The sequence below is a fragment of the Streptomyces sp. NBC_00659 genome (assembly GCF_036226925.1).
Classification (GTDB): Bacteria; Actinomycetota; Actinomycetes; order Streptomycetales; family Streptomycetaceae; genus Streptomyces.
The window spans coordinates 5969818-6026103 of record NZ_CP109031.1; the positions used below are offsets into that span (position 1 = coordinate 5969818).

General features: G+C 71.4%; 52 protein-coding genes and 1 pseudogene (2 of these 53 cut by a window edge). 29 read left to right on the plus strand and 24 right to left on the minus strand.

Features of this window, described 5'->3' with window-relative positions; genetic code table 11:
* Positions 1-120 carry the final stretch of a PH domain-containing protein gene (locus tag OG410_RS26145; protein ID WP_329301378.1) on the plus strand. It extends 558 nt beyond the left edge of the window, so only the last 120 of its 678 coding nucleotides appear in the window; the start codon falls outside the window, past its left edge; the stop codon is at positions 118-120.
* Between the two features lie 107 nt (positions 121-227).
* Here OG410_RS26145 and OG410_RS26150 read toward each other — a convergent pair whose 3' ends face one another.
* The 4 genes from OG410_RS26150 to OG410_RS26165 all read right to left on the minus strand — a co-directional run bounded on the left by OG410_RS26150 (position 228) and on the right by OG410_RS26165 (position 4960).
* Complete coding sequence (locus OG410_RS26150; RefSeq protein WP_329301379.1) at positions 228-1448, minus strand: hypothetical protein; 1221 nt, start codon at positions 1446-1448, stop codon at positions 228-230.
* Positions 1449-1684: 236 nt separating this feature from the next.
* Positions 1685-3316: a phospho-sugar mutase gene (locus OG410_RS26155; RefSeq protein WP_329301380.1), complete on the minus strand. Its 1632-nt coding sequence runs from the start codon at positions 3314-3316 to the stop codon at positions 1685-1687.
* Between the two features lie 83 nt (positions 3317-3399).
* Positions 3400-4224, minus strand: a complete 825-nt coding sequence (locus OG410_RS26160; RefSeq protein ID WP_326785863.1) for a purine-nucleoside phosphorylase — start codon at positions 4222-4224, stop codon at positions 3400-3402.
* A 298-nt stretch (positions 4225-4522) separates the two neighbouring features.
* Positions 4523-4960, minus strand: a complete 438-nt coding sequence (locus tag OG410_RS26165) for a gamma-glutamylcyclotransferase (protein ID WP_329301381.1) — start codon at positions 4958-4960, stop codon at positions 4523-4525.
* 107 nt (positions 4961-5067) lie between these two features.
* Here OG410_RS26165 and OG410_RS26170 point away from each other — a divergent pair, with 107 nt between their 5' ends.
* A complete protein-coding gene (locus OG410_RS26170; RefSeq protein ID WP_329301382.1) occupies positions 5068-6516 on the plus strand; it encodes an NAD(P)H-quinone dehydrogenase in 1449 nt (482 codons plus the stop codon).
* A gap of 167 nt (positions 6517-6683) precedes the next feature.
* The gene (locus OG410_RS26175; RefSeq protein ID WP_329301383.1) at positions 6684-7646 is read left to right on the plus strand and encodes a DeoR/GlpR family DNA-binding transcription regulator; all 963 of its coding nucleotides are present in this window, start codon (positions 6684-6686) and stop codon (positions 7644-7646) included.
* Positions 7647-7866: 220 nt separating this feature from the next.
* Here OG410_RS26175 and OG410_RS26180 read toward each other — a convergent pair whose 3' ends face one another.
* Together OG410_RS26180 and OG410_RS26185 are read right to left on the minus strand one after the other, a co-directional pair.
* Positions 7867-8412 (minus strand): TetR/AcrR family transcriptional regulator, encoded by a 546-nt coding sequence (locus OG410_RS26180; protein WP_329304253.1) that lies wholly within the window; start codon positions 8410-8412, stop codon positions 7867-7869.
* 321 nt (positions 8413-8733) lie between these two features.
* Positions 8734-10506 (minus strand): acetyl/propionyl/methylcrotonyl-CoA carboxylase subunit alpha, encoded by a 1773-nt coding sequence (locus OG410_RS26185; RefSeq protein ID WP_329301384.1) that lies wholly within the window; start codon positions 10504-10506, stop codon positions 8734-8736.
* A 355-nt stretch (positions 10507-10861) separates the two neighbouring features.
* Between OG410_RS26185 and OG410_RS26190 the strand changes: the two are divergent.
* A pseudogene (locus OG410_RS26190) lies at positions 10862-11302 on the plus strand (hypothetical protein); the annotation flags it as partial.
* A 452-nt stretch (positions 11303-11754) separates the two neighbouring features.
* Here OG410_RS26190 and OG410_RS26195 read toward each other — a convergent pair.
* The 4 genes from OG410_RS26195 to OG410_RS26210 all read right to left on the minus strand — a co-directional run bounded on the left by OG410_RS26195 (position 11755) and on the right by OG410_RS26210 (position 14584).
* A complete protein-coding gene (locus OG410_RS26195) occupies positions 11755-12375 on the minus strand; it encodes a Maf family protein (protein WP_329301385.1) in 621 nt (206 codons plus the stop codon).
* A 52-nt stretch (positions 12376-12427) separates the two neighbouring features.
* Positions 12428-12556 carry a morphogenic membrane protein MmpB gene (gene mmpB, locus OG410_RS26200; protein ID WP_328448878.1) on the minus strand — a complete coding sequence of 43 codons (129 nt, stop codon included), beginning with the start codon at positions 12554-12556 and terminating at the stop codon, positions 12428-12430.
* A 194-nt stretch (positions 12557-12750) separates the two neighbouring features.
* Positions 12751-12960, minus strand: a complete 210-nt coding sequence (locus OG410_RS26205; RefSeq protein ID WP_328448876.1) for an acyl-CoA carboxylase epsilon subunit — start codon at positions 12958-12960, stop codon at positions 12751-12753.
* Positions 12961-12991: 31 nt separating this feature from the next.
* Positions 12992-14584, minus strand: coding sequence for an acyl-CoA carboxylase subunit beta (locus OG410_RS26210; RefSeq protein WP_329301386.1), 1593 nt, complete (start codon positions 14582-14584; stop codon positions 12992-12994).
* A gap of 164 nt (positions 14585-14748) precedes the next feature.
* Here OG410_RS26210 and OG410_RS26215 point away from each other — a divergent pair, with 164 nt between their 5' ends.
* Complete coding sequence (locus tag OG410_RS26215) at positions 14749-15618, plus strand: biotin--[acetyl-CoA-carboxylase] ligase (protein WP_329301387.1); 870 nt, start codon at positions 14749-14751, stop codon at positions 15616-15618.
* A gap of 772 nt (positions 15619-16390) precedes the next feature.
* Positions 16391-17473 (plus strand): adenylate/guanylate cyclase domain-containing protein, encoded by a 1083-nt coding sequence (locus OG410_RS26225; protein ID WP_326790818.1) that lies wholly within the window; start codon positions 16391-16393, stop codon positions 17471-17473.
* Between the two features lie 10 nt (positions 17474-17483).
* Here the strand turns inward: OG410_RS26225 and OG410_RS26230 are convergent, their stop codons facing one another.
* Positions 17484-18146, minus strand: a complete 663-nt coding sequence (locus tag OG410_RS26230) for a hypothetical protein (RefSeq protein ID WP_329301388.1) — start codon at positions 18144-18146, stop codon at positions 17484-17486.
* A 565-nt stretch (positions 18147-18711) separates the two neighbouring features.
* Between OG410_RS26230 and OG410_RS26235 the strand changes: the two genes are divergently transcribed.
* The 6 genes from OG410_RS26235 to OG410_RS26260 all read left to right on the plus strand — a co-directional run bounded on the left by OG410_RS26235 (position 18712) and on the right by OG410_RS26260 (position 25631).
* Positions 18712-19281, plus strand: coding sequence for a hypothetical protein (locus OG410_RS26235; protein WP_329301389.1), 570 nt, complete (start codon positions 18712-18714; stop codon positions 19279-19281).
* Positions 19282-19465: 184 nt separating this feature from the next.
* The gene (locus tag OG410_RS26240; protein ID WP_443063799.1) at positions 19466-20293 is read left to right on the plus strand and encodes an enoyl-CoA hydratase/isomerase family protein; all 828 of its coding nucleotides are present in this window, start codon (positions 19466-19468) and stop codon (positions 20291-20293) included.
* Positions 20294-20376: 83 nt separating this feature from the next.
* Positions 20377-21531 (plus strand): GGDEF domain-containing protein, encoded by a 1155-nt coding sequence (locus OG410_RS26245; RefSeq protein ID WP_329301390.1) that lies wholly within the window; start codon positions 20377-20379, stop codon positions 21529-21531.
* 182 nt (positions 21532-21713) lie between these two features.
* On the plus strand, positions 21714-23252 hold the full coding sequence (hutH, locus tag OG410_RS26250) for a histidine ammonia-lyase (protein ID WP_329304255.1): 1539 nt from the start codon (positions 21714-21716) through the stop codon (positions 23250-23252).
* 224 nt (positions 23253-23476) lie between these two features.
* A complete protein-coding gene (locus OG410_RS26255; RefSeq protein WP_030362889.1) occupies positions 23477-23680 on the plus strand; it encodes a cold-shock protein in 204 nt (67 codons plus the stop codon).
* 133 nt (positions 23681-23813) lie between these two features.
* Entirely contained in the window at positions 23814-25631 is a 1818-nt protein-coding gene (locus tag OG410_RS26260) for a DEAD/DEAH box helicase (RefSeq protein WP_329301391.1), read from the plus strand.
* Between the two features lie 153 nt (positions 25632-25784).
* Here the strand turns inward: OG410_RS26260 and OG410_RS26265 are convergent, their stop codons facing one another.
* A complete protein-coding gene (locus tag OG410_RS26265; RefSeq protein ID WP_329301392.1) occupies positions 25785-26537 on the minus strand; it encodes a DUF2625 family protein in 753 nt (250 codons plus the stop codon).
* A gap of 37 nt (positions 26538-26574) precedes the next feature.
* Positions 26575-26940, minus strand: a complete 366-nt coding sequence (locus OG410_RS26270; RefSeq protein WP_329301393.1) for a hypothetical protein — start codon at positions 26938-26940, stop codon at positions 26575-26577.
* A gap of 110 nt (positions 26941-27050) precedes the next feature.
* On the opposite strand from OG410_RS26270, the gene OG410_RS26275 reads away from it, so the two are divergent.
* From OG410_RS26275 to OG410_RS26295, 5 genes are all read left to right on the plus strand, one after another.
* On the plus strand, positions 27051-27395 hold the full coding sequence (locus OG410_RS26275; RefSeq protein ID WP_329301394.1) for a hypothetical protein: 345 nt from the start codon (positions 27051-27053) through the stop codon (positions 27393-27395).
* Between the two features lie 251 nt (positions 27396-27646).
* Complete coding sequence (locus OG410_RS26280; RefSeq protein ID WP_329301395.1) at positions 27647-28915, plus strand: L,D-transpeptidase; 1269 nt, start codon at positions 27647-27649, stop codon at positions 28913-28915.
* A 214-nt stretch (positions 28916-29129) separates the two neighbouring features.
* Entirely contained in the window at positions 29130-30590 is a 1461-nt protein-coding gene (locus OG410_RS26285; RefSeq protein WP_329301396.1) for an ABC transporter permease, read from the plus strand.
* A 41-nt stretch (positions 30591-30631) separates the two neighbouring features.
* Positions 30632-31315: an ABC transporter ATP-binding protein gene (locus tag OG410_RS26290; RefSeq protein ID WP_329301397.1), complete on the plus strand. Its 684-nt coding sequence runs from the start codon at positions 30632-30634 to the stop codon at positions 31313-31315.
* Positions 31316-31695: 380 nt separating this feature from the next.
* Positions 31696-32466, plus strand: coding sequence for a group II truncated hemoglobin (locus tag OG410_RS26295; RefSeq protein ID WP_329301398.1), 771 nt, complete (start codon positions 31696-31698; stop codon positions 32464-32466).
* Positions 32467-32477: 11 nt separating this feature from the next.
* Here OG410_RS26295 and OG410_RS26300 read toward each other — a convergent pair whose 3' ends face one another.
* A complete protein-coding gene (locus OG410_RS26300; RefSeq protein ID WP_329301399.1) occupies positions 32478-33392 on the minus strand; it encodes a helix-turn-helix domain-containing protein in 915 nt (304 codons plus the stop codon).
* Positions 33393-33564: 172 nt separating this feature from the next.
* On the opposite strand from OG410_RS26300, the gene OG410_RS26305 reads away from it, so the two are divergent.
* A complete protein-coding gene (locus tag OG410_RS26305; protein ID WP_329301400.1) occupies positions 33565-34608 on the plus strand; it encodes an NAD(P)-dependent alcohol dehydrogenase in 1044 nt (347 codons plus the stop codon).
* A 346-nt stretch (positions 34609-34954) separates the two neighbouring features.
* Complete coding sequence (locus OG410_RS26310; protein WP_329301401.1) at positions 34955-37105, plus strand: restriction endonuclease; 2151 nt, start codon at positions 34955-34957, stop codon at positions 37103-37105.
* Positions 37106-37136: 31 nt separating this feature from the next.
* Here OG410_RS26310 and OG410_RS26315 read toward each other — a convergent pair whose 3' ends face one another.
* On the minus strand, positions 37137-38384 hold the full coding sequence (locus OG410_RS26315; RefSeq protein WP_329301402.1) for a serine hydrolase domain-containing protein: 1248 nt from the start codon (positions 38382-38384) through the stop codon (positions 37137-37139).
* 764 nt (positions 38385-39148) lie between these two features.
* Between OG410_RS26315 and OG410_RS26320 the strand changes: the two genes are divergently transcribed.
* Positions 39149-39442, plus strand: a complete 294-nt coding sequence (locus OG410_RS26320) for a hypothetical protein (RefSeq protein WP_329301403.1) — start codon at positions 39149-39151, stop codon at positions 39440-39442.
* A gap of 183 nt (positions 39443-39625) precedes the next feature.
* On the opposite strand, the gene OG410_RS26325 is transcribed toward OG410_RS26320, so the two are convergent.
* Complete coding sequence (locus tag OG410_RS26325) at positions 39626-40003, minus strand: winged helix-turn-helix transcriptional regulator (protein ID WP_329301404.1); 378 nt, start codon at positions 40001-40003, stop codon at positions 39626-39628.
* A gap of 99 nt (positions 40004-40102) precedes the next feature.
* Between OG410_RS26325 and OG410_RS26330 the strand changes: the two genes are divergently transcribed.
* Together OG410_RS26330 and OG410_RS26335 are read left to right on the plus strand one after the other, a co-directional pair.
* Positions 40103-40768: an NADPH-dependent F420 reductase gene (locus OG410_RS26330; RefSeq protein WP_329301405.1), complete on the plus strand. Its 666-nt coding sequence runs from the start codon at positions 40103-40105 to the stop codon at positions 40766-40768.
* A gap of 664 nt (positions 40769-41432) precedes the next feature.
* Positions 41433-42656, plus strand: coding sequence for a VanZ family protein (locus OG410_RS26335; protein ID WP_329301406.1), 1224 nt, complete (start codon positions 41433-41435; stop codon positions 42654-42656).
* 129 nt (positions 42657-42785) lie between these two features.
* On the opposite strand, the gene OG410_RS26340 is transcribed toward OG410_RS26335, so the two are convergent.
* Positions 42786-43481 carry a hypothetical protein gene (locus OG410_RS26340; protein ID WP_329301407.1) on the minus strand — a complete coding sequence of 232 codons (696 nt, stop codon included), beginning with the start codon at positions 43479-43481 and terminating at the stop codon, positions 42786-42788.
* A 424-nt stretch (positions 43482-43905) separates the two neighbouring features.
* Here OG410_RS26340 and OG410_RS26345 point away from each other — a divergent pair, with 424 nt between their 5' ends.
* The gene (locus tag OG410_RS26345) at positions 43906-45000 is read left to right on the plus strand and encodes a M48 family metallopeptidase (RefSeq protein WP_329301408.1); all 1095 of its coding nucleotides are present in this window, start codon (positions 43906-43908) and stop codon (positions 44998-45000) included.
* Between the two features lie 223 nt (positions 45001-45223).
* On the opposite strand, the gene OG410_RS26350 is transcribed toward OG410_RS26345, so the two are convergent.
* Positions 45224-46342: a hypothetical protein gene (locus OG410_RS26350; RefSeq protein ID WP_329301409.1), complete on the minus strand. Its 1119-nt coding sequence runs from the start codon at positions 46340-46342 to the stop codon at positions 45224-45226.
* A gap of 155 nt (positions 46343-46497) precedes the next feature.
* Between OG410_RS26350 and OG410_RS26355 the strand changes: the two genes are divergently transcribed.
* Positions 46498-47652, plus strand: a complete 1155-nt coding sequence (locus OG410_RS26355) for a cystathionine gamma-synthase (protein ID WP_329301410.1) — start codon at positions 46498-46500, stop codon at positions 47650-47652.
* Between the two features lie 152 nt (positions 47653-47804).
* Here the strand turns inward: OG410_RS26355 and OG410_RS26360 are convergent, their stop codons facing one another.
* The 3 genes from OG410_RS26360 to OG410_RS26370 form a co-directional block, all read right to left on the minus strand.
* Positions 47805-48056, minus strand: coding sequence for a hypothetical protein (locus OG410_RS26360; RefSeq protein ID WP_329301411.1), 252 nt, complete (start codon positions 48054-48056; stop codon positions 47805-47807).
* Positions 48053-48550, minus strand: coding sequence for a sigma factor-like helix-turn-helix DNA-binding protein (locus OG410_RS26365; protein ID WP_329301412.1), 498 nt, complete (start codon positions 48548-48550; stop codon positions 48053-48055). Before OG410_RS26365 ends, OG410_RS26360 begins: the two co-directional genes overlap by 4 nt.
* Before the next feature lie 221 nt (positions 48551-48771).
* The gene (locus OG410_RS26370) at positions 48772-49278 is read right to left on the minus strand and encodes a MarR family winged helix-turn-helix transcriptional regulator (protein WP_443048944.1); all 507 of its coding nucleotides are present in this window, start codon (positions 49276-49278) and stop codon (positions 48772-48774) included.
* A 165-nt stretch (positions 49279-49443) separates the two neighbouring features.
* Between OG410_RS26370 and ilvA the strand changes: the two genes are divergently transcribed.
* The 3 genes from ilvA to OG410_RS26385 all read left to right on the plus strand — a co-directional run bounded on the left by ilvA (position 49444) and on the right by OG410_RS26385 (position 52763).
* Positions 49444-50673, plus strand: a complete 1230-nt coding sequence (ilvA, locus tag OG410_RS26375) for a threonine ammonia-lyase (protein WP_329301413.1) — start codon at positions 49444-49446, stop codon at positions 50671-50673.
* A gap of 201 nt (positions 50674-50874) precedes the next feature.
* Positions 50875-51909, plus strand: coding sequence for an ATP-binding cassette domain-containing protein (locus OG410_RS26380; RefSeq protein ID WP_329301414.1), 1035 nt, complete (start codon positions 50875-50877; stop codon positions 51907-51909).
* Entirely contained in the window at positions 51906-52763 is an 858-nt protein-coding gene (locus tag OG410_RS26385) for an ABC transporter permease (protein WP_329301415.1), read from the plus strand. Before OG410_RS26380 ends, OG410_RS26385 begins: the two co-directional genes overlap by 4 nt.
* Before the next feature lie 147 nt (positions 52764-52910).
* Here the strand turns inward: OG410_RS26385 and greA are convergent, their stop codons facing one another.
* Together greA and OG410_RS26395 are read right to left on the minus strand one after the other, a co-directional pair.
* Entirely contained in the window at positions 52911-53408 is a 498-nt protein-coding gene (gene greA / locus OG410_RS26390) for a transcription elongation factor GreA (protein ID WP_326785819.1), read from the minus strand.
* A 234-nt stretch (positions 53409-53642) separates the two neighbouring features.
* The gene (locus OG410_RS26395; protein WP_326785818.1) at positions 53643-54041 is read right to left on the minus strand and encodes a DUF4307 domain-containing protein; all 399 of its coding nucleotides are present in this window, start codon (positions 54039-54041) and stop codon (positions 53643-53645) included.
* 171 nt (positions 54042-54212) lie between these two features.
* Here OG410_RS26395 and mca point away from each other — a divergent pair, with 171 nt between their 5' ends.
* The gene (gene mca / locus OG410_RS26400; protein WP_329304256.1) at positions 54213-55073 is read left to right on the plus strand and encodes a mycothiol conjugate amidase Mca; all 861 of its coding nucleotides are present in this window, start codon (positions 54213-54215) and stop codon (positions 55071-55073) included.
* Complete coding sequence (locus OG410_RS26405; protein WP_329301416.1) at positions 55066-55317, plus strand: hypothetical protein; 252 nt, start codon at positions 55066-55068, stop codon at positions 55315-55317. The genes mca and OG410_RS26405 overlap by 8 nt, the downstream gene beginning before the upstream one ends.
* 341 nt (positions 55318-55658) lie before the next feature.
* Here OG410_RS26405 and OG410_RS26410 read toward each other — a convergent pair whose 3' ends face one another.
* Positions 55659-56286, minus strand: partial view of a tetratricopeptide repeat protein gene (locus tag OG410_RS26410; RefSeq protein WP_329301417.1) — the 3' portion only. The gene runs 2567 nt beyond the window's last position; the window shows 628 of its 3195 coding nt (coding positions 2568-3195); the start codon falls outside the window, past its right edge — the gene reads right to left on this strand; its stop codon occupies positions 55659-55661.

The following is a 56286-nucleotide window of genomic DNA, read 5'->3' on the forward strand; positions in this document are numbered from 1 at the left end:
GAGAGCCGCGCCTCCACGGAGGGCGCGCAGGGGGAGGTCAGGGTGCGCTGGGCGTATGAGGTGATGGGCCCCGCGCTCGCCGGCCTCGTCGTCCTGGCCATCCTGCTGGCCGTGGGCTGACGCCCTGACCGGCCGCGGGCCCGCGCCTAGGCCTGCCGTCCGGGCCCGCGCCGAGGCCCGTCGCCCGGTCCGGGGCGAGGCCCGTCGTCCGGTCCGCGCCGACGGTTCTAGGGCGCGCTCGGCCACACCAGGACCATGTACGCGCCGCAGTACGCCGAACCGAGCACCGCGGCCGTGAGGCACAGCGTCCGGAAGCGGCGGGAGGCGCGGGCCAGGTGCAGGGCCGCGGGGAGCAGCAGCGGGAAGCCGGGGAGAAGGAAGCGGGCCCGCGGGAAGTAGACGCCGCCGCTGCCGAGGACGATCAGCAGCAGGACCCCGGTGAACACGAGGAGGGGGAGCGGCTGGCGGTCCCCCGCCGAGAGCGCGTACAGCGCCACCGCAGCCAGCAGGGTCACGGTCACCATCACCAGGAACAGCTCCGGTGAGGAGTTCTGCGCGAGGACCTCCCGCAGCCGCCGTACGGTCTCCGCGCCGCCGTCCCACTCGTTGTGCCACAGCCGCTGTACGGCGAGGTAGCCGTCCCAGCGGCCCAGCCTGAGGCCCACCCAGCCGACGTACGCGAGCCAGCCGGCCGGGGCCAGGACGGCCGCGGCGAGCGCCCGGAGGGTGAAGCCCCGGCGCAGCGACAGCAGCGCGGCGACGCTCACGGCGGCGGCCACCGCGACACCGGTGGGCCGGGTCAGCCCCGCCAGCGCCGCCAGCGAGGCGGCCCACAGCAGCCTGCCGGTGAGAACCGCGTACAGCGCCCACGCGGCGAGCGCGGTGAACAGCGACTCCGTGTAACCCATCCACTGGACAAGGCCCACCGGCAGGGCCGCCCACAGCACGGTCAGCAGCACGCCCACGCGACGGCCGTGCAGGTGGCTGCCCACCGCGTGGACGCCCCACGCGGCGAGGAACGAGGACACGACCGCGATCGCCAGCCCGGTCGAGGCCCGCGAGCCGGGGGTCAGGACCGCGACGGCCTTGACCAGGACCGGGTAGAGCGGGAAGAAGGCCAGGTTGTTCGTGTCGAACGCGGTGCCCAGGTGGCGCGCGTAGCCGTGGTCGGCGACGCCGAGGTACCAGTCCGCGTCCCACTGGGCCGCCAGGGCCGGCCAGACGCCGTGATGCCGTCGGTGCGCCCAGAGCGCGAGTACGGCCAGTCCGGTGAGGCGGACGGCCGCGTAGGCGAGGAGGGCGGGGGCCGCGTGCCGCAGAGAGGCGCGGACCGCGGTGAGGAGACCGGCCGCGCCGGGCGCGCGCCGGGCGGCCGGAACGCCGGGGGCGCTCCCGCCCGGGGCGCTCTGGGGCGGGGCGGACGTCGGCCGGGAATCGGTCGAGGGCACGCGGCAGCTCCTGGGACTCGATGGTGCGCTGTCGGTAACCGTTCCTCGGTCGTCCGGCGGCGCACGGGAGCGCTGCGTCAACTGCCGTGCGGAAATCACCCGTAAGGAGGGCGGATGTGCGTGTCGGGGCTTCGGACCTGCCGTCTGGATCATGCGGCGGGACGCCGGGCACCTGATCCGAACGGCAGACCCTGGGCGGGAGGCGGCGGACGGGCCGCCTCCCGCCGGGCGTGGGCTCAGATGCCGGCCGCGGCCGACAGGTCCCGCTTGATCGCCGTCAGCAGCCCGGCCGCCTTCGCGTGGGCCGCCGGGAGAGCGTCGTGGCCGCCGACGGGCACCACGACCTCCAGGTAGCACTTCAGCTTGGGCTCGGTGCCGCTCGGCCGGACGATGACCCGGGCGCCGTCCAGGGTGTAGCGCAGGCCGTCCGTGGGGGGCAGCCGGTCCGTACCCCGGGTCAGGTCCTCGGCCTTGGTGATGGCCAGACCCGCGAGCTCCGTGGGCGGCTGCTCGCGCAGCCGGCGCATGGCGTTCGCGATGACCGAGAGGTCCTCCACCCGGACCGAGAGCTGGTCGGTGGCGTGCAGCCCGTACGCGACCGCCATGTCGTCGAGCAGATCGAGCAGGGTCCGGCCCCGCTCCTTGAGCTCGGAGGCCAGCTCGGTGATGAGGAGGGCGGCGGTGATGCCGTCCTTGTCGCGTACGCCGTCGGGGTCGACGCAGTAGCCGAGCGCCTCCTCGTACCCGTACCGCAGACCCTCGACCCGGGCGATCCACTTGAAGCCGGTGAGCGTCTCCTCGTACGGCAGACCCGCGCCCTCGGCGATCCGGCCGAGCAGCGAGGAGGAGACGATCGACTCGGCGAAGACGCCGCGCGCGCCCCGGCGCACCAGGTGCTCGGCGAGCAGTGCGCCGACCTCGTCGCCGCGCAGCATGCGCCAGTCGGCGCCGGCCTTCACCGCGACGGCGCACCGGTCGGCGTCCGGGTCGTTGGCGATGATCAGGTCGGGTTCCGCCGCGCGGGCCGCCGCGAAGGCGAGGTCCATCGCGCCGGGCTCCTCCGGGTTGGGGAAGGCCACGGTCGGGAAGTCCGGGTCGGGCTCCGCCTGCTCGGCGACGAGCACCGGCTCCGGGAACCCGGCCCGCGCGAAGGCCGCGAGCAGCACGTCCTTGCCGACGCCGTGCATCGCCGTGTAGACGGTGCGGGCGGTGCGCGGCGAGCCCTCGGCCAGGACGGCGTCCGTACGGGCCAGATAGGCGTCCAGGACGCCCTCGTCGAGGGTCTCCCAGCCGGACTCGGGGCGGGGCACGTCGGCGAGCGCGCGGACCGCGTCGATCTCGGCGGCGATCTCCGCGTCGGCCGGCGGGACGATCTGCGAACCGTCGCCGAGGTAGACCTTGTAGCCGTTGTCCCGGGGCGGGTTGTGGCTGGCGGTGACCTCCACGCCCGCGACCGCGCCGAGATGCCGTATGGCGTAGGCGAGGACGGGGGTGGGCAGCGGCCGGGGCAGGACGGCGGCGCGCAGGCCGGCGCCCGTCATCACGGCCGCCGTGTCCCGGGCGAAGTCCGCGGACTTGTGGCGGGCGTCGTAGCCGATCACCACGAGTCCGCCGGTGTGCCCCCGGACCTTGAGATACGCGGCGAGTCCGGCCGCGGCGCGGATGACCACGGAACGGTTCATCCGCATCGGCCCCGCGCCGAGCTCACCGCGCAGACCCGCGGTGCCGAACTGGAGCGTCCCGCTGAAGCGGGCGGTCAGCTCGGTGACGTCCTCCGCCTCGACGAGCTTCGCGAGTTCGTCACGGGTCTCCGCGTCGGGGTCCTCGGCCAGCCACGCCTTGGCCCGCGCGACGATGTCGTCCTGCACCTGGGGTGCACCTCTCTTCGGTCGTACGGTTCCGTGTGCCCGGGGTCGTCGTGCCCCCGGTGCCGGGGGCGGACACCCGTCGCCTACAGACGATCCAGCACCTGGGTCAGAAGTTCCCCCATGCGCGCGGCCGAGTCGCGGCCCGCCTGGAGGACTTCCTCGTGGTTGAGGGGCTCGCCCGTCATGCCGGCGGCGAGGTTGGTGACGAGGGAGATACCGAGCACCTCGGCACCCGCCTCACGCGCGGCGATGGCCTCGAGGGTCGTCGACATGCCCACCAGGTCGGCTCCGATGACGCGGGCCATCCGGATCTCGGCGGGCGTCTCGTAGTGCGGGCCGGGGAACTGCGCGTAGACGCCCTCCTCCAGGGAGGGGTCGACCTCCTTGCACAGCGCGCGCAGCCGCGGCGAGTACAGATCGGTGAGGTCCACGAAGTTCGCGCCGATGATCGGCGAGGTGGCCGTCAGGTTGATGTGGTCGCTGATCAGCACGGGCTGACCGGGGCGCATGCCCTCGCGCAGTCCGCCGCAGCCGTTGGTGAGCACGATGGTCTTGCAGCCGGCGGCGACGGCGGTACGGACACCGTGCGCGACGGCGGCGACCCCGCGGCCCTCGTAGAAGTGGGTGCGGCCGAGGAAGACCAGGGCGCGCTTGTCGCCGATCCGGTACGAGCGGATCGTGCCGCCGTGGCCCTCGACCGCCGGCGGCGGGAAGCCGGGCAGCTCGGTGACCGGGAACTCGGCCTCGGGGGTGCCGAGAGCGTCCACGGCGGGAGCCCAGCCCGAGCCCATCACGAGGGCGACGTCGTGGGTCTCGGCGCCCGTCAGCTCACGCAGGCGCGTGGCGGCGGCGTCGGCGGCGGCGTGGGGGTCGCCGTGGATGTCGTCCGGAAGAAGAGATGCGTTCACGCGCAAGAGCGTAGCCGGTTTGTTCCTACGCGCGTAGATGACGGTGCTCACGGTCTTGCGATCGTTGTCTTGTCGTTTCCGACGATGGGGTGGGGAGGGAGGGTGGTGCGAGGTCGCGGCGAGGGCGCCGTCGAGACGGGCCGAGGCGGGCGGGCGGGTGGGAAAAATCGCCGCGGAGCGGCGGGGTGACGAGGGTGCCCTCGCGGCGGAGCGAGACGGGCGGGCGGGTGGGAGAAAACGCCGCGGAGCGGCGAGGATTCCGCCGCGGAGCGGCGGCGCGCGCCGGGGGAAGCGGACCTCAGCAGGGCCGCTTGCGCAGCTCCATGACGTAGTCGTGCGGTGCTCCGGCCGACTCGGCGGCGTCCGCGAGCTCGCCCAGATAACGCGCCGAGGGCAGTCCCCCCTCGTACCCGTTCAGTACGTAGACCCACGCCGGTTCCTCACCCTCCAGAGTGTGCACGCGTACACGCATCCGCCGGTATATGTCGAGGCCGACGCCCTCCCAGCGGTCCATGGAGTCCTCGTCCGGCGGCGCGACGTCGTACAGCGCCACGAAGACCTGGGACCGGGGCGCCTCGACGATCGTCGCGAGCGCACCTTCCCAGCCCATGTGCTCGCCGCCGAAGGTCAGCCGCCAGCCGTTCAGCCAGCCCGTGGCGCGCAGCGGCGAATGCGGGGCGCGGCGCGTCATGAGCCGCGGGTCGAGATTGCCGGCGTACGCGGCGTAGAGCGACATGGGGTCGAGGGTACGGCAGCGGCACGTAGGCCTCTCGCGTAACAAAGTGGCTCGGATGCGCCGTACTCGGGGCCCCTGGGCGGAAGCACCTTGAAGCGTGCGGGACAATGGAGTACGTGACTCGGATCGTGATCATCGGTGGCGGACCCGGCGGATATGAAGCGGCGCTGGTAGCCGCGCAGCTCGGCGCGGAGGTGACCGTCGTCGACTGCGACGGTCTGGGCGGGGCGTCGGTGCTCACCGACTGCGTGCCGTCGAAGACTCTTATCGCCACGGCCGAGGTGATGACGACCTTCGACTCCTCCTACGAGGAGCTGGGGATCATCGTCGCCGACGACACCCCGCACATCGATCAGGCCGCCCGCGTGGTCGGCGTGGACCTGGGCAAGGTCAACCGCCGTGTGAAGCGCCTCGCGCTCGCCCAGTCGCACGACATCACCGCCTCGGTGACCCGCGCCGGCGCCCGGGTGCTGCGCGGCCGCGGACGGCTGGAGGGCATGCAGGCCCTGGACGGCTCCCGCAAGGTCGTCGTGAGCGCCGCGGACGGCACCGAGGAGACCCTCACCGCCGACGCCGTGCTCCTGGCCACCGGCGGGCACCCGCGCGAGCTGCCCGACGCGCAGCCCGACGGCGAGCGCATCCTGAACTGGACCCAGGTCTACGACCTCGACGAGCTGCCCGAAGAACTCATCGTGGTGGGTTCCGGTGTCACCGGCGCCGAGTTCGCCGGCGCCTACCAGGCACTCGGCTCCCGCGTCACCCTCGTCTCCAGCCGCGACCGCGTGCTGCCGGGCGAGGACCCCGACGCCGCCGCCGTCCTGGAGGACGTCTTCCGCCGCCGCGGCATGAACGTCATGGCCCGCTCCCGCGCCGAGTCCGCCAAGCGGGTCGGCGACCGGGTCGAGGTCACGCTCTCCGACGGCCGGGTCATCAGCGGCACGCACTGCCTGATGGCCGTCGGCGCCATCCCGAACAGCAGCGGGATGGGCCTGGAGGAGGCCGGCGTCAGGGTCCGCGACTCCGGGCACATCTGGACGGACAGGGTCTCCCGCACGACCGCTCCGGGCGTCTACGCGGCCGGTGACGTGACCGGCGTCTTCGCCCTCGCCTCCGTCGCCGCCATGCAGGGCCGTATCGCCATGTACCACTTCCTCGGCGACGCGGTGGCCCCGCTGAACCTGAAGACGGTCTCGTCGAACGTCTTCACCGACCCCGAGATCGCCACCGTCGGCTACTCCCAGGCGGACGTCGACGCGGGCAAGATCGAAGCCCGGGTCGTGAAGCTGCCGCTGCTGCGCAACCCGCGCGCCAAGATGCAGGGCATCCGCGACGGCTTCGTCAAGATCTTCTGCCGCCCCGGCACCGGCATCGTGGTCGGCGGTGTGGTCGTCTCCCCGCATGCCTCGGAGCTGATCCACCCCATCTCGATCGCGGTCGACAACAATCTGACGGTCGAACAGATCGCGAACGCGTTCACCGTGTACCCGTCCCTGTCCGGCTCGATCGCCGAGGTGGCACGACAGCTGCACACCCGGAAGACCTCGGGCGAGAGCTGACGCCTTTCGGTGACTCCCCGCTGGTCACGGGGAGTTGGTGACGCTGCGCAGGGAACGGGTGCCGCGAGTGGGCACGTATACCACTTAGCACCCTGCCATGCGAACAACTTCTGTTATTCGGCGCAAACTGCTGAAAGCAGACGGTCGTTGGGGTTACTGTCAGTTTCGTGTTCGCTGCAGAACGTCGCCAATTGATCCTCGAAATGGTGCGAGCGAACGGGGCCGTGTCGCTCCGTGAGCTCGCCCGCGTCGTCCAGACCTCCGAAGTGACCGTACGGCGGGACGTGCGCGCGCTGGAGGCAGAAGGACTCCTCGACCGCCGGCACGGCGGTGCGGTATTGCCGGGCGGGTTCACGCGGGAGTCCGGCTTTCCGCAGAAATCGCATCTCGCGACCGCCGAGAAGACGGCCATCGCCGATCTCGCCGCGGGTCTCGTCGAAGAAGGCGAGGCCATCGTGGTGGGGGCGGGTACCACCACGCAGGAGCTGGCCCGCCGGCTCGCGCGGGTGCCCGGTCTGACCGTCGTGACCAACTCCCTGCTGGTGGCCCAGGCGCTGGCCCATGCCAACCGCGTGGAGGTCGTGATGACCGGCGGCACCCTGCGCGGTTCCAACTACGCACTGGTCGGCTCGGGTGCGGAGCAGTCCCTCCAGGGGCTGCGCGTCTCCCGGGCGTTCCTCTCCGGGAGCGGTCTGACCGCCGAGCGCGGACTCTCCACGTCCAACATGCTCTCGGCGTCCGTGGACCGTGCTCTCGTCCAGGCGGCCGCGGAGGTCGTGGTCCTCGCCGACCACACCAAGCTCGGGATGGACACCATGTTCCAGACCGTGCCGACCGACCTCATCACCCGCCTGGTCACGGACGAGCCGCCCGCCCATGACGACCGTGCGGCCACCGAACTCCAGGCCCTGGCCGATCAGGGCGTGCAGATCGCGGTGGCCGGGTCTTCGGCGGGCGGTGCGGGAGGGGATCCGCTCCCGGCGGGGCGCCAGCCGCGTCGAGACGTACCCCTCCCGGGCCCGCGCCGCGGCCAGGTCCCGGGCTCGGGACCGCAACTACGGAGCGCGACGGTGATGGGGGACCAGCCCCCGGCCGAAAGAGCACGGGTGGCCGATCTCCGACGCCGCTGAGCGGTGTCGGCGGGACGGTGACGCCGGGGGCTGAAATCCTCGGCGGACAGCCGGACAGCCGGACAGCCGGACAGCCGGACAGGCCGGCTGACGACGTCAGGCTGCGGGCCGCGGGCCTGATCGGCTCATGGAGTCGGGCTGCGGGCCGGGTCGGCCGGCAGCCATGGGGCGGCCGAGTGGCCAGGTGGGCTCACGGTCTCCGGCCGCGAGCCAGGCCGGCTCACGGTTTCAGGCCGCGCAGCGTCAGGTTCAGCAGACGGTCGGCCAGCGCGGGGTCGTCCACGGTTTCCTCCGCCGCCAGCGCGATCGCGTTGGTCAGCTGGAGGAGATCACCGATCGAGACATCGGGGCGTACGGCCCCCGACTCCTGGGCGCGCAGCAGCAGGGCGCTGCCCGCCTCACGCATCGGGCCGCTGCACCGGGCGAGGTGTGAACCCTCGTCCTGGGAGGCCGACATGAGGGCGCGTGCGAGCCCTCGGTACTCACCCGCGTGCGCGATGATCTCGCGCAGCCACTCCACCAGGGCGGTGCACGGCTGCGGGGCGTCGAGCAACTCCCGCGAGCGGGCCAGCAGATCGTTCACGGCGTCCTCGAAGACCGCGCTCATCAATGCGTGCCGATTCGGGAAATGCCGGTACAGCGTGCCGATTCCGACGCCCGCGCGCCGGGCCACGTCCTCCAGGGACGTGTCCGTGCCGCGCTCGGCGAACGCGAGGCGCGCCTCGGCGAGCAGCCGCCCGTAGTTGCGCCGGGCGTCCGCCCGCATCACGCGCGGCGCTCCTGGAACCGTGGCAGGTCCGGACGTGCCGGCCCGCTCCCTCGCGGTCGCGCCCACCATGGCTTCCACCTGCTCTCTCCCGCCGCCCGGCTGCGCTCCAGAATGCCACCGGCGGCTCCCGGACGGACATCCACGGGCTCCGCGCCGCCGGTTCGAAGCATCATGGACGGTTGCGCGGACGGGGCCCGAGCGCCGCCGTGGACGGGGTCCGCCCTGCACGGAAGCGCCCGGCGGGCCGCAGATGCGGTCCGCCGGGCGCTTCGGACGCGATGACGGGCACGTCACCCGTTCGTGCTGCTCAGCTGCTGATCAGTCCTTGATCTCGCAGATGGGGGCGCCGGAGGTGACGGAGGCGCCGACCTCGGCGCTCAGGCCCTTGACGGTGCCGGAGCGGTGGGCGTTCAGCGGCTGTTCCATCTTCATGGCCTCGAGGACGACGATGAGGTCGCCCTCCTTGACCTCCTGGCCCTCCTCGACGGCCACCTTGACGATGGTGCCCTGCATCGGGGAGGCGAGGGTGTCGCCGGAGGCGGCCGGGCCGGACTTCTTGGCGGCCCGGCGCTTGGGCTTGGCGCCGGCGGCCAGGCCGGTGCGGGCCAGCGACATGCCCAGCGAGACGGGCAGCGAGACCTCCAGGCGCTTGCCGCCGACCTCGACGACCACCGTCTCGCGGCCGGGCTCGTCGTCGTTCTCGGTGTCGGCCGGGGCGGCGAACGGCTTGATCTCGTTGACGAACTCGGTCTCGATCCACCGGGTGTGGACCGTGAACGGGTCCTGCGAGCCGGTCAGCTCGGGGGCGAACGCCGGGTCGGTGACCACCGCGCGGTGGAAGGGGATCGCGGTGGCCATGCCCTCGACCTGGAACTCCGCCAGCGCGCGGGCGGCGCGCTGCAGGGCCTGCTCGCGGGTGGCACCGGTGACGATCAGCTTGGCGAGCAGCGAGTCCCAGGCCGGGCCGATCACGGAGCCGGACTCGACGCCCGCGTCCAGCCGCACCCCGGGGCCGGACGGCGCCGCGAAGGCGGTGACGGTGCCGGGAGCGGGCAAAAAGCCCCGGCCCGGGTCCTCGCCGTTGATACGGAACTCGATGGAGTGCCCGCGCAGTTCGGGATCGCCGTAGCCCAGGGCCTCACCGTCGGCGATACGGAACATCTCCCGGACCAGGTCGATGCCGGCGACCTCCTCGGTGACCGGGTGCTCGACCTGCAGACGGGTGTTGACCTCCAGGAAGGAGATCGTGCCGTCCTGGCCGACCAGGAACTCCACGGTTCCGGCACCGACGTAGCCGGCCTCCTTCAGGATCGCCTTGGACGACGCGTACAGCTCGTCCACCTGCGCCGGGGTCAGGAACGGCGCGGGGGCCTCCTCGACCAGCTTCTGGTGGCGGCGCTGCAGCGAACAGTCACGGGTGGAGACGACGACCACGTTGCCGTGGCTGTCGGCCAGACACTGCGTCTCCACATGGCGGGGCTTGTCCAGGTAGCGCTCCACGAAGCACTCACCGCGCCCGAAGGCCGCGACCGCCTCCCGCACCGCCGACTCGTACAGCTCCGGCACCTCCTGCAGCGTCCGGGCCACCTTCAGACCCCGCCCGCCACCACCGAACGCGGCCTTGATCGCGATCGGCAGACCGTGCTGCTCGGCGAACGCGACGACCTCCTCGGCACCCGCAACCGGGTCCGGGGTGCCGGCCACCAGCGGCGCGCCGGCGCGCTGCGCGATGTGCCGGGCGGCGACCTTGTCGCCCAGGTCGCGGATCGCCTGCGGCGGCGGGCCGATCCAGATCAGCCCGGCGTCCAGGACGGCCTGGGCGAAGTCCGCGTTCTCCGAAAGGAAGCCGTAACCCGGATGGATGGCATCCGCGCCCGAGTCCTTGGCGGCCTGCAGCACCTTGGCGAAGTCCAGGTAACTGGAGGCCGGAGTGTCACCGCCCAGCGCGAACGCCTCGTCCGCCGCACGGACATGCAGAGCGTCCCGGTCCGGTTCCGCATACACGGCAACGCTCGCGATCCCGGCATCCCGACATGCTCGGGCCACGCGGACAGCGATTTCGCCACGGTTGGCGATGAGCACCTTGCGCACGATGGCTCCCTCCTTGAAAACAAGCCGAGTTTAGGGACAGCCAACACGACGTTTCGAGCTGTCCCCAGTGGTGAGCTTGCCCACACGGAGCGTGATACGAGGCTCGCCCTACCCGCGAAATCCCTTGCTGCGCCATGGCGCGCGGGAATCCCTGCCTGAACCCTAGCCCTCAGGTGTGGTCAAGGTCTCTGTGGCTCCGTGCTGCGGCCCACAACGATTCTTTGTCGAGTCCCTACGAATGGCCCAACGATTCTTTGCCCTCGACCGAACCCTTGTCCCCGGGTTTACCCGTTAGTAGCGTTCGGGATGTCTAAGACGTACTTGGGGTAACAGCACGCGGAAGTGGGTGGGGCCGGTGGTGCGCAGACCGCTGGTGTGGGTGGCGGCGATCGTGCTCTTCGTGGAGGCGATAGGTATCGCCCTCCTGAACTGGTTCCTCGGCGTGGTCGTCGACCGCCAGGACATGTCCATGGCTGGACTCGACTCCGACATGATGGCGCGGTCGTCGAAGATCGGCGGTCTGGTCTTCGGTCTCTACTTCCTGGCCTGTGGCGTGTCGGCCCTGCTGGTCGCGCTCCGGCAGCGCCCCCCGGGCCTTCTCGGGCGTGTCCTGCTGATCAGCGCCGCCGTGGCGCACGCCCTGCTCGGCGCCTTCACGGTGGGCCTGGTGGGCTGGGGAGCGTTCACCTTCATGATGGTCGTGCTCGCGTTGATCGTGTTCACCCTCCTGGCGTACGACGGCCGGGAGACCGGTCCCGTCGACGCCGCGCCGGAGACCGGCGGGACCGGTGACGGCGAGGGGGACGCGGCCGAGGAAGGGAGCGCCGGCCTCGGGGAGGGCGTCGCCGCCGGGAGTGTCGACCTGGGGAAGGGCTCCGGGGCGAAGGGTGCCGAGGCGACGAGCACAGAGGTGACGAGCGCCGACGTGACGAGCGCTGAGGGCACGAGCGCCGAGGCGAAGGGCGCCGGCGTGGAGGAGGCCGCGGTCGCGGTGTCTGCCTCCTCGGCCTCCTGACGGGTTTCTGATCGTTCCCTCGGCCGTCCGGCCGCCCCGGGTGCAGACCTGCGGGCGACCGGGTGTCCGGGCGACGGGGGTTCAGATCTGCGGGTGGCCGACGGTTGAGGCATACGGGTGGCCGACGGTTGAGGCGTGCGGGCGTCCGGGGCCTCAACCGTCCTCTGTCGTACGGACGTTCCCGGTGTGGCCGGTCGGCGGGCTGCCTGACCGGACGCTCCGGTCCGCGGTCCTCAGGCCTCCCGGGGTGTCCACAACTCCGTGATGCCGACGCCCAGTTCGCTGAGCAGCCGGCGCACCATCGGCAGCGAGATGCCGATGACGTTGCCGTGGTCGCCGTCGATGCCCTCGATGAAGGGCGCCGAGCGGCCGTCCAGGGTGAATGCGCCCGCCACGTGCAGGGGTTCGCCCGAGCCGACGTACGCGGCGATCTCCGCGTCCGTCGGTTCGCCGAAGCGGACCACGGTCGAGGCGATCGCGGACTCCCACCGCTTCTGCGCCGTGTCCCAGACGCAGTGCCCCGTCTGGAGCGTGCCCGCCCGGCCGCGCATCGCCTTCCAGCGCGCGGTGGCCTCCTCGGCGTCGGCGGGCTTGCCGAGAGCCTGGCCGTCCAGGTCCAGCACGGAGTCGCAGCCGATCACGAGCGCGCCCTGGACCTCGGGCCGGGCCGCCACGACGGAGGCCTTCGCCTCGGCCAGCGCGAGGGCCAGCTCGGCGGGAGTGGGTGCGGTGACGGCGTCCTCGTCGACCCCGCTCACGATCACCTCGGGGGCGAGTCCGGCCTGCCGCAGCAGATTGAGCCGGGCGGGGGACTGGGAGGCGAGGACGAGACGGCGGCGCGGCTGATCGGTCATGCGATCAGGGTATCGGCGTCGATCCGCCCGTGCCTCGGCTGCCGGGCAGGCATCAGCGGACGCCCACCAGGATCATCGCGACCACCATGGCCAGCGCCAGGAGAACGCCCAGGCGGCGCAACATGTCCTGCATGTCGCGGAGATCCTTGGGGGGTTCGTTCTCGGGGTCGGACCACAGCATGCTCCCGATCGTGCGACGACGGGGCGGGCGGACGCCTGAGTACGCGTACTCAACTTGCGCGCATCCTGTGAAAACGGCTCCCGTGCCGCCTTTGGAGGGCCAGGGCCGGGCGGCTGCCCCGGAAGCCGAGATCCCCCTGGGACAGGGTCCGCAGGGGGATCAAGGGTCAAGGGTTCTCGTGTGCCGACGAGGGTCTAGCCCGGCCAGCAGCTGCGGCCCCAGGACGTCGGGCCCGGCCGCGGGAGCCGGTGCGCGGCGATGCGGGCGGGGTCGGACCAGGAGTCACGCGGCCCGGACGCGCCGGATGGGGCGGACGCCACCGCCGCGGCGCGTGCGCGGACCACCGCCAGTGCGGCGGCCAGCTCCTCCGGGGTCGGATTGCCCCGTACGACCTTGATCGTCATGTCTGCTCCCAGGATCCGGGTCTGCGGGGTTCTAGAGCGGGATGTTGCCGTGCTTCTTGGGGGGCAGTGATGCCCGCTTGGTGCGGAGCTGGCGCAGGCCGCGGACGAGGTGGGCGCGGGTCTGGGAGGGCATGATGACGGCGTCGATGTAGCCGCGTTCGGCTGCGGTGTAGGGGTTGAGGAGGGTGTCCTCGTACTCCTGGATGAGGCGGGCGCGGGTGGCGTCCTGGTCCTCGGCGGCCGCGATGGTGCGGCGGTGCAGGATGTTGACGGCGCCCTGGGCGCCCATGACGGCGATCTGGGCGGTGGGCCAGGCGAGGTTGAGGTCGGCGCCCAGGTGTTTGGAGCCCATGACGTCGTAGGCGCCGCCGAAGGCCTTGCGGGTGATGATGGTGATCAGCGGGACGGTGGCCTCGGCGTAGGCGTAGATGAGTTTGGCGCCGCGGCGGATGATGCCGGTGTGTTCCTGGTCGACGCCGGGGAGGAAGCCGGGCACGTCGACGAAGGTCAGGACGGGCACGTTGAAGGCGTCGCAGGTGCGCACGAAGCGGGCGGCCTTCTCGCTGGCGTCGATGTCCAGGCAGCCGGCGAACTGCATCGGCTGGTTGGCGACGATGCCGACCGGGTGGCCCTCGACGCGGCCGAAGCCGGTGAGGATGTTGGGGGCGAACAGGGCCTGGGTCTCGAAGAACTCGGCGTCGTCCAGGACGTGTTCGATGACGGTGTGCATGTCGTAGGGCTGGTTCGCGCTGTCCGGCACGATGGTGTCCAGCTCGCGGTCCTCGTCGGTGAGGGTGAGGTCCGCCTCCTCGGGGAAGACCGGGGGTTCGCTGAGGTTGTTGGACGGCAGGTAGGACAGCAGCTGTTTGACGTACTCGATGGCGTCTTTTTCGTCGCCGGCCATGTGGTGGGCCACGCCGGAGACGGCGTTGTGGGTGCGGGCGCCGCCCAGTTCCTCGAAGCCGACGTCCTCGCCGGTGACGGTCTTGATGACGTCGGGGCCGGTGATGAACATGTGCGAGGTCTGGTCGACCATGACCGTGAAGTCGGTGATGGCGGGGGAGTAGACCGCGCCGCCCGCGCACGGGCCGACGACCAGGCTGATCTGCGGGATGACGCCGGAGGCGTGGGTGTTGCGGCGGAAGATCTCGCCGTACATGCCCAGGGCGCTGACGCCCTCCTGGATCCGGGCGCCGCCGGAGTCGTTGATGCCGATGACCGGGCAGCCGGTCTTGAGCGCGAAGTCCATCACCTTCATGATCTTCTGGCCGAAGACCTCGCCGAGGGCGCCGCCGAACACGGTGAAGTCCTGGGAGAACACCGCGACGGGGCGGCCGTCGACGGTGCCGTAGCCGGTGACCACACCGTCGCCGTAGGGGCGGTTGTGCTCCAGGCCGAAGTCGGTCGAGCGGTGCCGCGCGAACTCGTCGAACTCGACGAAGGAGGCGTCGTCCATCAGCAGTTCGATGCGCTCACGAGCCGTCAGCTTGCCCTTGGCGTGCTGCTTTTCGACGGCGCGCTCCGAGCCGGCGTGCGTCGCTTCCTGGATGCGGCGCTGCAGATCCGCGAGCTTGCCCGCGGTGGTGTGGATGTCGGGGTGGTGCAGCTCTTCCGGCTCGGACATCGGGATGCGGCTCCCTGCCTGATCTAAGGGGACGTGAGGGTGACTGCTCAGAAAACGCGGTGCTCAAAAGCGGTGCTCAGAAGGGGGGCTTGCTACTCATCCGTAGCGTAGTGGCGTGCCTACCTATCGGCAGTGCGGCGTTTACCACACCTAGGGTGGGTTGCATGACGCCGCGAGATGCAGCAGACGCGAACGACAACCGGTGGTCCGACCTGGGCCGTCCGCCACTGAACGGGGCCGCCCTGCGCAGGGCGCTGGTCCGCGACGGCGGCCTGTGGTCCGACGTGGAGGTGGTGGAACGGACCGGGTCGACCAACACCGACCTGGCGGGCATCGTCACGGGGGAGAAGGGGGCCGACGAGGGCGTGGTCCTCGTCGCCGAGGAACAGAACGCCGGCCGCGGCCGCCTGGACCGCCGGTGGACCGCTCCGGCCCGCTCCGGCCTCTTCTTCTCCGTGGTGCTGAAGCCCACCGGAGTCCCCGTCGAACGCTGGGGCTGGCTGCCGCTGCTCACCGGCGTGGCCACCGCGACGGCGCTCTCGCACTCCGCCGGGGTCGACACGGCACTCAAGTGGCCCAACGACCTGCTGGTCACCGTGGACGGAGAGGAACGCAAGGCCGGCGGCATCCTCGCCGAGCGCGCGGGCGCCGACGCGGTCGTCGTCGGCATCGGCGTCAACGTCTCGCTGAGCGCCGGGGAACTGCCCGTACCGGGCGCCGGATCGCTGGCACTGGCGGGCGCGACGACCACGGACCGTGACACCGTGCTGCGGGCCGTGCTGCGCTCCCTGGAGCAGTGGTACGTGCGCTGGCGGGACGCGGGCGGCGACCCCGTCGCGTCCGGCCTCCAGGAGGCGTACGCGGCCGGATGCGCGACGCTCGGGCGCACGGTGCGGGCCGAGTTGCCCGGCGGCCGGACGGTCGTCGGGGAAGCGGTGGCCCTGGACGGGGACGGGCGGCTCGTCATCGCGACCGCGGACGGCGTGCAGGAGCCGGTGGGGGCCGGGGACGTGGTGCATCTGCGGCCCGCGTGAGGCCCCGGGCGCGGCGGGCCGCCACGACCCGAGCGCGCCCCGGCATCCTCGTCGGCCCGGTGTGCGGCGCCTTGGCCTGTCCCGACGGGCCGCGCGGGCCGGGGCGTCCGAGCCCGTCCGGCCCGCATGGTCGAACCGCCCGTCGGCGCGTCCGGGGACAGCCCGGTGGGCGCCCTGGAAATCGAGCGGGCGCGCGCCGGGGGCGAGAAGGGCGCGGTTCGGCGCGGTGGGTGGTGCGAGGGCGTGGTCCGACGTGGCGGGCGGTGCGAGGGCGTGGTCCGGTGAGGGGTGTGACGGCCTGGACCCGCGAGTGGTCCAGGCCTTCGGCACCGCCCCCGGCCTCGGTCCCGCCGTCGGGAGTGAGCCAGCGCACACCTGCCGTAGAGTTGAGCGCGGTCGAACCTGACCATGGCAGATCGGAAGGGCAGCAGGAGTGACCGTCGACGACACCGGCTCCGGCACGGGCGCCCAGCCCGCCCCCGGCGGCGAGCCGGGCCGTGCCGCCGGGCCGGTCACGGACGCGGCACCCGCACGGGCCGCCGCGGACGGCGAGGCCCGGCAGGACGCCCGTCCCGACGCCGGGACCGGCACCCGCCCGAACCACCGCCCGGACGACCGCTCGCACGCGGGAACCGGCCTCCACGGGGACGACCGCTCCGACGAGGAGAGCGAGATCCGCACGGACGACCACGGCGGCGACACCCGTCCGGACACCCGTTCCGGCACCCGTCCGGAGGTCCGGCCCGACGCACGCCACGAGGCGACCGGCCGGGTGGACCCCCAGGCCGAGCCGGACTCGGGGGAGGATCCGCTCGCGCTGCGCCTGGAGGGGCTGATCCTCGGCGCCGAGCGGCGGTACACCCCGTTCCAGGCGGCCCGCAGCGCGGGCGTCTCCATGGAGCTGGCCTCCCGCTTCTGGCGGGCGATGGGCTTCGCGGACATCGGCCAGGCCAAGGCGCTGACCGAGGCGGACGTGCTCGCCCTGCGCCGCCTCGCCGGTCTCGTCGAGGCGGGCCTGCTGAGCGAGGCCATGGCCGTCCAGGTCGCCCGCTCCACCGGGCAGACCACCGCCCGTCTGGCCGAATGGCAGATCGATTCCTTCCTGGAGGGCCTGACCGAGCCCCCGGAACCGGGAATGACCCGCACCGAGGTGACGTACCCCCTGATCGAGCTGCTCCTGCCCGAGCTGGAGGAGTTCCTCGTCTACGTCTGGCGCCGCCAGCTCGCCGCGGCCACCGGCCGGGTCGTGCAGGCGGCGGACGACGAGGAGATGGTCGACCGCCGTCTCGCCGTCGGCTTCGCCGACCTGGTGGGTTTCACGCGGCTGACGCGCCGCATGGAGGAGGAGGAACTCGGCGAACTCGTCGAGGCCTTCGAGACCACCGCGGCGGACCTGGTGGCGGCCCACGGGGGCCGGCTCATCAAGACCCTCGGCGACGAGGTGCTCTACTCCGCGGACGACGCCGGTGTCGCCGCCGAGATCGCGCTGCGGCTCATCGAGACGATGGCCAACGACGAGACGATGCCGGAGCTGCGTGTCGGCATCGCCTTCGGCACGGTGACCACCCGGATGGGCGACGTGTTCGGTACGACCGTGAACCTGGCGAGCCGCCTCACGTCGATAGCGCCGCGCGACGCCGTCCTCGTCGACGGTGCCTTCGCCGAGGAGCTGACCCGCACCGGTGACGCGCCCGCCTCCGAGGCGGCTGCCGCGGAGGCCGCGGCCGCGGCGGAGAAGGAGGGCGAGGAACCCCCCTCGTACCGCTTCGCGCTCCAGCCGATGTGGCAGCGGCCCGTCCGAGGTCTCGGCGTCATCGAGCCGTGGCTGCTGGCCCGGCGGGCCGACGAGGCGTAGCGGGTCCCGGTCACCGGCCGTCCTGGCCGGGTGACAGCAGCTCGTTCACGCAGATCCCCACGATCGGCACGCACACGTCCGGCGGCTGATGGGACGGCGCCTGGGCGGTCGGGGTCGGGGACGGGGTGTGCCGCGGTACCTCTGCGGGCGCCGTGGCCTTCGGTGTCGATCGCGCGGGCGGCGCTGTCGTCACGGGAGCCGTGGGGATGCCGGTGCTGCCCGGCGTCGTGGCGACGGGGGCCGCGCCGAGGGCCGCCGGGACCGTGGCGCCCGGCGTCCGGACCGACGCCGGGATCCGGCTCGTGTCCGAGGTGGGTGCCGGGCTCGTACCGCCCATCGCGGGGCTCGCCGGTGCGGCCCCGGCCCGCGTGGGCGAGGGCATGGCCGCGACGGTGGGGACGGCGTCGCCCGCGACGTCGTTGTCGGTGGCGGTCGCGACCGGCTCGGCCTCCGTGGCCCCCGCGTCCGCGTGCCCGGTCACCGGGTCCGGTGTCATCCGGGCGAGGCTCAGCACTCCCGCGGCGAGCGCGAGCCCGCCCGCGGCGAAGAGCACCCGGCGTCGGCGGGGCTTGCGGTGACGGCCCCGGACGGTACGGAGCCGGACGGGAGCGGGCTCGTCGTCGCGGGGGGTGTACGCGCGCTCGTCGCCGGGGGCGTAAGCGCGCTCGCGCACCCCGGCCGAACGCGGCGCCGGAACGATCCGTCGCCCCCGGCCGGCACCAACAGCCCCACCCGGCACCACCCTGCTGGCCCCGGCCCTGGCCCCGACCCCGGCTTCCAGCGCCTCGACTGCGGCTTCCGGTGCCTTCGCCCTGGCGCGTGTCCCTTGAGCGTCCGGTGCGACGGCGGTTTTGCGCGTCTCAGGCGCGGTTTCCGTCTTCTCGGCAGCGGCCTTGGCTTCTGTCCGCCGGGTGTCCGTCGCGGTGGTGGCCTCGCGCGTCTCGGCTCCGGCTTCCGGTGCCTTCGTCTTGGCTTGCGTTCCTTGAGCGTCCGGTGCGACGGCGGTTTTGCGCGTCTCAGGCGCGGTTTCCGTCTTCTCGGCAGCGGCCTTGGCTTCCGTCCGCCGGGTGTCCGTTGCGGTGGTGGCCTCGCGCGTCTCGGCTCCGGCTTCCGGTGCCTTCGTCCTGGCTTGCGTCCCTTGAACGCCCGGCACGACGGCGGCCTTGTGCGGCTCAGCCGCGGCCTCCGGTGCCGTCGCTGCGGCTTCCCGTGCCCCCGCCTGGGTGCCCCGTGCCTGCGTGACGGCTTCCCGCGTCTTCGCCCCGGACTCCGCCCGCTGGGCGCCTGTCGCGACGGTGGCCTTGCGCGGCTCAGCCCAGGCCTCCGCCTTCTCGGCGCCCGCCCTGACCGCGGCCCCGCGTGCCGTCGTGGCCGCCGAGGCACCGGCTCCTCGTGCTCGCGCGCCCGCTCCGGCTCCGGCGGTCGACCTCCCCGGTGAGGGGGCCCAGACCTTCGCGGCCCTGTCCGGCGTCGTCCCGGCGTTCCCCGCAGCGGTCGCTCCGCTCCGTGGGCCCGGGGCGCGCCTCCCGGTGGTCCCGGCGTCATCGGCGCCGGCTCCCCCTGTGGCGGCCGCCGGGGCGGGGGCGGACATCGCCCGGTTGAGCGGCGTGACGCGGATCCACCCGGTGTCCGCCGACGCGGTCCCGGCCGCCGTGGAGTCGGGGCGCCGGTCGGGCGAGGTGCCGGGACCGGTGGCCCCGGACGACGCCCGCTGGGCCGGCGGTCGCGTGAGTGCGGGTCGCGGGCCCGGCCGGGTGCTGGTGGCCTGCGGTGTCTCGCGGTTCGTCATGGTCGTCCCTCCCCGGTGAGCCGGTGTCCCTGATGCGGTGCGGCGGTGCGCAGGTTATGCGCGGTCTGAGGGCGGAGAAACGAAGTCCGGCGACATGTCACTCGAACGAGGAGCTACGGCCCGAGGGGGCGGGTTTCGCCGGACGGCGCCTGCTGCGATGATCGGAGCATCGATTGTTAACCCGCGTTAACCGGGAGGGTGTCATGGCGCAGCACGAGGCGGACCAGGTGGCGGAGCCGGCCGAGCGGAGGTTCGGGGAGTTCGTGGCCGTACGACGGCACGGGTACGTCGCCGAGCTCGTCCTCGACCGGCCCAAGGCGATGAACGCCGTGTCCACGGACATGGCGAGGTCGATCGCCGGTGCCTGCGAGTCCCTCGCCGCCGACCGGGACGTACGCGTGGTCGTGCTGACCTCCACGCACGAGCGCGCCTTCTGCGTCGGCGCCGATCTGAAGGAGCGCAACTCCTTCTCGGACGCCGAGTTGGTACGCCAGCGGCCGCTCGCGCGAGCCGCGTACACCGGTGTCCTGGAACTGCCGATGCCGACCGTCGCCGCCGTTCACGGTTTCGCGCTGGGGGGCGGGTTCGAACTGGCGCTGTCCTGCGACCTGATCGTGGCCGACCGTACGGCGGTCGTCGGACTGCCCGAGGTGTCCGTCGGCGTGATTCCCGGAGGCGGCGGTACGCAGCTGCTGCCGCGCCGGGTCGGGGCCGCGCGCGCCGCCGAGCTCATCTTCTCGGCGCGGCGTCTGGAGGCCGCCGAGGCGCGGGAGTTGGGTCTGGTGGACGAGCTGGTGGAGGCGGGACAGGACAGGGCGGAAGCGCTCGCTCTGGCCGCCCGGATCGCCGCCAACTCGCCGGTGGGACTGCGTGCCGCCAAGCGCGCCCTGCGCCTCGGTCACGGACTCGACCTGCGCGCGGGCCTGGAGGTCGAGGACGCGGCCTGGCGCTCCGTCGCCTTCTCCGGGGACCGGGCGGAAGGGGTCGCCGCGTTCAACGAGAAGCGCAAGCCGGAGTGGCCGGGAGAGTAGCCCCGGGATCCGGTTCGTGCGACCCGTACCCTGTTCGCTCCGCCGATGTCCCGAATATGCGTAAATATACCTAGCCTGGGGTGATGGGCGAGGACAATCGGCTGAGGGCCGTGGTGACGCTGGCGCAGGGGATGGCGGCGGCGCACACCCCGCGGGAGTCGTGGCGGGCGGCGGCGCTCGGCGCGTGTCACGCGCTGGCCGGGAGCTTCGCCGCGCTCTCCGTGTGGGAGCGCGAACTCGGCCGGCTGCGGGTGCTGGCCAACGTCGGCGACCGCGCCCCGGACGAGGACGAGTTCCCCGACGGGGAGGCCTACCCGGTGCACCAGTTCCCGGAGATCACCGAGTTCCTGCACGAGCGCTGGGCGGGCGGCGGCGAGCCCAACGCCTGGGTCGAGACCTCCGACGGCCCCGTGGCCGGCGCCTTCGGGTACTGCCACCAGCGCGTGGCGGCGCTGCGCAGGCGCGGCCGTGGCTGCTGCGTCGTCGCGCCGATCGTGATGCACGGGCGGGCGTGGGGGGAGCTCTACGTGGCCCGTCCGGCCGGAGCACCCGTCTACGGCCCGCAGGACGCCGACTTCGCGACCGTCCTGGCCTCCGTCGTCGCCGCCGGGATCGCGCAGACCGAGCGCCTGGAGGAGGCCCGGCGCCTGGCGTACACCGACTCCCTGACCGGACTCGCCAACCGCCGCGCCGTGGACGTACGGCTCGAGGAGGCCGTGGAGCGGCACAAGGAGGACGGTGCCGTGGTCAGTCTCGTCGTGTGCGACCTCAACGGGCTCAAGCGCGTCAACGACACCCGGGGGCACGCTGCCGGCGACCGGCTCCTCGAACGGTTCGGGTCGGTGCTCTCGCTGTGCGGGGCCATGCTCCCGGGCACCCTCGCGGCACGGCTGGGCGGCGACGAGTTCTGCCTGCTGGCGGTCGGCCCGCCGGCCGACGACGTGGTCCGGATCGCCGGTGAACTCTGCTGCCGGGCGGCCGAGTTGGAGCTCGGGGAGGGTGTGGCGTGCGGGGTCGCCTCGACCGGGGACGCGATCGGCCCCGTACGGTCGGCGCGTCGGCTGTTCCGGCTGGCGGACGCGGCGCAGTACCGTGCGAAGGCCGTCCGGGCCGCGAAGCCCGTGGTCGCCGGGCGCGAGGGCCCCGACGATCCCGTGGTGCGCCTCGCGGACGCGCCCCCGCCGGCGGCGGGCGAGCGCCGCAGGTTCCGTGGACGGCACGACAGGCCCCGCACGTGACGACGGCACGGCAGCCGTGGGCGGAGGCGCGTCCGCGGCGCGGTCGGCGCGTCCGTGACACGGTCCAGGGCGGCGGCCTTGACGGACGGAGCGGGCGTTGTGACGTACGCCGGAGTAAGGGGTCAACCCGCCACCCGCTAGTGACATCATAGAATTCACTGCGTACGCTCCTGAATATGGATATGCACACTGTGGTGGTGGGGACGTCCGGAGTGACCGCGTCCGACGTTCTCGCCGTGGCGCGCGAAGGCGCCCGGATCGAGCTCTCCGGCGAGGCGGTGGCGGCCCTCGCCGCGGCCCGCGAGATCGTGGAGGCGCTGGCCGCGAAGCCGGAGCCCGTCTACGGCGTCTCCACCGGCTTCGGCGCCCTGGCGAGCCGGCACATCAGCCCGGAACTGCGCGCCCAGCTGCAGCGCAACATCGTCCGCTCGCACGCCGCCGGGATGGGTCCGCGCGTCGAGCGCGAGGTCGTCCGCGCGCTGATGTTCCTGCGGCTCAAGACCGTCTGCTCCGGCCACACCGGTGTGCGGCCCGAGGTCGCGCAGACCATGGCGGACATCCTGAACGCGGGCATCACCCCGGTCGTCCACGAGTACGGCTCGCTCGGCTGCTCCGGCGACCTGGCGCCCCTGTCCCACTGCGCCCTGACCCTGATGGGCGAAGGCGACGCCGAAGGCCCCGACGGAGTCGTGCGGCCCGCGGGCGAGCTGCTCGCCGAGGCCGGCATCACCCCCGTCGAACTGCGCGAGAAGGAGGGCCTCGCCCTCCTCAACGGCACCGACGGCATGCTCGGCATGCTCGTCATGGCCCTCGCCGACCTGGAGACGCTGTACAAGTCGGCCGACGTCACCGCCGCGCTCTCCCTCGAAGCGCTCCTCGGCACGGACAAGGTCCTCGCCCCCGAGCTGCACGCCATCCGCCCGCACCCCGGCCAGAGCGCCAGCGCCGCCAACATGCTGGCCGTGCTGAAGGGTTCGGAGCTCACCGGCCACCACCAGGACGGCGCCCCGCGCGTCCAGGACGCCTACTCCGTGCGCTGCGCCCCGCAGGTCGCCGGCGCCGGCCGGGACACCCTCGCGCACGCCCGCACGGTCGCCGAGCGCGAGCTGGCCTCCGCCGTCGACAACCCGGTCGTGCTGCCCGACGGCCGCGTCGAGTCGAACGGCAACTTCCATGGCGCCCCGGTCGCCTACGTCCTCGACTTCCTCGCCATCGCCGCCGCCGACCTCGGCTCGATCGCCGAGCGCCGCACCGACCGGCTGCTCGACAAGAACCGCTCGCACGGCCTCCCGCCGTTCCTCGCGGACGACGCCGGCGTCGACTCGGGCCTGATGATCGCCCAGTACACGCAGGCCGCGCTGGTCAGCGAGATGAAGCGGCTCGCCGTACCGGCGTCCGCGGACTCCATCCCCTCCTCCGCCATGCAGGAGGACCACGTCTCCATGGGCTGGTCGGCGGCGCGCAAGCTGCGCACCTCCGTGGACAACCTGACCCGGATCGTGGCGATCGAGCTGTACGCCGCCACCCGTGCGATCGAACTCCGCGAGGGTCTGACGCCCGCCCCGGCGTCGCGGGCGGTCATCGACGCGGTCCGCGCGGCCGGCGTCCAGGGCCCCGGCCCGGACCGCTTCCTCGCCCCCGACCTGGCGGCGGCGGACGCGTTCGTGCGTGCCGGCGGTGTGGTGGCCGCGGTGGAGCCGGTGACCGGCCCGCTCGCGTAGCGGCGGAGTGCGCCGCATGTGGGCCGGGTGTGTCCCGGCCCACATGCGGCGCCTCGCCCCCTGGTATCAGGGTGTGCTACTGTCTCATTGATACGTTTTTGGTACCCATTTACTTTGTGCGCCTGATCGGAATCCTCCGCAGGCGCGTTTTGTTTTACCGGCATCTCCGGCATTACCCGGTGCATCTCCGGATGGGGGCCCAACTACCTGTTCAGGAGAACAACATGGCTACTGGCACCGTGAAGTGGTTCAACTCGGAAAAGGGCTTCGGCTTCATCGAGCAGGACGGCGGCGGCCCCGACGTCTTCGCCCACTACTCGAACATCGCGAGCTCCGGCTTCCGTGAGCTCCTCGAGGGCCAGAAGGTCTCCTTCGAGGTCACGCAGGGCCAGAAGGGCCTGCAGGCGGAGAACATCGTTCCCGCCTAGTTCGAGCGCGCTTTTCCAGAGCCGGGTCCCGCGCCTTCGGGTGCGGGTCCCGGCTCAGCGCTGTGACAGCTCATGCAGTCGGTGAGCGCTGTGTGTGCAGTCCGTGGGCCCAGGAAGGAAATCCAGATCCAGCATGACTCGATCCGAACGTCCCGTCCGTAAGCGGCCGGCAAACGCGCGCGCCGCACAGACCGGCGGTTCCGCGAGGAACGCGGGCCGGAGTGCCGGGCGCCCCGGCGCCCGCAAGGTCGCGCCGCCGCAGGAGTTCTCCCTGCCCGAGACCATCACCCCGGCGCTGCCCGCGGTCGACTCCTTCGACGCGCTGGACATGCCGGCCGCCCTGACGAAGACCCTCGCGGCCCAGGGTGTCACCGATCCCTTCCCGATCCAGGGCGCCACGCTGCCCAACTCCCTCGCGGGTCGCGATGTGCTCGGCCGCGGACGCACCGGATCCGGCAAGACGCTCGCCTTCGGGCTCGCGCTCCTCGCCCGCACCGCCGGCCGCCGGGCCGAGCCGCGCAGTCCGCTCGCGCTCGTCCTCGTCCCCACCCGCGAACTCGCCCAGCAGGTCGACGACGCGATCACGCCGTACGCCACCGCCGTCAACCTGCGCGTGACCACGGCCGTCGGCGGGATGTCGATCGGGCGGCAGGCCGGCACGCTGCGCCGCGGTGTCGAGGTGCTCGTGGCTACCCCCGGGCGGCTCAAGGACCTCATCGAGCGCGGCGACTGCACCCTCGGACAGGTCGCGATCACCGTGCTGGACGAGGCCGACCAGATGGCCGACATGGGCTTCATGCCCCAGGTCACCGCGCTGCTCAAGCAGGTCGAGCCGGGCGGCCAGCGGCTGCTCTTCTCGGCCACGCTCGACAAGAACATCGACCGGCTCGTCAAGATGTTCCTCACCGACCCGGTGGTGCACTCCGTCGACCCGTCCGCGGGCGCGGTGGTGACCATGGAGCACCACGTGCTGCACGTCGCCGACGAGACCGACAAGAAGGCGGTCGCGATGCGGATCGCCGCCCGCGACGGCCGGGTGATCCTCTTCGTCGACACCAAGCGCGGCGCCGACCGCTTCACCAAGCGGCTGCTCGCCAGCGGTGTCCGGGCCTCCGCCCTGCACGGCGGGCGCAGCCAGCCGCAGCGCAACCGCACCCTCGACCAGTTCAAGAACGGTCAGGTCACCGCCCTCGTCGCCACCAACGTGGCGGCCCGCGGTATCCACGTCGACGACCTCGACCTCGTGGTCAACGTCGATCCGCCGACCGACCACAAGGACTACCTCCACCGCGGCGGCCGTACCGCCCGCGCCGGAGAGTCCGGCAGCGTCGTCACCCTGGTGCTCCCCGAGCAGAAGCGTGAGATGACCCGGCTCATGGCGGACGCGGGCATCACTCCGCGTACCGCCCGCGTCAAGTCCAGCGACGAGGAGCTCGCCCGCCTCACCGGCGCCCGCGAGCCTTCCGGCGTGCCGGTCGTCATAGAGGTCCCGCAGCAGGCCGAACAGCCGAAGCAGCGGCCCAAGGCGCGCCGTGCCCCCACCGGGGGCGGGGCCAGGCGGCCGTCGGTCGCCGGCGGCGGCACCGCCGGGCGCACGGGCGCCGGATCGGACGGCCAGGGCGGCCGGCAGCGCGGCGGACGTCCGGGCACGGACGCCGCGACGGGCGGCACGGCCGCCGGACGCCGCGCGAGCACCGGGGGAGCGGCCGCGGGTCGTCGTACCGAGGCCGGTGGTGGCGCGGGTCGTCGTACCGAGGCCGGTGGTGGCGCGGGTCGTCGTACCGAGGCCGGTGGTGGCGCGGGTCGTCGTACCGAGGCCGGTGGTGGCGCGGGTCGTCGTACCGAGACTGGTGGTGGCGCGGGTGCCGGTCGCTCCGGCGGCCGCGGGCGTGCTCCGCAGCGCGGTGGTCAGAACGGCGGCCAGGGCGGTGGCGGCCGCAGGGCCGCCTGACCGGACCGGATCGTTCGGCTTCGCCGCGGCCCCGCACCCCCTGGCATCATGCCCGCGGGGTGCGGGGCCGCCGCGTGAACGGACCACGCCCCGAGGCCGGGAGACCGCCTCTCGCGGTTCCCGGAGCCGAACCGGGCCGCGGGGTGCGGGGGTTCAGACGTCGCCGAGGAAACCCGGGTCGACCCCGTCCAGCTTCAGGGCGAAGTCCCGGTGCAGGCTGAGCAGTTCCGCCAGCGGCACCGCGCGGCGGCTCGTCGACATCAGATCGCGCCGCGCCTCCGCCGACCACAGGAACGGCATCACGGACAGTCCCTGCGTGCCCGTGAGGGCGCCGGACTCGGCCCGCCAGCCGGGCCAGCGCAGCGTGTCGTAGAACTTGTCCGTACCCTCGCCCAGAAGCCACTGGAGCCATGCCCCGTGGCCCACTTCGAGCGCCTCCCACTTCAGTGAGTCCGGCGCGAAGTACACGACCTCGCCGGGATGGCCGGGACGCCCCACCGACTCCGGGTCGGCGCCGTTGAGGACGAACACCCCGCCCAGCACGTCGTGGCCGACGACGAGCCCGCCGTCCCGCGGGCGCCAGCCGGGATCGAAGTACTCGGGGAATTCGTTGACTTCGGCCAGCGAGGGCAGGTCCGTCGAGCCGCCCGGCAGCCCCGTCGGCTCGTCCTCGGCCGGACTGCCGTAGATCCGCAGCCATCCGCTGTCCAGCACCACACCGCCGCAGTTGAGCACCATCCCGCCCAGCCAGGACCGTGCGGTGACCTGGAGCTGGAGCAGGCTCGCGCGGCCCAGATCGGGGTCCACCGGGGGCACTTCCATGGACACCCCGCTCGCGGCGATCGCCTCGGACAGCAGCGGCCAGGCCGGTTCCTCGACGTCGGTCAGCTCGCTCAGCTCTCGCATGGCTTCCCCGTGGGTTGTCCGGACGCGGTCGACGCGCTCAGTAGCCCATCATGCGCTCTCGGCGAACGGAATACGCCACGAATCCGGCGCCCAGACCGAGGAGGAGCGTGCCGCCGACGAGATACGGAGTGGTGTCCACGGCGCCTGTGTCCGCGAGCCGGGTCCCGTTGTCGTCGGAGAGCGCGTGCGGCCCGTCGTCGCCGGAGAGCGTGCGGGTCCCGTTGCCGTCCGCCTCGGCGGATGTTCGTGCCGACGCGGTGACGGTCGGTGCCGCGGACGTCGACGCCGTCGAGCCCGGTGTGGGTACGTCCTGGGTCGCGTTGGCGGACGGGACGAACCACAGGGCACCCAGGAGGGTCCCCGCTGCGGTGGCGGTCAGCAACGATCGACGTGCGGCGGACACGAAATATCGATCCCCTTGTGGCGCTAGCGAATTGGCCGTGGGGGCCGATGCTAGTGAAAGGCGCGGGTCGTGGGAAAGTCGCGCATGCCGTGGGCCGTACGCTCCCTCCCATGAGCACCTCAGAGACTTCACAGTTTGTACGGCTTCGTGTCGAACTCGTGCTGGAGATCGACGACGCCGACGCCGTCACCCGGGCCGCGCTGGGCCGGATCGGCGCCGACACGGACATGCCGGCCGACGAAAGAGCGCATGCCGAGGGCGCAGTGACGGAAGACACGGCGGAGGCCCTCGCCTATCTCGTCGACCCGTTCGACCTGGTCAGCGAGGTGCCCGGAATCGAACTCGCGCAGGCCTCGTGGAGCAGCGAGCCCATTGACTATGATCCCGATTCGCCGGATTGGGACATCGACGAGGATGATGCTGACGAGGACGACGAGGAAGACGTGCGCGGCTGAAGTCCGGGAACCCTGACCCCGGCCGGCGACCGCTGTCCGGGGTTCTTTGTTCCCGGCGAAGCACGGCCGCCTCCGCACCACCCCTCCGCACCACCACCCTTCCGTACCGCTTCGGTCAATGTGTCCGTACGCGGCGGACGCGGCGGACGTGTCGTGGGCCACACTTCCGTGTGAAGTGGAACGGGGTGAACCGGTTTTGGCGTTCTTATTTGTTACGGGACTCCCGTGGTCCTTTTCGGGAATCGGCGACGATGGAGAAGCGTGTGATGACGATCAGTAAGCGGCGCAGGCGTCTTGTGGCGGCGTCCGCACTGCTCGGCGGGGTGCTGGTGCTCTCTGCGTGCAGCGGAGGCGGGGACAAGGCCGGCGCATCGGACGGCGGCGACTCCACGTCGCAGGCCAAGGTCGACGAGGCCGCGGCCAAGAAGACGTCCGAGGCCCTGATCAAGATCACGCCCAAGGACGGCTCCGACAACGCCTCGATCAACAACGGCACCGCCGTCACGGTCAGCAAGGGCTCGCTCACGTCCGTCACGATGAAGACCGCGTCCGGCACCGCCGTCGCCGGTCAGATATCGGCGGACAAGAAGAGCTGGAAGCCGCTGAACCGGCTGGAGCGCGCCACCACGTACAAGATCGCCGCCGAGGCCGCCGACTCCGAGGGCCGCACCGCCCACGAGAACGCGTCGTTCACCACGGTCTCCCCGGCCAACAGCTTCATCGGCAACTTCACGCCCGAGGACGGTTCCACCGTCGGTGTCGGCATGCCGGTCTCGATCAACTTCGACAAGGCGATCACCGACAAGGCCGCGGTGCAGAAGGGGATCACCGTCTCCTCCAGCAGCGGCCAGGAGGTCGTCGGGCACTGGTTCAGCGCCAACCGCCTGGACTTCCGCCCCGAGAGCTACTGGACCGGCGGTTCCACCGTCACTCTCAAGCTGAACCTCGACGGGGTCCAGGGCGCGAGCGGTGTCTACGGCGTGCAGCAGAAGACGGTCACCTTCAAGATCGGCCGCAACCAGGTCTCCATCGTCGACGCCAAGACCAAGACGATGCAGGTCACCCAGGACGGCAAGGTCGTGAAGACCATCCCGATCTCCGCGGGCGCCCCGGAGAACACCACGTACCAGGGCCAGATGGTGATCTCCGAGAAGTTCAAGGAGACCCGGATGGACGGCTCGACGGTCGGCTTCAAGGACGAGAAGGGCAAGGGCGAGTACGACATCAAGGACGTGCCGCACGCCATGCGTCTGTCGAACTCCGGCACCTTCATCCACGGCAACTACTGGGGCCCGAAGTCCATCTTCGGCTCCGTCAACACCAGCCACGGCTGTGTGGGTCTGTCCGACACCAAGGGTGCCAACGACGCCAACACGCCCGCCGCGTGGTTCTTCACCCACTCGCTGATCGGTGACGTCGTGGTCGTCAAGAACACCGGCGACAAGACCATCGCCCCGGACAACGGCCTCAACGGCTGGAACCTGGACTGGGCGGCCTGGCAGGCCGGTTCGGCTGCCTGAGCCGAGGCGCGAGCTCGACGGTCCGCGCAGGCCGAGGCGGGACCTGACGGTCCGCCGAGGCAGGGACGCGAACGAACACCGATGCGGCGGTGGCCCTCACGGGCCGCCGCCGCATCGGTGTTTCCCAAAGATTTCTGGGCCCGGCCACAGCCTTCTCATGGTTCTCTTATTTCGGCCTTATTCCTTCATCACACGCCGTAACTAGCTTGCGGCCATGTTCTTCACCTACCTGAGGCGCGAACTGCGCCGCCGCAGAAAGGCGGCCCTCGTCGTCGCCTCCGGGCTCGCCCTGGGCATAGCCCTGGTCATCGTGGTCAGCTCCGTGTCCTCGGGCATGGAGAAGGCGCAGGGCAAGGTCCTCCAGTCGCTGTACGGGCTGGGGACCGACATGACGGTCACCAAGGCCGCCGCGCCGGCCAACAGCACCAGCGACCGCCCGCGCTTCAACTTCGACGCGAAGGACAGCGATTCCGACAAGGAACAGAGCAGCGACCGCGTCATGGTCCAGGGCTTCCAGACCCTGGCCTCCTCGACCGTCTCCAAGGTCGACGCGCAAAAGGGCGTCGCGGACTCCGTCGGGGGCCTGAGCCTCCAGGTCATCCGCATCAACGGCCAGTTCACCCGGGGCCAGTTCAAGCAGGACCCGAACAGTGGTGGCAGCCGGCAGGGCGGCCCCGGCGGCGGCCAGCAGTCCCCAGAGGGCCGCGTCGAGGGCGGCGGCGCCAACTTCGACGTCAACAACTACACGGTCTACGGCACCGACGTCACCAAGCCGGCCCTGGGCCCGCTGACCTCGTCGAAGATCACCAGCGGTCGTACGTTCAAGACCTCCGAGACGAATGCCAAGGTCGTCGTCGCGGACACGTCGTACGCCAAGGAGAAGAAGCTCAAGCTCGGTGGCACCGTCACCGTCAAGAGCGTCAAGTACAAGATCATCGGCATCGCGACCCCGGACAGCGGTGACGCGGCGGCCAACCTCTACATCCCGCTCCAGCAGGCGCAGACGCTCAGCGACTCCAAGAACAAGGTCACGACGATCTACGTCAAGGCGTCGGACTCGCAGCAGATCGCCGGCGTCAAGAGCACCATCCAGAAGAACATCTCGGGTACGACGGTCACCACCTCCGCCGACCTCGCGGACACGGTCTCCGGCTCCCTGTCCACCGCCTCCGACCTCGCCTCCAGCGTGGGCAAGTGGCTGTCGATCGCGGTGCTCGTGGCCGCGTTCCTGGTCGCCGGTCTGCTCACCTCCTCCGCCGTGTCCCGCCGGGTGCGCGAGTTCGGCACCCTCAAGGCGCTCGGCTGGAAGTCGAGCCGGGTGACCCGCCAGGTGGTCGGCGAGGCCATCGTCAACGGTCTGGTCGGCGGTGCCCTCGGTATCGCCCTCGGCCTCGCCGGCGCCTACGTCGTCACCGAGATCAGCCCCAACCTCCAGGCACAGCTGGGGAACACGGGCGGCGGCCAGGGCGGCGGTCCCGGCGGCGGCGGCTTCGGCGGCCCGGCGCGGCAGACCGCCTCCAAGGCCCTCGATGTCGCGCTCACCGCGCCCGTCAGCGTCAACACCATCGTCATCGCGGTCGCCCTGGCCGTGGCCGGCGGTCTGATCGCCGGAGCCTTCGGCGGCTGGCGCGCCTCCAGGCTGCGCCCCGCCGACGCCCTGCGCCGCGTCGAATAAGCCCCGCCCCTCACGTACTTACGTATCCCAGGAGTAAGACCATGTACGAACTCAGAGGCGTCACCAAGCGCTATGCGCGGGGCAAGGAAACGATCGACGCGCTCGCGGGGATCGACCTGACGATCGGCGACGGCGACCGGCTCGTCATCCAGGGGCCCACCGGCGGAGGAAAGTCCACCCTGCTCCAGATGCTCGGCGGGCTCGACCGCCCCACCGCGGGCAGCGTCGAACTCGACGGCGTCGACATGGCCAGGCTGTCCGAGGCGAAGCTCACCAGGGTGCGCAGCGAGAACATCGGCTTCGTCTTCCAGAGCTTCAACCTGATCCCCACGCTCACCGCCCAGGAGAACGTCGAGACCGCGCTCGTACCGCTGCGCGTGAAGGCGAAGGAACGGCGTGAGAGGGCCGCGGCGGCCCTGGAGTCCGTGGGACTCGCCGAGCGGCTCGGGCACCTGCCCGCCGAGCTGTCGGGCGGTCAGCAGCAGCGCGTGGCGATCGCCCGCGCCCTGGTCAAGCAGCCCAAGGTGCTGCTCGCCGACGAGCCCACCGGCAACCTCGACGAGGGCATGCGCGACGAGATCATGGACGTGCTCGAAGCCATGTGGAAGGAGCACGGGCTGACCTTCATCATGGTCACCCACGACTCCGCGATCGCGAAGAAGGCCCCGCGCGTCGCCACGATCCGCAAGGGGAAGATCAGCGTCAAGGAGAACGCGGGAGCCTAGTGCCGCGACAGGCAACGTTCGCCCCGTCGCGACTCCCGGCACGCTCCCCCAAGCTCTTCGAGCAGGGGGCACCCCCACTCGCCGCACCGGCCGAAAGCCCAAGTACATCCAGTACGAGGACTTCCGGCCGGCACACCGAGAGCACGCTCCCCCAAGCTCTCGGCTTCGCTCGAGCAGGGGGGACCCCCATGGCGCCGCTCCTTGACGGGCAAACATTGCCTGCCGCGGCACTAGCGGCTGCGGGCACGGGACCGCCGGGCGGAGCGTGTGTGCTCCGGCCGGCGGCCCCGGCCCGTTTCCCACGGCGCGGAAGTGAGCCCGCAGCGAAAGGGCCACCGGAAAGAGAGCTTCCGGTGGCCCTTCCGTGTTTGTGTGGGGGCATGACCGTCTCGACAGTCGAATACGTCCGCTACCGGATTCCCGAGGAGCAGTCGGCCGAGTTCCTGGCCGCCTACACCCGCGCCGCCGTCCAGCTCGCCGCGGCCCCGCAGTGCGTCGACTACGAACTCGCGCGCTGTGAGGACGACTTCGAGCACTTCATCCTGAGAATCACCTGGACCTCGACCGAGGACCACATCGAGGGTTTCCGCACCTCCGAGCTCTTCCCCGACTTCCTCGCCGAGATCCGCCCCTACATCGGCAGCATCGAGGAGATGCGCCACTACAAGCCGACCTCGGTACGGGGCCAGGGCGCCTCCGTGCCCACGCTCTACGCCTGGGCGGGCGGCGCCGAGGCCTTCGCCCGTCTCACCGAGGCCTTCTACGACAAGGTCCTCAAGGACGACCTCCTCGCGCCGCTGTTTGCCGGCCTCGCGCCCGAACACGCCACCCATGTCGCCCTCTGGCTCGGCGAGGTCTTCGGCGGACCGCCCGCCTACTCCGAGACCCAGGGCGGCCACGGCCACATGGTCGCCAAGCACCTGGGCAAGGGCATCACGGAGGTCCAGCGCCGCCGCTGGGTGAACCTGCTCCAGGACGCCGCCGACGACGCGGGGCTCCCCACCGACGCCGAGTTCCGCTCCGCCTTCCTCGCCTACGCCGAGTGGGGCACGAGGCTGGCCGTGTACTTCTCCGGCCCGGACGCGAAGCCGCCGACGGAGCAGCCCGTACCGAGGTGGACGTGGGGCGCGGCGCCGCCGTACACGCCGTGAGCCCGGATCCGTCAGCGGGGTGAGGACGCGCCCGCCCGGGTGGCGTCCGTCCCCCACGACGCCAGCAGCCGCAACGCCTCGGCGGAGCCGGACCCCGGCTCCGCGTGATACGTGACCAGCGCCAGCTCGCTGTCGCCGATCAGCCGGAACGACTCGAACTGCAAAGCGAGGTCGCCCACCAGCGGATGCCGCAGCAGCTTCACCCCGTGGCTCTTCTCCTTCACGTCGTGCGTCGCCCACAGCCGCCGGAAGTCCTCGCTCTTCACGGACAGCTCCCCGACCAGCGCGGCCAGCCGCGGATCGTCCGGATGGCAGCCCGCGTCCATGCGCAGCAGACAGACGATGTCGATCGCCTTCTGCTCCCACTCCACGAACAGCTCCCGGTACTCGGGCCGCAGAAAGACCATCCGCGCCCAGTTCCGCTCCTGCGGCGGCAGCTCCGACCAGTCCCCGAACACGGCCGCGGCCATCCGGTTCCACACGAGCACGTCCGAGCGCCGGCCGGTGATGTACGCGGGGACGCCGTCGATCGTGTCCAGCAGCTGGCGCAGGGAACCGCGCACCTGCTGCGGCCTGGCCGCCTGCCTCTTCTTGTGCTGCTTGGGCTTCGCGAGGTGCGTGAGGTGGTTGTGCTCGGCATCCGTCAGGCGCAGCGCCCGCGCGATGGAGTCCAGCACCTCGGCCGACACATTGCGGCCGTTGCCCTGTTCGAGGCGTGTGTAGTAGGCGACGGACACCCCGGCCAGCTGGGCCAGCTCCTCGCGGCGCAGCCCGGGAACCCGGCGGTGCCGCCCGAAGTCGGGCATCCCGACGTCCTCCGGCTTCAGCCGGGCGCGGCGGCTGCGCAGGAACTCGCTCAGCTCGGCGCGCCGGTCGAGAGCGTGGGCCGTCTCCCCGGCGGGCACTTCGGAGGGCTGTTCATCCATACGTCCAGTATCGACGGTCGTACGCCCCGGAGCCTGACCCCGTCAGTGGTAGGACCAGCGAACGTACGCAGAACCGTGGTCTGGGTGAGTTCCGGGGGATCGGGCAGGCTGGACGCCGTGCCCGGCGTGAGACAGCCGGGCACGATCACCCCCTCCCGAGGAGAACCCCGGCATGACCACTGTCGTTGCGTACGCCGCTCCCGCCGCCAAGGCTCCGCTGGAGCGCACCACCATCGAGCGTCGTGAGGTCCGAGAGCACGACGTCCTGATCGACATCAAGTTCGCCGGCATCTGCCACTCCGACATCCACCAGGCCCGCGAGGGCTGGGGGAAGGCCACCTTCCCGATGGTGCCGGGCCACGAGATCGCCGGCATCGTCGCCGAGGTCGGCTCCGGTGTCACCAAGTTCAAGGTCGGCGACCGCGTGGGCGTCGGCTGTCTGGTCGACTCCTGCCGCGAGTGCGACAACTGCAAGGCCGGTCTGGAGCAGTACTGCACCGGCGGCAGCGTGGGCACGTACAACGCCGTCGGCAAGGACGGCGAGCCCACCTACGGCGGCTACTCCGAGAAGATCGTCGTCGACGAGAACTACACCCTGCGCATCCCCGACGGCATCTCCCTCGACGTGGCCGCGCCGCTGCTCTGCGCCGGCATCACCACGTACTCCCCGCTCAAGCACTGGAACGCGGGCCCCGGCAAGAAGGTCGCCGTCCTCGGCATGGGCGGTCTCGGCCACATGGGCGTCAAGATCGCGCACGCGCTCGGCGCCGAGGTCACGGTCCTCTCCCAGTCGCTCCGCAAGAAGGACGACGGCCTGAAGCTCGGTGCCGACCACTACCACGCCACCAGCGACCCGGAGACCTTCAAGGCGCTGCGCGGCACGTTCGACCTGATCCTGTCCACCGTCTCCGCCCCGCTGGACCTGGACGCCTACCTCGCGCTGCTGCGCACGGACGGCGCCTTCGTGAACGTGGGCGCCCCCGAGGAGCCGGTCCGGCTCAACCTCTTCTCGGTGATCGGCGGCCGCAAGACCCTCGCGGGCTCCGGCATCGGCGGCATCCAGGAGACCCAGGAGATGCTGGACTTCTGCGCCGAGCACGGCTTCGGAGCCGAGATCGAGCTGATCGACGCGTCCGAGATCAACGAGGCGTACGAGCGGGTCCTGGCGAGCGACGTCCGCTACCGCTTCGTGATCGACGCGGCCACGATCGGCTAGTCCCGGCGACGGGTCCGGGTGACGTGGCCACGATCCGCCGGTCCCGGCGACCCGGCCACGATCCGCTGGTCACCGCGGCTCGGGCGGTCCGCCGGTTTCGGTAGGCCGGGCGGTCCGGCCGTCTCGCGAAGCAGGACCCCTGGGCGCCGTTCCGGTCGTACGACCGGAACGGCGCCTTCGTGCTTCTCACCGGAGGTGACCTGCCAGAATGCCCGGTTCCGGCGGCCGCCGCCCAACGGATGTGCGGGATGGCGATTACTGGATAGAGTCACCCTTTTACACATGGTTGTGGGGACAACCAACGGGGCCTTCTGGGCTGCCGGCATCGGGGGAGGGCCTGCACCACATGAGTCGTCGCTCTACGGGTTTCGTCGGCGTCTGGGCCGAGGTTCAGCGGCAGCAGCAGCGCCAGCGGGAGCTCGACGCGCGACGGCGCCGGCAGGAGGAGCAGCAGGCGCGGGCCCAGCAGCGGCGCGCCGCCACGGAGTACCGCGAGTACCGGCAGGCCGAGGCGCGACGCCGTACCGAAGAACTCGACGCGCAGGTCGCCTCGTTGCAGGGCCTGCTCGCCGCGGGCTGCCGGGCGCCCGCCTTCCGGGCCGCCGCGCTCCTGCGCGCCGAGGACATCCAGCCCTTCGCCCCGGGGCCGCTGGCCCAGCCGGTGGTCATGCCGGACATCGGCCGGTACCAGGCCCAGAGCGGCTGGACCGCGAACCGCCGGGCGCAGGCGCAGGCCGAGGCCCAGGCGCGCTTCGAGCGGGACTGGCACGCGGCCCAGGCCGCCGAGGCGCACCGGCAGCGGCAACTGGCTTCGTACCAGCGGGAGTACCAGCAGTGGGCCGACGGCCGGCTGGCGGAGGTGCGGCGGCACAACACGGGTGTCGCCGAGGTGGCCGAAGGAGTCCGCCGCAGGGAGCCCGACTCCGTGATCGAGTACTTCTCCGCCGCTCTCTACTCGTCCTCGGCGTGGCCGGAGGGCTTTCCGCGCCGGATCGCCGCCGCCTACGACGCGGCGGCCGGGCAGCTCGTCCTCGACTGGGAGCTGCCCGCGTACGACGTCGTCCCCGAGGTGAAGTCCGTCCGGTACCTGTCCGGGGCCGATCAGGACAAGGAGACAGCCCGTCCCGTGACCCAGCGGCGGAGCCTGTACCGCGAGGTCCTCGCGCAGTGCGCGCTGCTCGTGCTGCACGAGCTCTTCGGAGCCGACGAGCAGAGCGCACTCGAATCGGTCGTCCTGAACGGCTTCGTGGACGGACACGACCCCGCCACGGGCCGGCCGGACCACATCGTTCTCGTCACGGTCATGGCGGCCCGCTCCTCGTTCCTCGGACTGCACCTGGCGCAGGTGGACGCGGGCAGCTGTCTGACCGACGGACTGCGCGGGCAGCTCTCGGCCCGCCCGGACCAGCTCACGCCCGTACGGCCGGGCCGGCGGCCGCAGGACGTCGGGAACCGTGTCGTCGCCCACGGCAGCGACGAGGAACCCGACCTGTACGCCATGGACCCGATCGCGTTCGAGGAGCTCGTGGCCGATCTCTTCCGGGCCATGGGGATGCAGGCGGTGACGACCCAGCGCTCGAACGACGGCGGCGTGGACGTCGACGCGCTGGACCCGGCGCCGATCCGGGGCGGCAAGATCGTCGTCCAGGTGAAGCGGTACCGGAACACCGTGCCGCCCACCGCCGTACGCGATCTGTACGGGACGGTGCAGGACGCGGGCGCCAACAAGGGGGTGCTCGTGACGACGTCGGGGTTCGGCCCCGGCTCGCACACCTTCGCCGACGGCAAGCCGCTGGAGCTGGTCGCGGGCCCCGAACTCGTGGACCTGCTGCATCGCCATGGGCTGCGGGGGAGGCTGGGTGACGCGGGCCGCTCGCGGGCGGAACCGGCCTCCCGGCCGTCACCGCGACCGTCGGAGCCGTCGTCGGAGCCGTCGTCGAGGCCGTCACGGTCGGATCAGGGGCCCGGGCGGCAGGGGCCCGGACAGCCGGACCAGGGGCCCCGGCTGCCCGACGATCACAACATCCTGGGCATGGGGTGGACCGGAAGCGTCGCCCTGGACGTCTGCGCGCTCGTCTGCCGGGGCGGCCGTGTCCTCGGCGACGATCACTTCGTCTTCTACAACAACCCGCGGACACCGGACGGTTCGGTGTCCGCGCTGCCCGCGTCGCCGCCCGACAAGGCCGCGATCGGCGTCTCCTTCGACGCGCTGCCCGCGGAGGCCGACCGGGTCGTCCTCGTGGCCGCCGTCGACCCCGAGGCCGCCCCGGACACCGACCTCTCAGGTTTCACGGACGCCCGCATCCGGCTGCTCGGCCAGGATCTCGCCGAACTGGACCGGCTCGACGTCTCCGACGGCCGACCGGGCGAGACCGCCCTGGTGCTCGGCTCCTTCCGCCGCAGGAACGACGGGGACTGGAAGTTCGTCCTCGGAGGCAAGGGCTACCCGGGCGGTCTCGAGGAACTCGTACGGGACTTCGGCATCGCGGTGGAGTAGGACCGCCTGCCGGCGGTCGCGGGGGCGGGCCTCAGGGATTGACGACCGCGCCGGCGTAGACGTTGTCCGGGGTGACGATCTCCGTGACGGCCCTGGCGACCAGGGTGGACGGCTCCTGGCCCTGGTAGGTGATGTCCGTGTTGATCATGACGACGAGGGTGGCCTTCTTCGCGGGCAGATAGACGGTCGCGGTCTCGTATCCCGGCAGGGAGCCGTTGTGCCCGATCCATCCGCTCGCGTCGAAGATGCCGAGGCCGTACGACGTTCCCGGGAAGCCGGTCGGCAGTGTCCTGAGGCGCTGTGCCTGCGTCGAGGGGCTGAGCAGCGTGCCGGTGGCGACGACCTCGGCCCAGTGGCGCAGGTCCTGGAGGTTCGAGATCATCGCCCCGGCAGCCCAGGCCCAACTGGGGTTCCAGTCGGTGGAGTTCGCTACCTCGCCGCTCAGGGTCTGGTCGGTGTAGCCCTGCGGGTGCGGCTTGGGGAACTCGTTCCCCTTCGGGAACAGCGTGTGCCGCAGACGGGCCGGGCGCAGGACCCGCCGCTCGATGACGTCGCGCAGCTGGTGACCGGTGACCTTCTCGACGACCAGGCCCAGCAGGACGAGGTTGGTGTTGGAGTACTCGAACTGCGCGCCCGGAGCGAAGGTGTTCGGGTGCTTGAAGCCGTACGCGAGCAGCTCCCGCGGGGTGAAGGCGCGCTGCGGGTCGCTCAGCAGGTCGTGCTCGAAGTCCGCATCGGAGGTGTACGGGAACAGTCCGCTGCGCATCTCGGCGAGCTGACGCAGCGTGATCCGGCGGCCGTTCGGCACGCCGGGGATGTAGCGGGAGATCGGGTCGTCCAGCCGGACCTGGTGCCGGTCGACGAGTTCGAGCAGCGCGGTGACGGTGAAGGTCTTGGTCTCGCTGCCGATCCGGACGTAGGAGTCGGCGGACATCGGCTCGCGGGTGGCCTTGTCCGCGACACCGGTCGCGCGGACGTAGTTCCCCTTGCCGGGCATCCACAGCCCGACGACGACGCCGGGAATACCGGCCTGCCGGCGGACGTCCGCGATGGCCTTGTCCAGCCGGGCGCTCAGCGCGGGGCCGAGACTGTCGCGTGCGCCGTCGTCCTTGCCGTATCCCTCCTCCTTGCCGTATCCGTCCTCACCCGTCGCGCGGACGCCTGCCGGGCGGACATCCGCCGCGTGACCGGCCGCGGCGGGCGTCGCTGTCATCGGGGCCAGCACGGACGCCGCGAGCAGCGCCGCGGCGAGCGGACGGCGGTAGGGGGTACGTCGCATGGGGGGAGCCTCTTCCGGATCAGATCCAGCTCACGGGAACAGACGGCAACACCACCATCCGCACCCCCGGCAGGAGCCCCGGTCCGATGAGCGTTCCGGCAAGTCCACTCGTTCGGCGCTGCAGAGGCTCGGGGTGCGGGGCCTGGGGCACGGCGGATCGGGGCCGGGGGCACGAAGGCAAGCGAAACGGCCCGCAACCCTTCGGCTCACCCGTGTGTCTGGCTGTACGGCGTGGACGACCAGGACAGGTGTGGTCACGGAGCGCGGAGCGGGAAGCGGGGACGGGATGAGCGGAACGGGATGAGGGGAACGGGATGAAGGGAACGGGATGAGGGGACGGACGAACCGTCGGGACCGGCTCCGGGAGGGGGCGTCGGTACGGCGTCCGCTGCTCGTGATCGCCGGTCTGTTCGCCGTGGGCGCGTTCGTGACCTGGCTCGCGGTGACGCATCTCGCGTACGCCACGGGTGCGGCGGGCACGTCCGGTCACCTAGGGCCTGTCGTTTGGATCATGCGGCGGGACGCGGGGCAGGGCACGCACATCTGCGGCGTTGTCGTCGGTCCACGACGCTCCGCGTCGCTTCCCTCCTCCGCCTTGCAGCTGCACGCACCCTGCCCCGCTCGGCCCAGCCGACAAGGCACCGCGCCTCGACGCCACCTGATCCAAACGACAGACCCTAGGCGTCCAGGCCTGCTCCTGGAGCCGTACCGGAGGCCACCGGTATCCGCACTGCCACGGCATCTTCCGTTCCGACGACGGGACCGTGGTGGACCCCGACGCCACGATCGACAGCGACCTGCCTGTCGGCAGCACGGTCGCGTTGCGGCGGACGGCCGACGACAGCTATGAACAGATCGGCGTGGACGCCACGTTCGGTTGGCTGGCGCTCTCCTTGTTCGGCCTGGTGGTGCTGGTTCTGGGGGTCATGGCCGTACGCTCCCGGGCGGGCGCGCCGGGCAGCTCCCGGGCGCTGTCGGTACTGCTCGGCGTGCTGGTCGCCGCGATGCTGACCAGCGCGTTCATCGGCGGGGTGGCGGGGATCGCCGAGTCGTTCTGAGTCCGGCCCTCTGGAGCGCCCTCGCAGGCGTGATCCACCGCGCCGCGAACGTCGCGTCCGGCACGTTCAGGGTCGTATTCCCCGTGCCGGCCCGACTCACCGTGTCGAGAGACCGACGGCCACGCGAGCCCGGCAGCCCGGAAGCGGCCTGCGAACGCGGCTCGATGATCCCGTCAGCCACGCTCACCAGCCTTCCGCGTCACCGCTCTCCTGGGTTTCGAGAAGTTCGTCACCGTACTCGGTCATCCAGCGGCCGAGCGCCGTCAACGGGCCCTCGACCAGGCTCTGTCCCAAGCCGGTCAGGGCGTAATCGACACGGGGCGGCGCCTCGGCATACGCGTGGCGCTCGATCAGTCCGCTCGCGAGCAGACGGTGCAGGGAGTCGGTCAGGACTTTGTCGCTGATGCCACCGATCGCGGCGCGCAGCTCGCGGCGTCGGCGCGGACCCACGCGAAGTGCCGTCAGCACAACGGGATCCCAGGTGTGAGCGAAGAGATCGGTGGCCGCGCGCAAACGGCAATCGGCGACCAACTCGTAGCAGTGCGCATCGTCGTTCGTCATCTCGCCGCCCATCTTTGCGCGTTGGTCACGCACTGATCGGTGCGCAATGCCTTCTCTACCGTAACCACCGGACCGAACACCTTTGGAGAGGCAGAGACGATGCGCATCGGGATCCTGGGAACCGGGACACTGGCGGCGGCCTTGGGCGAGGGCTGGGCGCGTGCGGGACATGAGGTGGTGATCGGCGGACGGTCACGGATCAAGGCGGAGAAGCTTGCCGAGCGGCTGGGCCACGGAGTGCTCGCCGTCGCGCCGCATGAGGCGGTCGCGGGGCGCGATGCGGTACTGCTCGCCGTGTCCTGGGATGGTGTCGAGGACATGATGGGATCGGTGAGCGCGTCCGACGGCGCGCTCGAGGGGACACCGCTGATCGATCCCACGAACGCTGTCACGCATGGCGTCGGCACTCTGCTCACCGGACACCGCGAGTCGATGGCGGGGCGGATCGCCCGGCTTGCTCCAGGAGCCCGGGTCGTGAAGGCGTTCCATCTCTTTCCCGCCGACCGGTGGACGAGCCCGCCCGGGGGCGGCCGGTCCCGGGTGACAGTGGCGATGTGCGGCGACGACGCAACGGCGCTGGACGTCGTCGGCGAACTGGTCCGTGACGTCGGCGGGACCCCGGCGACGCTGGGGACACTGGAGCGCGCCCGCCAGCTGGAGGAGGTGGCGGGGTTCGTCATCGGCTTGGTCTTCGCAGGCTTCGACCCCAACTCCGCCGTCCCTCAAGTCCCCTCGGCCGACACGAGCACCGGCTCACAGCAGTAGCGGGACCTCTCGCCCACCCGGTGACATGTCCCGGCCGGGGGGCTGTGAACGCGGTCTGACGATCCACGCCAAGGCGCGCGCACAGCTCCTCCAAGGGCCGAGGTCGAGACCGCCCGGCCCCGAACCTCGTTCCTCGGTGGGTGGACGACGGGATCTCGACGTGGCCGACCGGACGATCCCGCCGTCTTCCAGGACGCACGCGGCGGCAGCTGGGGCGTGATCCCGGTCGAGGCCTGGATCGGAGAGGTCGCCTTCGAGACGTCGCTCTTCCCCCGGTCACGGAGGCGATACCCGATCACCGGCTGCTCGACTTGAGCCGCCTTCCTGACGCCTCCATCGGTTCCGGTAATTCGAAGTCGAAGTCGTGGGGTTTCGGCGAACGGAACAGGGACTGCAAGTCGACGATCGGCCTCCTGCAGCAGCGGGGCAAGGACAAGGTTCAGACGCCGATAGCGAAGTGCTGATCTGACAAAGTCTCGTGTGCGCCCCCGAATCCTTTCGGGGGCGCTTCAGGATCGCCGACGGAGAGGATATGAGGTGTTCGGCGCTGTCTTCGGTGACGACATATGGTTCCTGGCTGGGCTGACGGTCGTTGCCGCGCTCGTAGGGCTGTCCGCGTGGGCACTTGGCCCGTCGGTGCCAAGTGCCCTGCTCCTCCTGGTGGTTGCCTCTGGCCTTCTGCCTGACCGGCGTGCTCGGCGTCACGCTCGCGCTGCGCGGAGGCGAGGCAGGGCGCGCCGAGTGCGTGATCAATCACGAGGTCACCGAGCCGCTGTACACCACGCAGGGGTTGTGGAACCTGGCGATGTTCGTCCCGCTCGGCCTGTTCGGCGTTCTGGCGTTGCGTCGTCCGCTTCCCGTGCTTGTCGGTGTCACGGCTCTGCCCTGCCTCATCGAACTCGCCCAGGCTCTGGCGCCGTTCGTCAGCGGTATCTGTGACAGCGCCGATGTGGAGATGAATGCCGGTGGGGGGTTGCTTGGCGTGGCCCTGGGACTCGTGCTGGTTCGGGGGCGCGTTGCGTGGAAGGCGTGGGCCCGCCCCGGCTTGATCGTGGCCGCGGTGCTCGGCGTGACAGGGGTCGCGGTCTGCCAGACCGCGATCACCTTGGACCACGTGGACGGCTCCGGTGTCCGGGACGCGCGCGACACCGAGCGGAAGGCCGCTGAGCGAGCCATTCACCAGGCATTCGGGAACTATTATCGCGTTGGCGCTGTACGCGTCAGCCCGGGCATTGACGGACATAACGGCTGGATATCCATCCAGATGTCCGATGGCTTCCCCGCGGAACTGATGTGGCCCGGCGCACGCCAACTGAACGTGAGCTTCGAGAACTCCGCCCACCCGACGAAGGACAGCTTTCCGGTTGCCGGCTTCGGAAAGCCCGGTGACGCTCGTAGCGCCTACCTCGTCGCCCGCGCCTACATGAAGTCCCACTACCCATGGGCCGAGGCGGCCTCATCGCATGCGACCCGGCCTGTCGGCAGTAAGGCCGAGTTCGGATGGCTCACCTCATGGCGGTTCAAGGAGCACGGGGTGGTGATGCCCCGCAGCCTCGACGTTCAGATCAATCGAGCCGGCCGGGTCTCGCAGATGCTGGTGGATTCCGGGCCCACGCACGTCGACCTTCCCGACCGGCTGATTTCGGCGAAGCAGGCCGAGGAGATCGTGAGGAAGACACAGAAGAAAAGTGGTGCCGACGTTGCGGCGCTGAGGATCCGGGCCGACGTGTTGAAGGTCGAACGCGCCGAGGGCCGGCAGGGTCCCTGGCGCGCGATGTGGTCCGTGAAGACAACTGACACACAGTGCACGCCCGACGAGGACGGCTCCGGTTGCGAGCCGTTCAGTACGGTCGTCGATGCGGGCACCGGTCAGATCCACGACGAGTGAAGGACGAGCATCCGACACGTTCGGGAGCCACGTTCCCGTGCGCCCGTTCTGCCCTGCGTTCCCCACGCGCTTCCACGTGGCTCCAGGACTCGTCCGGCACGACCCCGCCGGCGTCCTTGCGGTCAGGTGTCAACACCGCTGAAAGTGGCTGGTGCTGGTGCTGGTGCTGGTGCTGGTGCTGCTGGTGTTCACCCCACGGGTCCACAGGGAGAGGTCGCTGCTCGTTGCTACGGCGATCGTCCGGCCGGAGGGGGAGAAGCCGGCTGCGCGGAATGTGGAGTAGTTCGAGTGGAAGATGTGCCACCACTCGTCTCCGTGCGGACCCGCATGGGGGAGTCCGCCGTCGCTGGACAGCAGGACCCGGTCGTTCGGCCAGGCCGGGGTGACGACTTCCAGGGTCCAGCCGTCTTCGGTGGTGGTGTGCAGTCCGCCGCCGAAGAGCCCGGCGATGCGTACGCGGTTTCCGGTGATCGGCCCCAGCCCGGGACAGGACAGGTCCGTGACCGCGTCGGGAGTGCTGTCCTCGGGAGCGGGGGCGCGGTCCCTGGCGATCTTCTCGCCGGTGACGGCGTCGAAGAGACCGTGCCCGTCGTGCGAGACGACCATCACCAGATCGTGGCCGGAATCGGGATCCGTCGCGAAGCCGATCCCGAGCAGCCCGCCGACCGGGACGCCGTACTCGTACTCGAAGACGGGCCGCCAGGGTCCGGGCGCGGGCACCACAGGAGCCGCGAGAAGCTGGTTTCGCATGGCCCGCTGGTAGGCCGAGAGTTCCGGCTCGTGCTCGGACTGCCCGACCGGAGGCGTCTCCTTGGTCCACTTCATCACGGGACCATGATCCTCGCCTCGGCAAGCCGCCCCGAAGGGCGGCCTCGGTCCACCGCGCAGGCACAGGTGAATGAGGTCTGGGAACGCTGCTTGATGATCCACGTCAAGGCATGTTCACAGACCTTTCGGAGCTTGCTCCCGTCCCCGTCCCCGTCCCCCACCGGCCGTGGCCGACCGTCCCAGCCTGCCCGAGTCCCCGCAGGGAACCTTGCGGAGAGCGGCACGCGATGGTCGTGGCAGAGCTCAGATGTTGCTCAGACCGCTTGCCGGTCGGCTGCCGTACTGGTCAGCTCGACGGACGCCTGAGCGACACCGAGCGCTCACCGCCGAAGGGGGCCCCATGGACAGTGTCCGACAGACTCCACCCGAAAGCCCGCTCCTGATCAGGTGTAGGACTGTCTCCGCGTACGCCGTCGCCGCCATGGTCCATCTCGTGACGGCGGGACTGTTCATCGGCGGCGTGCTGTTGATCGTGCTGGGGTTCCGCACGGTTGTTCAGCCACTGGTGGGCGTGGTGCTGCTGGGCATGGCTCTGTTGCTGCGCCCACGTCCGGGCAGGTTGGATGCTGAACTGCCCACGTTGCGGCACGTGGACGCCCCGGCCCTGTTCGATCTGGTGGATCGCATGGCGGACGCAGCTGGGGTGCGACGCATCGACGCGATCCAGCTCGGTCCGGAATTCTCCGTGACCGTCACCCACTACGGGATACGACGCAAGCGGTGCCTGGTCCTCGGCTTTCCTCTCTGGGCCGCCCACCCCACCCGGAAGCCGATTGCTGCCGTTGCCCACGCTCTGGGGCATCTCTCCGGCCACGATCTCCGAGGAGACGCGTTCGTCGGTACCGCACTCGAGTCTCTCAACGCCATGGCCCGGACGACGCGAGCCGGAAACAACGCACACATCCCATCGGGTGCCCCCGCACATTCATTTCGCGCGGGAGATGTGGCAGGGGCTGCGTCGCTCTTCAACGCCAGGACCCGGAAGGGCGAGTGGTTGCTGAGCATCCCGAGGGCGGCGGCGGCTGCGACGGCCCGCCTGCTGTCGTGGCTCATCCTGCCGGCCACACGCCGTGCGGAGTTCGATGCGGACGACTTGGCCGCTCGTATGGCTTCCACCGAGGCGGCCATCGCCGCATCGCAGGACCGGCAACTGGCCCGCGCGGTCGGTATCGAAGTACATCGCCTGGCCATCGCGACCCGGACGCTCAAAGGCGACCGCTCCACGGCAGCCGCGCAGGAGGAACTCTGGGACAAGGTCGCCCGCTATTCCGAGAGTCTGCGCGAAAAGCCGGGGTGTGACGAAACCACGGAGCCGGACGGCATCGGGACGGTGGTCGGCCCTGCCGGCCTCCCGTCCGAACCCCTGCGCGTGGCACGACTGGCCCACGAACCGAGACGCGGCGCAACCATCACGCTCGACGAGCTCGACCGGAACCGCATCGAAGACGAACTCCGCGATCCCCAACAAGTGCTGACGCGCAAGGTCATGCGAGATTGCGTCCCACTGACACAGTGAACAAGTGTGACGTGGCGCCTACCCCGGTCATGGCTCCTGACCGGGGTCCACTGTTGCCGCAGGGGCCGTACCGGGCGGCTCGCAACCGACGTGGAGAGGAACGTCGGTGGGTCCGTCCGGCAGGGCTTCAGGCCCGGGTTGTCGCCCGTCAGTGCCCGTGAGCGTCGGTGAGCCCCCGGCGGGCAAGCGATTCCCGGGGCACGCTCACCCCCGCGCGGCGCCGTCAGTGCGACAGCGTCGCCGGGCTGCCGCCGTTCGCCTCGTAGCCCGCCACCGCCAGCGCGCGGTATATCGCGTAGTCCGAGGCCGGGTCGGGGCTCAGGGTCCAGGGCAGGGCGCCGACGTGGCCGTCCACGCGTACCAGCTGGTCCATCGCCTCGGACCAGCGCTCGCCGCGGACCAGGAAGCAGATCAGCAGATGGCGGACGTGGGCGAGCATCGGGTCGTCGGGGCGGGCCGCGTGGACCGCGTACAGCGCGCCGTGGACGGCCTTGGTCACGACCTCGCTCTGGTAGAAGCTACGGACCAGGTTCACCTCGGGAAGGTGCTCGAAGACCGCGAAGAGCGGCATCGCCGCGAGGAGGGAGCCCTGCGGCGCGCGTGCCGCCGCGGCCTCCGCGAACGCGTACGCCGTCTCCCGCGAGCCGTGCCACTTCTCGCACCAGTAGTGCAGGGCCGCCAGATGCGCGCCCATGTGGGCGGGCGAGCGGTCCAGGATCTTCAGCCAGAGCTTCTCGAACTCCGGCTGGGAGTAGCCGAGTCCACGGGCCACCGACAGCTCGATGATGTACGGGATCGGGTCACCGGGGGACAGCAGCGCCGCGTCGCCGCACGCGGACCGCGCCTCCTCCATGATGATCCGGAAGTCGTCGGACCCCGGCGTCGACGTCCGCCAGGCCTGCTGCACCAGGAACTCGGCGTGCACCGCGGCGCCGCCCGCGTCCTTGGGGGCCTCGGCACGCCACACGCGCAGCCACTGGCCGCCCGGTGTCTCGCTGACCCCGCCGGGGCGCTGCTGGAGCTCCAGGGACGCGGCGCCCGCGAAGGCCTGCACCCGCTGCCAGCGGGTCTCGCCCTCGGTCTCCGTGCCGGCCAGGAGCTGCGAGGCCGCGCGGTAGTCCTGGGTCCGCTGCACCACGTCCAGGACGTTCAGCAGATCCGCGTCCGGGCCGGGCATGCGGATGTCCAGCTCCTCCTGGCGCAGGAAGCCGTAGTTCGCCGGGTCCGCGGCGTCCGGGTCACCGGGCGTGACCAGTTGTATACCGGAGCGCCTGCGCCGGAACACCGGCAGCAGGACCACGCTGAACATGGCCAGCGCCATCAGGACCCAGAGAATCTGCATGCCTCCAGCGAACCAGACGGGTCCGACAATTGGCCAACCCGGTCCGTCACGCTGTGCGCGAAGCCCTCCGCGCCGCGGGGCGTACGCGCGAAGGCCCTCCGCGCCGCCGGGCGTACGCCGTCATGAACTCCTGGAGAGCACTAGGCTCGGGACTCATGAGCGACAGGCACATCAGTCAGCATTTCGAGACGCTCGCGATTCACGCGGGCAACACCGCCGACCCCCTCACCGGAGCGGTCGTCCCGCCGATCTACCAGGTCTCGACCTACAAGCAGGACGGCGTCGGCGGCCTGCGCGGCGGTTACGAGTACAGCCGCAGCGCCAACCCCACCAGGACCGCGCTGGAGGAGAACCTCGCAGCCCTGGAGGGCGGCCGCCGCGGCCTCGCGTTCGCGTCGGGACTGGCGGCCGAGGACTGCCTGCTGCGTACGCTGCTCAGCCCCGGCGACCACGTGGTGATCCCCAACGACGCGTACGGCGGCACCTTCCGGCTCTTCGCCAAGGTCGTCTCCCGGTGGGGCGTGGAGTGGTCGGTGGCCGACACCAGCGACCTCGAGTCCGTTCGGGCCGCCCTCACCCCGAAGACCAAGGCGATCTGGGTCGAGACCCCCTCCAACCCGCTCCTCGGCATCACGGACATCGCCGCGGTCGCGCAGATCGCGCGCGAGGCGGGTGCCCGGCTCGTCGTCGACAACACCTTCGCGACCCCCTACCTCCAGCAGCCGCTCGCGCTCGGCGCGGACGTCGTCGTGCACTCCCTGACCAAGTACATGGGCGGCCACTCGGACGTCGTGGGCGGCGCCCTGATCACCGCCGACCAGGAACTCGGCGATGAGCTGGCGTACCACCAGAACGCGATGGGTGCGGTCGCCGGGCCCTTCGACTCCTGGCTGGTGCTGCGCGGCACCAAGACGCTCTCCGTGCGCATGGACCGGCACAGCGAGAACGCGGGCCGCGTCGCCGAGATGCTCACCCGTCACGCGCGCGTGACGCGTGTTCTGTACCCGGGCCTCCCGGAGCACCCCGGTCACGAGATCGCCGCCAAGCAGATGCGGGCGTTCGGCGGCATGGTCTCGTTCCAGGTCGAGGGCGGCGAGGAGGCGGCCGTCGAGGTCTGCAACCGCGCCAAGGTGTTCACGCTCGGTGAGTCGCTGGGCGGGGTGGAGTCCCTGATCGAGCACCCGGGACGCATGACGCACGCCTCGGTCGCCGGGTCCGCGCTGGAGGTCCCCGCCGACCTCGTTCGCATCTCCGTGGGCATCGAGAACATCGACGACCTGCTCCAGGACCTCCAGCAGGCCCTGGGCTGAGCCGGCGGCACCCCCGGGCCGCCAAGGCCGCCACTTTGGCCCCCGGGCCTACCGCCATCGCCCCCGGGCCCGCCACCGTCGCCCGCGGCCGGACCCCCGGCCCGCGGGCGACGGTGTCCGGTCACCAGCCGGTCAGCGGCGGTGGCCTGCGGTCACCAATCCGTCAGCGGTGGAGTCGTCTCCGAAGGCGGCTCCACCCACGGACGGGCCGTCACCGCCCAGACGGCGAAGACGACGGCCGCGCCGAACAGCGCCAGCCACAGCAGCAGCCGCACCGCCTTCCCGCGGCGCTGCATGCGCCTTCCGCGGCGTGCCGCCTCGCCGTACAGGCCGGACGGCACCACGGGCGCGGGCGCCTGCTCCAGCAGCTGTCGTACGGCCGCCTCGCGCTCCGGCTGATTCATGACGGCGCCACCTCCACCCGGGCCGGCGCCGGGCCACGGGGCGGGTGCAGCAGGGTCGCCATGGCGCGGGCGCAGATCGCCCGTACCCGTTCCGCGGGGACCCCGAGCAGCGCCGCCGCCTGCTCCTCGGCGACCCCCTCGTACAGCCTGACGACGAGGATCAGCCGTTCCTGGGGCGTGAGCCCGGCCAGGACGTGGTCCGGGGACGTGCGCCGGCGCCCCCGGCTCCCGTACTGGTGCCAGGCGGTGCGCTGGAAGCGCGCGATCAGTTGCCGGCGGGCGCTGTCGTAGGGATCCTCGCCGTGCAGCCGGTCCCAGGAGGCGTACGTATGGGCGAGGGCCAGTGTCAGCAGCCGTCGCGCGCGCGGGTTGGCGTCCACGGGCTCCGCGGTGAGCAGCGTGGCGGTGTGCAGCAGCCGTCCTGCGGCGCCCGCCACGAACGTCTCGAACTCCCGGGTACGGCGGACGCCCTGGGAGGCACGCCTTTCTCGCACCACGCCTCCCGCCCGAGGACGACCCCCTGAGGGCGACCTCTGAGAAAGGGCCCGCGGCCGCGTGCGACCCGTAGCACCCCGTACGACGAGGACCCGGTCTCATATGAGGCCAGGTGGGGCCTTCCGGTCAAGAGTTCGGCGCGCACGCACGCAGCGCGCGTGCGGGGCGGCGGAGGCACGGGGGCCCCGGGTGCGGACCGCGGCCCGCCCCGGGGGGCGGTTCAGGAGGCCTGCTCGGACTCCGGCGCCGGCATGCCCTGGGTGGCCTGGCGGGCGGAGAGCGCGCCGTTGAAGCGAGTGAGGAGCGCGCAGAACACCTCACGCTCCTCCGGTGCCCATTCGTGTGTCAGCTCGGCCATCAACTGACGCCGGGACGCGCGTACTTCGTCGAGCCGGGACTGGCCGCGCGGGGAGAGCTGGAGCACCACGGCGCGTCCGTCCTCGGGGTGCGAGGTGCGCTTGACGAGCCCGGTGTCGACCAGCGGGGCGACCTGCCGGGTGACCGTCGAGGAGTCGATCCCCATGCTCGCCGCGAGCGCCTTGACGCCCATCGGGCCTTCCTTGTCGAGGCGGTTGAGCAGCAGGTAGGCGGCCCGGTCCATGGAGTTGCGCACCTGCCCCACCCCGCCTAGCCGGGTCTGTTCCGCACGGCGCGCGAAGACCGCGACCTCGTGCTGAAGGGCTTCGAGAAGACCGGTGTCACCGACGGTCGTCATGTCCATCGACATCTCTGGTGTAGTGGGCATGGCCGGGGGCTCAATTCATGCGTGGGGAGCTGGGTTGGGGGACAGGTTACGCGGCCGGGGCGCGGGCCGTACCGGCGCTGCGCAAACCGAGTCTCGGAGCGTGGTCACCACGGGAGTGCGCCCGCGTGAACTGCGAGACTGGTGGTCATGAGCTACAGCACGGCTGACTCCTTTCCCAGTGTGACTCTCGACGACGTGCGCGGCGCGCAGAAGATGCTCACGGGTGTGGCGCGGGTGACCGCGATGGAGGGCAGCAGGTATCTGACCCAGCTGGTGGGCGCACCGGTGCAGTTCAAGTGCGAGAACCTCCAGCGGACGGGCTCGTTCAAACTGCGCGGCGCGTACGTGCGGATCGCAGGCCTGCTTCCGGAGGAGCGCGCCGCGGGCGTCGTCGCGGCGAGCGCGGGCAACCACGCGCAGGGCGTCGCGCTCGCCTCCTCGCTGCTCGGCGTGCGGTCCACCGTGTTCATGCCGAACGGCGCCCCGCTGCCCAAGGTCGCGGCCACCCGCGACTACGGCGCCGAGGTGAGGCTGCACGGTCAGGTGGTCGACGAGACCCTGGCCGCCGCGCAGGAGTACGCGCAGCGCACGGGCGCGGTGTTCATCCACCCCTTCGACCACCCCGACATCATCGCGGGGCAGGGCACGGTCGGCCTGGAGATCCTGGAGCAGTGCCCGGAGGTGCGCACGATCGTCCTGGGGATCGGCGGCGGCGGGCTCGCGGCGGGAGTGGCTGTCGCGGTGAAGTCGCTGCGCCCGGACGTACGGATCATCGGGGTCCAGGCGGAGGGCGCGGCGGCGTACCCGCCCTCGCTCGCGGCCGGGCGGCCGCTGTCGGTCGAGAACCCGGCGACGATGGCCGACGGGATCAAGGTCGGCCGCCCCGGCGACGTACCGTTCCGCCTCGTCGAGGAGCTGGTCGACGAGGTCCGTACGGTCTCCGAGAACGACCTGTCCAGCGCGTTGCTGCTGTGCCTGGAGCGCGCCAAGCTGGTCGTCGAACCGGCCGGCGCGAGCTCGGTCGCGGCGCTGCTGAGCGATCCCGGCGCCTTCGAGGGCCCGGTCGTGGCGCTGCTGTCGGGCGGGAACGTGGATCCGCTGCTGATGCAGCGCATCCTGCGGCACGGCATGGCGGCGGGCGGCCGCTACCTGGCGGTCACACTGCGGCTCACCGACCGGCCCGGTGCCCTGGCCACGCTTCTCGGGGTGTTGTCGGTGGCGGACGCCAACGTCCTCGACGTGAGCCATGTACGGACCGATCCGCGGCTCGGGCTCACGGAGGTGGAGGTCGAGCTGCACCTGGAGACGAAGGGCCACGGTCACTGCGCCGAGGTGAACACGGCGCTGCGCGAGGCGGGTTACACGGTCATCGACTGAGGGCGCAGCCGCCCGTGGGGCCCGGTCGTCCCACTTGGGGAAAATCCATTGAGTGACGCGATACATCGCGTTACGGTGGGTCTGCGGATCGGCGCCGACGGGGCCGGGCCGATGACTTTCTCGTCGTGCACAAGTCCCCAGTACGCGCACATCCGAAAGCACGCGCACATCCGAAAATCCCCAACGACGTGGAGACCACTCATGCCAGGCGCCATATACGCCGAAGGCCTGGTGAAGACCTTCGGTGACGTAAGGGCTCTGGACGGCGTCGACCTCGATGTCCCGGAAGGCACCGTGCTCGGCCTGCTCGGGCCGAACGGCGCGGGCAAGACGACCGCGGTCCGCTGTCTGACCACCCTCCTGCGCCCCGACAGCGGCAAGGCCGTCGTCGCGGGCGTCGACGTGCTCAAGAATCCCGACGCGGTACGGCGCAGGGTCGGCCTCTCCGGGCAGTTCGCGGCGGTCGACGAATACCTGACCGGCCGCGAGAACCTCCAGATGGTCGGCCGGCTCTACCAGATGCGGGCGAAGGACGCGAAGGTCCGCGCGGACGAACTCCTGGAGCAGTTCAACCTCGCCGACGCCGCCGACCGCACCGCCAAGACGTACTCGGGCGGCATGCGACGCCGTCTCGACCTGGCGGCGGCCCTGGTCGTGTCACCGCCGGTGATGTTCATGGACGAGCCCACGACCGGCCTCGACCCGCGTAATCGCCAGCAGCTCTGGGACGTCATCAAGCAGCTCGTCTCCGGCGGTACGACGCTGCTGCTGACCACCCAGTACCTCGAAGAGGCCGACCACCTCGCGCACGACATCTGCGTCGTCGACCACGGCCGCGTCATCGCCCGCGGCACGGCCGACGAGCTCAAGGCGCAGACCGGCGGCGAGCGCGTCGAGGTCGTCGTGCACGAGCGCGAGCACATCGCGACCGCCTCCGAGGTGCTGCGCGGCTTCGGCAAGGGCGAGACGACGGTCGAGGAGCACACCCGCAAGCTCACCGTGCCCGTCACCGGCGGCGCGAAGCTCCTCGCGGAGGTGATCCGCGAGCTGGACACCCGCGGCATCGAGATCGACGACATCGGCCTGCGCCGTCCCACCCTGGACGACGTCTTCCTCTCGCTCACCGGCCATGTCGCCGAGGAGAAGGCCGAGGAGAACGGCGGTTCCGGGGACGGCCGGGGCGGCAAGGGCAAGGACGCCCGGAGCGACAAGAGCGGGAAAGAGGCCGCGAAGTGAGCGCCGTCAGCGACGCCGTGCGGGTCACGGCACCCTCGAACCCGGTCTACCAGTCCATCCGGGACTCCCTGGTCATCGCCAAGCGGAACCTGATCAGAATGTCCAGGATCCCCGAGATGGTCATCTTCGGACTGATCCAGCCGATCATGTTCGTGGTGCTGTTCACCTATGTCTTCGGCGGGTCCATGAAGATCGGCGGCAGCACCAGCGCCACCGACTACACCAATTTCCTGATGGCCGGCATCTTCGCCCAGACCGTCACCTTCGCGACCGCGGGCGCCGGAGCGGGCATAGCCGACGACATGCACAAGGGCCTCATCGACCGCTTCCGGTCGCTGCCCATGGCGCGGGGCGCGGTGCTCACCGGCCGCACCCTGGCCGACCTCGTGCAGACCGCGCTGACCCTGCTGGTTCTCGCGGTGGTCGCCGTGATGGTCGGCTGGCGGGTCGGCTCGAACGGCAGCACCGACGCGTTCCGCGTCCTCGGGGCCTTCGGGCTGCTGCTCCTGCTCGGGTACGCGTTCACCTGGATCGGCGCGCTCATCGGCCTGTCCGTGCGGACGCCCGAGGCGGCCACCTCCGGCGGGCTGATCTGGCTCTTCCCGGTCACGTTCATCTCGAACGCGTTCGTGGACACCAGCAACATGACCCCCTGGCTGCGGCATGTCGCGGACTGGAACCCGTTCAGCGCCACCGTGCAGGCCTGCCGGGTGCTGTTCGCCAACCCGGGCGTGTCGACGTCCGACGCCTGGCCCATGCGGCACTCCGTGTGGGCCTCGGTGATCTACTCGGTCCTGATCGTGGTGATCTTCCGGACGCTCGCCGTCCGCAAGTACCGCTCGGCGGCGGCGTGAGGTGCTGTTCGGCGACGGCGTGAGCTGCCGTTCGGCGGCGGTGTGAGGTACCGCTCGAAGACGGCGTGACGCCGGCGCCGCCCTCGACGCGGATATGGCAATGCCCCCGGCGTGCTGCCGGGGGCATCGTCGTCGCCGGTCTCGGGCTCAGCCCCGGTGCGGTTCGGCCTTGAGGATCTTCACCGAGGCGAGCTTGCCGTTCGGCAGCTCGTACTGGGCGTCCTCGCCGACCTTCTTGCCGTTCACTCCGGCGCCCAGCGGCGACTGCGGAGAGTACGTCTCCATGTCGGAGCTCGCGTACTCGCGGGAGCCGAGCAGGAAGTCCAGGGTGTCGTCCTCGTCGCCGTCGAAGGCGATGGTCACGATCATGCCGGGCGCGACCACGCCGTCCGCCGCGGGAGCCTCGCCGACCTTGGCGTTCTCCAGGAGCTGGGTCAGCTGGCGCACACGGAGCTCCTGCTTGCCCTGCTCTTCCTTGGCCGCGTGGTACCCGCCGTTCTCGCGCAGGTCGCCCTCCTCGCGCGCGGCCGCGATCTTGGCGGCGATCTCCGTGCGCGCAGGACCAGACAGGTACTCCAGCTCGGCCCTGAGCTGGTTGTACGCCTCCTGGGTCAGCCAGGTGACGTTCTCGCTGGTCTGGGTCACAGGTGCTCCTCGTAGGTACTGGGAATACAAAGCATCGCCCTACCCAGAAGGATGTTCTCTCACGGGTGGGCGAAACCACGAGCCTAACAATTCAGCGGCTCTGAGGGGAGGACATAAGACATCAGAATTGCATCAACGCAGGTCAGCCGCAGCCTGGCCGTAGGGTCAGGCGCTGGTTGCCCAGAGTGACGCCGGCCTGGGCCGATGCCGTCGGGTCCCGGTCTGCGGTGCCGCTCAGCCCGAGTGGCAGCCGAGGAGTTCCGCCGTGGTGCCCCGCGCCGTCGTACGCAGGGTGACCACCTTGTCGAGGCGGGAGGAGTCCTGGTCGAAGCGGAAATCGGCGCGGCCCACCTCGAGGCCGTCGGCGTCCTGCGAACGCAACGTGCAGTAGCCCTTCGTGCCGGCGTCCTTGTGCACCTCCAGGTGCACCTCGACCGCGCTGTCCGAGACCGCCTTGAAGGTGATCACCTGCGCGCTGATCTCGGACCCGGCGATGTAGTCGTAGCCGAACCAGCCGACCACACCGATCAGGGCGACGCCCAGGACACCGCCGATGACCCTGAGCTTCCGGTCGGCCCGCTCGTCCGCGGAGCGGCCGTACCGGCCCTCGGGCAACGTGCTCGCCGTACTCATGATCGTCCTCTCGGCCGGGTTCCAGAGCCGGACCCCGGAATTAATCGCCCCCCGATTCCGTCACTATAGAAGCCGCCCGCAGCGCGGAATCACGCCGGGCGCCGACAGCCGACCGACTCAGGCGACAGCCGACCGACCGAGGATTGAGTCTTGACTGACCAGCTGCGACTGATGGCCGTGCACGCCCACCCCGACGACGAGTCGAGCAAGGGTGCGGCCACCATGGCGAAGTACGTGTCCGAGGGGGTGGACGTGCTGGTCGTGACCTGCACGGGCGGGGAGCGCGGCTCCATCCTCAATCCCAAGCTTCAGGGCGACAAGTACATCGAGGAGAACATCCACGAGGTACGCAAGAAGGAGATGGACGAGGCCCGCGAGATCCTCGGCGTCAAGCAGGAGTGGCTCGGCTTCGTCGACTCGGGTCTGCCCGAGGGGGACCCGCTGCCGCCGCTGCCCGAGGGCTGCTTCGCCCTGGAGGACGTCGACAAGGCGGCCGGCGAGCTGGTCAAGCAGATCCGCTCGTTCCGCCCGCAGGTGATCACCACGTACGACGAGAACGGTGGCTACCCGCACCCCGACCACATCATGACCCACAAGATCTCGATGGTGGCCTTCGAGGGCGCGACGGACACCGAGAAGTACCCGGAGTCCGAGTTCGGGCCGGCGTTCCAGCCGCGGAAGCTGTACTACAACCAGGGCTTCAACCGGCCGCGCACCGAGGCGCTGCACCACGCGCTCCTGGACCGCGGGATGGAGTCGCCGTACGCGGACTGGCTGAAGCGCTGGAGCGAGTTCGAGCGCGTCGAGCGCACGCTGACCACACACGTTCCGTGCGCGGACTTCTTCGAGATCCGTGACAAGGCGCTGATCGCGCACGCCACGCAGATCGACCCGGACGGCGGCTGGTTCAAGGTCCCCATGGACATCCAGCGGGAGGTCTGGCCGACCGAGGAGTACGAGCTCGCGAAGTCCCTCGTGGACACATCCCTCCCCGAGGCCGACCTCTTTGCGGGCATCCGCGACAATGCCTGACATGAGCGCAAGCCTGGCACTGACGCACCTCGTCCCCCTCGCCAAGGAGGTCGACGAGAACAAGGTCACCCCCGGCGTCCTCGGCTTCATCGTCTTCGCGGTGATGGCCCTGGCCGTCTGGGGCCTGATGAAGTCCATGAACCGTCACATGGGCAAGGTCTCCTTCGAGCAGGACTCCGAGAACGAGGCGGCGTCCGCCGACGGCTCCGGCCCCGGCGGGAAGACGGCTCCCGCGAAGGGCTGAGCCTGCGCCGCGAGGGGCCGAGCCCGGGCGCTCGCCGCCCGTGTGCGTCCGGCCCCCCCGCGGACCCGTGGACCGGTGACCCGTGGGTCTGCGGACCTGCGGACCCGTGACCCGTGGACCGGTGGACCGGTGGACCGGTGGAGCTCCGGCCCCCGGCGACCCTCGGGAGGTCGCGGACCCGCGGGAGCCGTGAGCGATGACCGGCACCCCGGTGTGAGGCCTTCCGGGCACACACCGGGCTCCGGCGCGCGCCCGGAAGCCTGTCCGGAACCCCGCCCCGAAGCCCGGCCGACCGCTCCGGTGCGCACCCGAGGGGCCGACCGCCTCACGTCGCGGTCACGTCACGTCGTCACGGCCACGCCCATCACCTCGCGGGCGTGCCGCCCCGGCACCATGCCCAGCCGCCAGGCCTGCCAGCCGGCGTCCAGGTCCACTCCCCGCTCCAGCAGCAGCCGGTACGCCTCGATGAAGTCGTCCAGCCTGCCGTCGCGGGTGGCGTGTCCGGCCCGCGAGAGCTGCGACAGCTCCTCCAGGGCCACCGCGGCGCCCACCTCATGGCCGCCCGGCGCCGCGTAGGGGAGCAGCGTGCAGCGCAGGAAGCGGGCCCAGTCCTCCCCGCGGCGGTCGCCGTACGAGGCGAACAGACCGGCGGCCTCGTCGCACAGCGACAGCGCCTGCTGGGTACGGGCGTTGCCCGCGTCGACGACGGCGAGTTCCAGGCACGTCCACGCCTCGCCGTGAGCCACCCCGATGCGCTGGAAGTCCGCGCGGGCGTCGACGAGGAGCTGGCGGGCGAAGCCCGAGTTCCGCAGGGAGCCCGTCTGCGCGGCGCGCTGGTCGCGGGTCACGCGGGCCGAGTGGTGGCGGGCGCAGGCCAGCCCGTAGACGTCCCGCATGCGCGAGAACATCGTCCTCGACCGCTCCAGCTCCCGCACCGCCTGGTCCAGGTCGCCGGTCTCCTCCAGGGAC

Coding starts and splice junctions, on each gene's coding strand:
- OG410_RS26165 (WP_329301381.1), bottom strand. CDS start 4,960: ATGTCGCTCTACGCCGCGTACGCCGGCAATCTCGACCCGCGGCTCATG.
- OG410_RS26170 (WP_329301382.1), top strand. CDS start 5,068: ATGGAGTACGTGACTCGGATCGTGATCATCGGTGGCGGACCCGGCGGA.
- OG410_RS26180 (WP_329304253.1), bottom strand. CDS start 8,412: ATGCGGGCGGACGCCCGGCGCAACTACGGGCGGCTGCTCGCCGAGGCG.
- OG410_RS26195 (WP_329301385.1), bottom strand. CDS start 12,375: ATGACCGATCAGCCGCGCCGCCGTCTCGTCCTCGCCTCCCAGTCCCCC.
- mmpB (WP_328448878.1), bottom strand. CDS start 12,556: ATGCTGTGGTCCGACCCCGAGAACGAACCCCCCAAGGATCTCCGCGAC.
- OG410_RS26205 (WP_328448876.1), bottom strand. CDS start 12,960: ATGACGATCAAGGTCGTACGGGGCAATCCGACCCCGGAGGAGCTGGCC.
- OG410_RS26210 (WP_329301386.1), bottom strand. CDS start 14,584: ATGTCCGAGCCGGAAGAGCTGCACCACCCCGACATCCACACCACCGCG.
- OG410_RS26215 (WP_329301387.1), top strand. CDS start 14,749: ATGACGCCGCGAGATGCAGCAGACGCGAACGACAACCGGTGGTCCGAC.
- OG410_RS26240 (WP_443063799.1), top strand. CDS start 19,466: ATGGCGCAGCACGAGGCGGACCAGGTGGCGGAGCCGGCCGAGCGGAGG.
- OG410_RS26245 (WP_329301390.1), top strand. CDS start 20,377: ATGGGCGAGGACAATCGGCTGAGGGCCGTGGTGACGCTGGCGCAGGGG.
- hutH (WP_329304255.1), top strand. CDS start 21,714: ATGCACACTGTGGTGGTGGGGACGTCCGGAGTGACCGCGTCCGACGTT.
- OG410_RS26255 (WP_030362889.1), top strand. CDS start 23,477: ATGGCTACTGGCACCGTGAAGTGGTTCAACTCGGAAAAGGGCTTCGGC.
- OG410_RS26260 (WP_329301391.1), top strand. CDS start 23,814: ATGACTCGATCCGAACGTCCCGTCCGTAAGCGGCCGGCAAACGCGCGC.
- OG410_RS26265 (WP_329301392.1), bottom strand. CDS start 26,537: ATGCGAGAGCTGAGCGAGCTGACCGACGTCGAGGAACCGGCCTGGCCG.
- OG410_RS26275 (WP_329301394.1), top strand. CDS start 27,051: ATGAGCACCTCAGAGACTTCACAGTTTGTACGGCTTCGTGTCGAACTC.
- OG410_RS26280 (WP_329301395.1), top strand. CDS start 27,647: ATGGAGAAGCGTGTGATGACGATCAGTAAGCGGCGCAGGCGTCTTGTG.
- OG410_RS26285 (WP_329301396.1), top strand. CDS start 29,130: ATGTTCTTCACCTACCTGAGGCGCGAACTGCGCCGCCGCAGAAAGGCG.
- OG410_RS26290 (WP_329301397.1), top strand. CDS start 30,632: ATGTACGAACTCAGAGGCGTCACCAAGCGCTATGCGCGGGGCAAGGAA.
- OG410_RS26295 (WP_329301398.1), top strand. CDS start 31,696: ATGACCGTCTCGACAGTCGAATACGTCCGCTACCGGATTCCCGAGGAG.
- OG410_RS26300 (WP_329301399.1), bottom strand. CDS start 33,392: ATGGATGAACAGCCCTCCGAAGTGCCCGCCGGGGAGACGGCCCACGCT.
- OG410_RS26305 (WP_329301400.1), top strand. CDS start 33,565: ATGACCACTGTCGTTGCGTACGCCGCTCCCGCCGCCAAGGCTCCGCTG.
- OG410_RS26310 (WP_329301401.1), top strand. CDS start 34,955: ATGAGTCGTCGCTCTACGGGTTTCGTCGGCGTCTGGGCCGAGGTTCAG.
- OG410_RS26315 (WP_329301402.1), bottom strand. CDS start 38,384: ATGCGACGTACCCCCTACCGCCGTCCGCTCGCCGCGGCGCTGCTCGCG.
- OG410_RS26325 (WP_329301404.1), bottom strand. CDS start 40,003: ATGACGAACGACGATGCGCACTGCTACGAGTTGGTCGCCGATTGCCGT.
- OG410_RS26330 (WP_329301405.1), top strand. CDS start 40,103: ATGCGCATCGGGATCCTGGGAACCGGGACACTGGCGGCGGCCTTGGGC.
- OG410_RS26340 (WP_329301407.1), bottom strand. CDS start 43,481: ATGAAGTGGACCAAGGAGACGCCTCCGGTCGGGCAGTCCGAGCACGAG.
- OG410_RS26345 (WP_329301408.1), top strand. CDS start 43,906: ATGGTCCATCTCGTGACGGCGGGACTGTTCATCGGCGGCGTGCTGTTG.
- OG410_RS26350 (WP_329301409.1), bottom strand. CDS start 46,342: ATGCAGATTCTCTGGGTCCTGATGGCGCTGGCCATGTTCAGCGTGGTC.
- OG410_RS26355 (WP_329301410.1), top strand. CDS start 46,498: ATGAGCGACAGGCACATCAGTCAGCATTTCGAGACGCTCGCGATTCAC.
- OG410_RS26360 (WP_329301411.1), bottom strand. CDS start 48,056: ATGAATCAGCCGGAGCGCGAGGCGGCCGTACGACAGCTGCTGGAGCAG.
- OG410_RS26370 (WP_443048944.1), bottom strand. CDS start 49,278: ATGTCGATGGACATGACGACCGTCGGTGACACCGGTCTTCTCGAAGCC.
- ilvA (WP_329301413.1), top strand. CDS start 49,444: ATGAGCTACAGCACGGCTGACTCCTTTCCCAGTGTGACTCTCGACGAC.
- OG410_RS26380 (WP_329301414.1), top strand. CDS start 50,875: ATGCCAGGCGCCATATACGCCGAAGGCCTGGTGAAGACCTTCGGTGAC.
- OG410_RS26395 (WP_326785818.1), bottom strand. CDS start 54,041: ATGAGTACGGCGAGCACGTTGCCCGAGGGCCGGTACGGCCGCTCCGCG.
- mca (WP_329304256.1), top strand. CDS start 54,213: ATGGCCGTGCACGCCCACCCCGACGACGAGTCGAGCAAGGGTGCGGCC.
- OG410_RS26405 (WP_329301416.1), top strand. CDS start 55,066: ATGCCTGACATGAGCGCAAGCCTGGCACTGACGCACCTCGTCCCCCTC.